Source organism: Pantoea sp. RIT413, from assembly GCF_003057675.2.
In the GTDB taxonomy this organism is placed as follows: Bacteria; Pseudomonadota; Gammaproteobacteria; order Enterobacterales; family Enterobacteriaceae; genus Pantoea; species Pantoea eucrina.
Map to the genome: position 1 here is coordinate 1 of NZ_QBJB02000017.1, position 57671 is coordinate 57671.

At 59.5% G+C, this 57671-nt stretch carries 40 protein-coding genes and 1 other RNA gene (1 of these 41 running past the window's edge); 31 read left to right on the plus strand and 10 right to left on the minus strand.

The window, feature by feature from the left end:
• From DBY66_RS15905 to speB, 5 genes are all read left to right on the plus strand, one after another.
• On the plus strand, positions 1-14062 hold a 14062-nt coding region (locus DBY66_RS15905; protein ID WP_113049444.1), incomplete at its 5' end, for an Ig-like domain-containing protein.
• 71 nt (positions 14063-14133) lie between these two features.
• Positions 14134-15585, plus strand: a complete 1452-nt coding sequence (locus DBY66_RS15910) for a TolC family outer membrane protein (RefSeq protein ID WP_108570056.1) — start codon at positions 14134-14136, stop codon at positions 15583-15585.
• Positions 15582-17759, plus strand: coding sequence for a type I secretion system permease/ATPase (locus DBY66_RS15915; protein ID WP_108570055.1), 2178 nt, complete (start codon positions 15582-15584; stop codon positions 17757-17759). The genes DBY66_RS15910 and DBY66_RS15915 overlap by 4 nt, the downstream gene beginning before the upstream one ends.
• Positions 17756-18979 (plus strand): HlyD family type I secretion periplasmic adaptor subunit, encoded by a 1224-nt coding sequence (locus DBY66_RS15920; RefSeq protein ID WP_108570054.1) that lies wholly within the window; start codon positions 17756-17758, stop codon positions 18977-18979. Before DBY66_RS15915 ends, DBY66_RS15920 begins: the two co-directional genes overlap by 4 nt.
• A gap of 145 nt (positions 18980-19124) precedes the next feature.
• Positions 19125-20045, plus strand: coding sequence for an agmatinase (speB, locus tag DBY66_RS15925; protein ID WP_108570053.1), 921 nt, complete (start codon positions 19125-19127; stop codon positions 20043-20045).
• Between the two features lie 45 nt (positions 20046-20090).
• Here the strand turns inward: speB and DBY66_RS15930 are convergent, their stop codons facing one another.
• Positions 20091-20846, minus strand: coding sequence for a M48 family metallopeptidase (locus DBY66_RS15930; RefSeq protein ID WP_108570052.1), 756 nt, complete (start codon positions 20844-20846; stop codon positions 20091-20093).
• 272 nt (positions 20847-21118) lie between these two features.
• Between DBY66_RS15930 and tkt the strand changes: the two genes are divergently transcribed.
• The 7 genes from tkt (at position 21119) to DBY66_RS15965 (ending at position 29597) form a co-directional block, all read left to right on the plus strand.
• Positions 21119-23110: a transketolase gene (gene tkt / locus DBY66_RS15935; protein WP_108570051.1), complete on the plus strand. Its 1992-nt coding sequence runs from the start codon at positions 21119-21121 to the stop codon at positions 23108-23110.
• 353 nt (positions 23111-23463) lie between these two features.
• Positions 23464-24483 (plus strand): erythrose-4-phosphate dehydrogenase, encoded by a 1020-nt coding sequence (gene epd / locus DBY66_RS15940; RefSeq protein WP_039380059.1) that lies wholly within the window; start codon positions 23464-23466, stop codon positions 24481-24483.
• 51 nt (positions 24484-24534) lie between these two features.
• Positions 24535-25698 carry a phosphoglycerate kinase gene (pgk, locus tag DBY66_RS15945; RefSeq protein ID WP_094111522.1) on the plus strand — a complete coding sequence of 388 codons (1164 nt, stop codon included), beginning with the start codon at positions 24535-24537 and terminating at the stop codon, positions 25696-25698.
• A 102-nt stretch (positions 25699-25800) separates the two neighbouring features.
• Positions 25801-26880: a class II fructose-bisphosphate aldolase gene (gene fbaA / locus DBY66_RS15950; RefSeq protein ID WP_039380055.1), complete on the plus strand. Its 1080-nt coding sequence runs from the start codon at positions 25801-25803 to the stop codon at positions 26878-26880.
• Between the two features lie 308 nt (positions 26881-27188).
• Positions 27189-28070 carry a small-conductance mechanosensitive channel MscS gene (mscS, locus tag DBY66_RS15955; protein ID WP_039380053.1) on the plus strand — a complete coding sequence of 294 codons (882 nt, stop codon included), beginning with the start codon at positions 27189-27191 and terminating at the stop codon, positions 28068-28070.
• Positions 28071-28201: 131 nt separating this feature from the next.
• On the plus strand, positions 28202-28822 hold the full coding sequence (gene argO, locus DBY66_RS15960) for an arginine exporter ArgO (protein WP_108570050.1): 621 nt from the start codon (positions 28202-28204) through the stop codon (positions 28820-28822).
• A 76-nt stretch (positions 28823-28898) separates the two neighbouring features.
• On the plus strand, positions 28899-29597 hold the full coding sequence (locus tag DBY66_RS15965; protein WP_108570049.1) for a transcriptional regulator: 699 nt from the start codon (positions 28899-28901) through the stop codon (positions 29595-29597).
• Here the strand turns inward: DBY66_RS15965 and DBY66_RS15970 are convergent.
• Positions 29581-30894 (minus strand): MFS transporter, encoded by a 1314-nt coding sequence (locus DBY66_RS15970; RefSeq protein WP_108570048.1) that lies wholly within the window; start codon positions 30892-30894, stop codon positions 29581-29583. The two genes, DBY66_RS15965 and DBY66_RS15970, sit on opposite strands and share 17 nt — an antisense overlap.
• A gap of 214 nt (positions 30895-31108) precedes the next feature.
• Between DBY66_RS15970 and DBY66_RS15975 the strand changes: the two genes are divergently transcribed.
• Entirely contained in the window at positions 31109-31843 is a 735-nt protein-coding gene (locus tag DBY66_RS15975) for an oxidative stress defense protein (RefSeq protein ID WP_108570047.1), read from the plus strand.
• A 39-nt stretch (positions 31844-31882) separates the two neighbouring features.
• On the opposite strand, the gene DBY66_RS15980 is transcribed toward DBY66_RS15975, so the two are convergent.
• Complete coding sequence (locus tag DBY66_RS15980) at positions 31883-32788, minus strand: LysR family transcriptional regulator ArgP (RefSeq protein WP_108570046.1); 906 nt, start codon at positions 32786-32788, stop codon at positions 31883-31885.
• A 182-nt stretch (positions 32789-32970) separates the two neighbouring features.
• Here DBY66_RS15980 and rpiA point away from each other — a divergent pair, with 182 nt between their 5' ends.
• Together rpiA and serA are read left to right on the plus strand one after the other, a co-directional pair.
• Positions 32971-33630 carry a ribose-5-phosphate isomerase RpiA gene (gene rpiA / locus DBY66_RS15985; protein WP_039380041.1) on the plus strand — a complete coding sequence of 220 codons (660 nt, stop codon included), beginning with the start codon at positions 32971-32973 and terminating at the stop codon, positions 33628-33630.
• A gap of 278 nt (positions 33631-33908) precedes the next feature.
• Positions 33909-35147, plus strand: a complete 1239-nt coding sequence (gene serA / locus DBY66_RS15990) for a phosphoglycerate dehydrogenase (protein WP_108570045.1) — start codon at positions 33909-33911, stop codon at positions 35145-35147.
• Between the two features lie 21 nt (positions 35148-35168).
• Here serA and DBY66_RS15995 read toward each other — a convergent pair whose 3' ends face one another.
• The 3 genes from DBY66_RS15995 to zapA all read right to left on the minus strand — a co-directional run bounded on the left by DBY66_RS15995 (position 35169) and on the right by zapA (position 36458).
• A complete protein-coding gene (locus DBY66_RS15995) occupies positions 35169-35771 on the minus strand; it encodes a 5-formyltetrahydrofolate cyclo-ligase (protein ID WP_104085466.1) in 603 nt (200 codons plus the stop codon).
• Positions 35772-35905: 134 nt separating this feature from the next.
• Positions 35906-36089, minus strand: a non-coding RNA gene (gene ssrS / locus DBY66_RS16000) — 6S RNA.
• Between the two features lie 39 nt (positions 36090-36128).
• A complete protein-coding gene (gene zapA, locus DBY66_RS16005) occupies positions 36129-36458 on the minus strand; it encodes a cell division protein ZapA (protein WP_034823204.1) in 330 nt (109 codons plus the stop codon).
• Positions 36459-36627: 169 nt separating this feature from the next.
• On the opposite strand from zapA, the gene DBY66_RS16010 reads away from it, so the two are divergent.
• From DBY66_RS16010 to DBY66_RS16045, 8 genes are all read left to right on the plus strand, one after another.
• Complete coding sequence (locus DBY66_RS16010) at positions 36628-37209, plus strand: YecA family protein (RefSeq protein WP_039380033.1); 582 nt, start codon at positions 36628-36630, stop codon at positions 37207-37209.
• Between the two features lie 51 nt (positions 37210-37260).
• Entirely contained in the window at positions 37261-38583 is a 1323-nt protein-coding gene (gene pepP / locus DBY66_RS16015) for a Xaa-Pro aminopeptidase (protein ID WP_108570044.1), read from the plus strand.
• The gene (gene ubiH, locus DBY66_RS16020; protein WP_108570043.1) at positions 38580-39758 is read left to right on the plus strand and encodes a 2-octaprenyl-6-methoxyphenyl hydroxylase; all 1179 of its coding nucleotides are present in this window, start codon (positions 38580-38582) and stop codon (positions 39756-39758) included. The genes pepP and ubiH overlap by 4 nt, the downstream gene beginning before the upstream one ends.
• A 13-nt stretch (positions 39759-39771) precedes the next feature.
• The gene (gene ubiI, locus DBY66_RS16025) at positions 39772-40974 is read left to right on the plus strand and encodes an FAD-dependent 2-octaprenylphenol hydroxylase (RefSeq protein ID WP_039380028.1); all 1203 of its coding nucleotides are present in this window, start codon (positions 39772-39774) and stop codon (positions 40972-40974) included.
• An 876-nt stretch (positions 40975-41850) separates the two neighbouring features.
• Positions 41851-42948 carry a glycine cleavage system aminomethyltransferase GcvT gene (gene gcvT / locus DBY66_RS16030; protein ID WP_039380026.1) on the plus strand — a complete coding sequence of 366 codons (1098 nt, stop codon included), beginning with the start codon at positions 41851-41853 and terminating at the stop codon, positions 42946-42948.
• Positions 42949-42968: 20 nt separating this feature from the next.
• Positions 42969-43355 carry a glycine cleavage system protein GcvH gene (gene gcvH, locus DBY66_RS16035; protein ID WP_039380024.1) on the plus strand — a complete coding sequence of 129 codons (387 nt, stop codon included), beginning with the start codon at positions 42969-42971 and terminating at the stop codon, positions 43353-43355.
• Positions 43356-43451: 96 nt separating this feature from the next.
• Positions 43452-46325, plus strand: a complete 2874-nt coding sequence (gcvP, locus tag DBY66_RS16040) for an aminomethyl-transferring glycine dehydrogenase (RefSeq protein ID WP_108570042.1) — start codon at positions 43452-43454, stop codon at positions 46323-46325.
• A 59-nt stretch (positions 46326-46384) separates the two neighbouring features.
• Positions 46385-47128, plus strand: coding sequence for an SDR family oxidoreductase (locus tag DBY66_RS16045; protein ID WP_108570041.1), 744 nt, complete (start codon positions 46385-46387; stop codon positions 47126-47128).
• Positions 47129-47147: 19 nt separating this feature from the next.
• On the opposite strand, the gene DBY66_RS16050 is transcribed toward DBY66_RS16045, so the two are convergent.
• Positions 47148-48587, minus strand: a complete 1440-nt coding sequence (locus DBY66_RS16050; protein ID WP_108570040.1) for a 6-phospho-beta-glucosidase — start codon at positions 48585-48587, stop codon at positions 47148-47150.
• A 125-nt stretch (positions 48588-48712) separates the two neighbouring features.
• A complete protein-coding gene (locus DBY66_RS16055; protein ID WP_039385630.1) occupies positions 48713-49444 on the minus strand; it encodes a MurR/RpiR family transcriptional regulator in 732 nt (243 codons plus the stop codon).
• Between the two features lie 174 nt (positions 49445-49618).
• Here DBY66_RS16055 and DBY66_RS16060 point away from each other — a divergent pair, with 174 nt between their 5' ends.
• Positions 49619-50272 carry a hemolysin III family protein gene (locus DBY66_RS16060; protein ID WP_108570039.1) on the plus strand — a complete coding sequence of 218 codons (654 nt, stop codon included), beginning with the start codon at positions 49619-49621 and terminating at the stop codon, positions 50270-50272.
• Positions 50273-50327: 55 nt separating this feature from the next.
• Here DBY66_RS16060 and ygfZ read toward each other — a convergent pair whose 3' ends face one another.
• Complete coding sequence (gene ygfZ / locus DBY66_RS16065) at positions 50328-51311, minus strand: tRNA-modifying protein YgfZ (protein WP_039380012.1); 984 nt, start codon at positions 51309-51311, stop codon at positions 50328-50330.
• 226 nt (positions 51312-51537) lie between these two features.
• On the opposite strand from ygfZ, the gene sdhE reads away from it, so the two are divergent.
• Together sdhE and DBY66_RS16075 are read left to right on the plus strand one after the other, a co-directional pair.
• Positions 51538-51804: an FAD assembly factor SdhE gene (gene sdhE / locus DBY66_RS16070; protein WP_039380010.1), complete on the plus strand. Its 267-nt coding sequence runs from the start codon at positions 51538-51540 to the stop codon at positions 51802-51804.
• Positions 51779-52195: a protein YgfX gene (locus DBY66_RS16075; RefSeq protein ID WP_108570038.1), complete on the plus strand. Its 417-nt coding sequence runs from the start codon at positions 51779-51781 to the stop codon at positions 52193-52195. The genes sdhE and DBY66_RS16075 overlap by 26 nt, the downstream gene beginning before the upstream one ends.
• Here the strand turns inward: DBY66_RS16075 and fldB are convergent.
• Positions 52192-52710 (minus strand): flavodoxin FldB, encoded by a 519-nt coding sequence (fldB, locus tag DBY66_RS16080; RefSeq protein ID WP_071668567.1) that lies wholly within the window; start codon positions 52708-52710, stop codon positions 52192-52194. The genes DBY66_RS16075 and fldB overlap by 4 nt on opposite strands.
• 68 nt (positions 52711-52778) lie before the next feature.
• Here fldB and xerD point away from each other — a divergent pair, with 68 nt between their 5' ends.
• From xerD to lysS, 5 genes are all read left to right on the plus strand, one after another.
• Positions 52779-53705 (plus strand): site-specific tyrosine recombinase XerD, encoded by a 927-nt coding sequence (gene xerD, locus DBY66_RS16085; protein ID WP_104085473.1) that lies wholly within the window; start codon positions 52779-52781, stop codon positions 53703-53705.
• Between the two features lie 22 nt (positions 53706-53727).
• Positions 53728-54441, plus strand: a complete 714-nt coding sequence (dsbC, locus tag DBY66_RS16090; protein WP_071668566.1) for a bifunctional protein-disulfide isomerase/oxidoreductase DsbC — start codon at positions 53728-53730, stop codon at positions 54439-54441.
• 9 nt (positions 54442-54450) lie between these two features.
• Positions 54451-56175 (plus strand): single-stranded-DNA-specific exonuclease RecJ, encoded by a 1725-nt coding sequence (gene recJ / locus DBY66_RS16095; protein ID WP_039380002.1) that lies wholly within the window; start codon positions 54451-54453, stop codon positions 56173-56175.
• Between the two features lie 94 nt (positions 56176-56269).
• A protein-coding gene (gene prfB, locus DBY66_RS16100; RefSeq protein ID WP_108570037.1) for a peptide chain release factor 2 occupies positions 56270-57368 on the plus strand; the annotation gives its coding sequence in 2 pieces (ribosomal slippage) (positions 56270-56344 and positions 56346-57368; 1098 coding nt in all).
• A gap of 9 nt (positions 57369-57377) precedes the next feature.
• Positions 57378-57671 carry the start of a lysine--tRNA ligase gene (gene lysS / locus DBY66_RS16105; RefSeq protein WP_039380000.1) on the plus strand. 1227 nt of this gene lie beyond the right edge of the window, so 294 of the gene's 1521 nt are visible here — the first part of the coding sequence; the start codon lies at positions 57378-57380; its stop codon lies beyond the right edge, outside the window.

A 57671-nucleotide genomic window follows, 5' to 3' on the forward strand; every position in this document is an offset into this window, starting at 1 on the left:
CAACAATCCTGGCGGCGGCGATCCCGGCAACGGTGGCGGCAATCCTGGTAACGGCGACACCACCGCACCCGATCCGGCCGGAAATATCGTGGTCAGCGACAATGTCGGCAGCAGCCAGGGGCCGTTACTCAACGGGCAAACCACCGATGACAATACGCCAACGCTGACCGGTACGGCGGAAGCGGGAGCCGTGGTTAAAGTGTATGACGGTTCCGTTCTGCTTGGCAGCGTCACGGCGGGAGCAGACGGGCGCTGGAGCTTTACCACACCGGCACTGAATAACGGCAGCCACACGCTGAGCGTGACGGTCACCGATGCGGCAGGCAATGTCAGTCCCGCCACCAGCGGATTCGTGATCAATGTCGCCGCCGGCATCGCACCTACCAGCAGCACGCTGGAAATCACCGATGACAGCAGCCCTGCGCTGCGTACGCTGCCGGACGGGTCCAGCACGCGTGACACCACCCCAACCCTGAGCGGGCTGGCGGGCGCCAATGAGCTGGTTACGCTCTATAACGGCACTACCGTACTTGGCAGCACGCTTGCCGACGCAAGCGGGCAGTGGAGTTTTACGCCTGCAGCGCTGCCGGATGGCAGCTACGCCTTCCGCGCGGTAGCCACCGATGCCGCCGGAAATAGCACATCATCCGTCACGCTGACCATTACTATTGATACGGTGCCGCCAGCCGTCGCCAGCGATCTGCTGCTCAGCAGCGACAGCAGCGGCCCGCTCGCGCCAATTGCCACGAATGGCGTGACCCGTGATACCACGCCGGTGTTAAGCGGCAGCGCTGAACCAGGCAGCGTCATCACCGTACGTGACGGCACGACGGTACTGGGCAGCGCTATCGCAGACAGCGACGGGCGCTGGAGTTTTACCACCCCGGTGCTGAGTGAAGGCAGCCATACTCTGACTACTACCGTGACGGATGCGGCAGGCAATACCGGCCCCGCTTCCGCTCCGCTGCAGCTGACGGTTGATACCACGGCTCCGGAGGCGATAACCGATCTGCGGGTCTTTGACGACGCGGGCGACAGCCAGGTTGAGCTGCCGCAAAACGCCACTACTGATGACAATACGCCCGTGCTGAGCGGCAGCGGGGAGCCGGGCGCCTCGGTCAGCATCTACGATGGTGACGTACTGCTTGGTGTGGCCCTGGTTGACGTTAACGGCAGCTGGCAGTTTACCACCCCTGCGCTCAGCAACGGCGCGCACAGCTTCACCGTTATCAGCACTGACGCGGCCGGTAACATTGGTCCGGCCAGCACACCTTTCACGCTTAACGTCCAGGCGGATCTGCCGCCAGCGACCACGCCGCTGGAAGCGGTAAGCACCGGTGATAATACGCTGCAGCCGCTGACCGACGGCGCGACCACGCGCAGCGAGGAGTTAACGCTAAGCGGCGTCAGCACGCCGGGCAACCTGATTACACTCTTTGACGGAAACACTGAAATCGGCAGCGTTGTCGCCGATAGCAACGGCCAGTGGTCGTTTGCCCTGCGCGGTCTGTTCCAGGGGCTGCACAGTTTCTACCTGCGTACTACCGATGGCGCAGGCAACGTCACGCAAAGCGCGCCGCTGAATATCACCGTCGACAGCGTGGCACCGGCAGCGGCTGATGCGCTGACGCTAACCGGCAGTGACGGCAGCACCGTAGTCAATATCGCGCCGGAGAGCACCGTTAACGATGCCCGGCCGGTGCTGAGCGGCACGGCGGAACCGGGTGCGCTGGTGACGATTCGTGATGGCGACACCGTGCTGGGCAGCGTGACCACCAACAGCGACGGCAGCTGGCGCTTTACCACGCCGCAGCTGGGTGAGGGCAGCCACAGCCTGACCACCACCGTAACCGATCTGGCTGGCAACAGCAGCCCCGTCTCTGCGCCGCTGAATTTTACCGTAGATACAGTCGCACCAGCGGCGGTCAGCAATCTGCAGGTCACTGATAACGCAGGCGCTAGTACCGGCCCGCTGACTTCAGGCCAGCTCACCGATGACAACACGCCGACGCTGAGCGGCACGGCCGAAGCGGGCAGCGTGGTGCGCATTTATGACGGCGACGTGCTGCTGGGCAGCGCCGTTGTGGATAGCAACGGCAGCTGGAGCCTGACGCTGCCGGCGCTGAGCAACGGTCAGCATAACATTACCACCACCGTGACCGACGCTGCAGGGAACGTCAGCCCGGCGTCACCGGCGTTTACGCTGGCGATTGATGCCGGCAGCGTGCCGGCAACCAGCTCACTGGAGGTAACAGATGACAGCGGCAGCACGCTGGTTACGCTGGCAGATAACGACAGCACCGGCGATAACACCCCGGTGCTGAGCGGCGTCGCCACCGCTGGCGACGTGGTCAGACTCTATAGCGGTACTACGCTACTGGGCAGCGTCGTCGCAGACGGTGACGGCCAGTGGCGCTTTACGCCTGCCGCGTTAGCCGACGGCCCCTATGCGTTCCGGGCGGTTGCCACCAGCGCAGCGGGGGCGGAGACCTCCTCATCGGTTATCAATATCACCATCGATACCAGCGTGCCCGCCGCGCCGTCCGGCGTTCAGCTCAGCAATGAAAATGGCGATCCGGTTACGCCAGGCAGCAGCACCAGTCTCACTACGCCGACGCTGAGCGGCACCGCGGAGCCTGGCTCCACGGTGACCGTCCGCGACGGTGATACGGTGCTTGGCACCGCCACCACGGATGCTCAGGGCAACTGGAGCTATACCACGCCGCCGCTCAGCGATGGCGAACACGCGCTGACCAGCACGGTCACCGATGCGGCCGGTAATACCGGCCCCGCCTCTGACCCGGTGGCGGTCACGGTAGATACGCAGCCACCGGCCGCCGCCAGCGGTCTGCAGCTGAACAACCAGGAGGGTAACGCGCTGCCGGCGGGCGGTGCCACGAATGAAACCACGCCGACCCTCAGCGGCAGCGCCGAGCCGGGCAGCATCGTCACCGTTTCTGATAATGGCGACGTTCTGGGCAGTACCGTGGCGGGCGGCGACGGCAGCTGGAGCTTTACGCCGCCGCAGCCGCTGGATGAAGGCGCGCACGCGCTTACCACCACCGTAACCGATACGGCGGGCAACACCGGGCCGGCCAGTGCCCCGGTCAGCGTGGTGATCGACACTACTGCACCCGCGATCGCCAGCGATCTGCTGCTGAGCAACGGGCAAAACGGTAACGAAATCACCGGCATTACTAACAGCACTAAGCCGGTACTCAGCGGAAGCGCTGAGCCAGGCAGTACCGTCACCGTTTCTGATAACGGTAACGTGCTGGGCAGCACCACCGCCGGTAGCGACGGCAGCTGGAGCTTTACCTCACCGGTACTGCAGCCGGGTGAACATAGCCTGACCACGGTTGTCACCGATCCGGCTGGCAACAGCGGGGCAGCGTCCACGGCAGTGGTGTTTACCATCGATACGACTGCGCCAGCGGCACCCGCTGCTCTGCAGGCGGCTAACGATGAAGGTACTGCGCCGGTTCCGGTTAACAACGGTCTGACGAATGACGCCACGCCGCTGCTGAGCGGCAGCGGCGTGGCCGCAGGCAGCGTGGTGACAATTTCAGATGGGGATGAAGTACTGGGCTCCGTTACCGTGGGAGAGGGGGGAAGCTGGAGTTTTGCCCCAGACGAACCGCTGGCAGACGGTGAGCACAGCCTGACGGCCGTCACCACCTCACCGGCAGGGAACAGCAGTGCGCCTTCTGCACCGCTGGTGCTGACCATTGATACTACACCGCCCGTTGCGGCAGGCGGCCTGCAGCTGAGTAACGATCAAAACGGTAACGCCATCAACGCCGGCGGCGTAACTAACGACACCTCGCCGGCGCTGAGCGGCAGCGCTGAGCCAGGCAGCACGGTCAGCGTCTATGATAACGGCACGCTGCTGGGCAGCGTCAGCGCTGACGGCACCGGAGCGTGGCGCTTTACGCCGGAAACGCCGCTGGCAGCCGGACCGCACAGCCTGACCACTACGGTCACGGATGCGGCGGGTAACCGCGGCGATGAGTCTGAACCGCTTAACTTTACGATTGACACCACGCCGCCGCCTGTGGCGGACGATCTGGTGCTGAGTAATGACAGCAGCGGCACGCTGGTGACGGTCACCAACGGGACTACCAGTGATACTACCCCGGTGCTGAGCGGCACGGCGGCTGCGGGCAGCACGGTAACGGTACTTGACGGCACCACGGTGCTGGGCAGCGTGGTCGTGGATGACGGCGGTACATGGCGCTTTACGCCAGAGTCGCCGCTGAGCGAGGGTCCGCACAGCCTGACGGCTACGGTAACCAGCCCGGCGGGTAACGTCAGCGAGCCTTCTGCTGCGCTGGTGTTTACCGTTGATACTATTCCGCCAGCGGCGGCAGGCGAGCTGCAGCTCAGTAACAACGACGGCGAAACGCCATTGCCGGTTGATAACGGCGTGACCAACACGACGTCGCCGGTGCTGAGCGGCAGCGCCGAACCGGGTGCGCTGATCACCGTTTCCAATGGCGACACGGTGCTGGGCAGCGTAACCGCAGATACAGACGGCAACTGGAGCTTCACGCCAGAGGCACCGCTGCCTGAGGGCGATTACAGCCTGACCACTACCGTTACCGATCCGGCGGGCAACGTCAGCGCGCCATCGGCACCGCTGAATTTCACCATTGATACAACGGCACCCGAAGCTGCAGAGGCTTTGCAGGTCAGCAATGAGGCGGGCGGCGTGGCGCGCCCTGTCGCCGAGGCCGGTGCGACCAATACCACCTTGCCGGTGGTAAGCGGCACGGCGGAAGCGGGCAGCATCGTGACCGTCTATAACAACGGCGAAGTACTGGGCAGCGTCACTGCAGGCAGTGACGGCGGCTGGCGCTTTACGCCGGATGCGCCGCTGGCTGAGGGCGATTACAGCCTGACCACGCGAGTGACTGACGCCGCCGGTAACACCGGCGCGGCCTCCTCTGCATATAACTTCACCATCGATACCACAGCCCCTGGCGCCGTAGTCGACCTGACCGCGAGGGATGACAATAACGCACCGATCACCGGCGTCACCAACGACGCCACACCGGTGCTGAGCGGCAGCGCTGAGGCAGGTAGCCTGGTAACGCTCTATGACGGAACAGCCGCTATCGGCTCTGTCCGGGCAGACGCAGACGGGGCCTGGCGCTTTAGCGACACGGTCCTGACCGATGGCGCACATACCTTACGGGCCACCGCGACCGACGCCGCAGGCAACGTCAGCGCTACAGGCAACTCTGTGACCCTGACGGTGGATACCAGCGTGCCGGCTGCACCTGCTTTCTCCGTCACTTCCGGCGAAGGCGTGCCGGTTGCCAGTAACGGCTACACCAGCGACAGTACGCCGCAGCTCAGCGGTACGGCCGCCGCCGGCAGTCTGATCACTATTTATAATGACGGCACGGCTATCGGCAGCGTGGTAGCCGGTGGGGATGGCGGCTGGCAGTATACGCCCGTAGCCCTGGATGATGGCAGCTATGCGCTGAGCATTACGGAGACGACGCCGGCGGGCAACGTCAGTCCGGCCTCGGCCGTAACCACGATTAACGTGGATACGCAGGCACCGGAAGCAGCGCAGAACGTGCTGGTTAACAACAATGAAGGCAGCACGCTGGTGCCGATCAACAGCGGTGACGTGACCAACGACGCGACGCCGCAGCTGATCGGTTCAGCCGAGCCGGGCAGCGTGGTGCTGATCTATGACGGCGCTACGCAAATCGGTTCGGTTACCGTGAACAGCAGCGGCAGCTGGCAGTTCACGACCGGCGCGCTTACGCAGGGCGAGCATAACCTGAGCACCGTTGTCAGCGACGCAGCCGGGAACACCAGCCCCGCTTCGCCCACAATCACCTTTACCGTGGATACGGTCGCACCGGCTGCGGCCACTGAGATCGCGCTGGTGAACAACAATGGCGCTACGCCGCAGGCGATTACATCCGGCTCCACCACCGGTGACAACACGCCTGAGTTCTCCGGTCGCGCAGAGCCTGGCAGCACCATCGTTGTATCTGATGGCAATCTGATCCTCGGTACCACCACGACCGATGCACAGGGTAACTGGAGCTTCTCGCCGATCCTCAGCGACGGCCCGCACAGCCTGAGCGTGACGGTCACCGACGCCGCCGGTAACAGCAGCGCGCCGGGTGCGCCGATCGCCTTTACCGTGGACACCACGGCGCCTTCCGCCGTTACGCAGCTGACGCTGAGTAATGATAACGGCACTGCGCCGGTAGCCGTTCCCAACGGGGGCCTCACTAATGATGGCACGCCGCTGTTCAGCGGTCGCGGGGATGCGGGCAGCATTATTACCCTTACCGATCAGAGCGGTACGCTGCTGGGTTCCACCACGGTAAACGGACAGGGAAGCTGGAGCTTTACGCCTGCCACCGCGCTGGCGGACGGCAGCTACACCTTTACCGCCACGGCATCTGACACGCTTGGTAACGTCAGCGCACCGGTGACTTTCAGTGCGATCGTTGATACCACGCCGCCGGCGGTGGCAGCGAACATCGCGCTGACGAACAACGACGGCACCACGCCGGTGGCTATCGCCAGCGGCAGCATCACCACGGATAATACGCCGTTCCTCAGCGGCACCGCAGAGCCGGGCAGCGTGGTAACGATTCTGGACGGAACCGCAATACTGGCCAGCGTGACCACCGGCAGTAACGGACAGTGGAGCTATCAGCTGCCGCAGCTGGACGATGGCAGCTACAGCCTCACCACCACGGTGACCGATACGGCCGGTAACACCGGTCCGGCTTCTGCTCCTGTCGCCTTTACCGTGGACGCCACGCTGCCGGATGCCACATCGCTGGTGGTCAGTAACGACAACGGTACGACACCGCAGCCTCTGACAAACGGCGCGCTGACCACGGACAATACGCCACTGCTGAGCGGCACCGCGGAACCCGACAGCCTGATTACGCTGTATGACGGCGGAGTGGTGATTGGCTCGGTGACGGCGGACGGCGACGGCAGCTGGAGCTTCAGCTCACCGGTACTGACCGACGGCCAGCACACGCTGAGCGCCACGGTCACCGATGAAGTGGGCAACGTCAGCGCACCGTCCGGTGCGCTGACCATCAATATTGATGCCACTGCGCCGCAGCCGGCAGGCGATCTGCTGCTGCAGAATGATATACAAGCGACGCCGGTAACCATCAATAGCAACAGCGTAACTCCTGATGCGACGCCGCTCATCAGCGGTACCGCAGAGGCAGGAGCGACCATTATTGTGTATGACGGTGCGCAGGAGGTTGGCAGAACCACCGCCGATCCTCAGGGGGCCTGGAGCCTCAACACCAGCGCGCTGGCTGAGGGGGCGCACACCCTGACGGTGACCGCCACCGATGTAGCGGGCAACGTCAGCGAGGTGGCGTCGACGGTCAGCTTTACGGTCGATACCAGTACGCCAGCCGCGGTGCTGAGCTTTGATATCTACAACAACGCCAGCACCACGCCGGTGCTGGTGGCGAACAACGGCTTCGCCAGTGACAGCACGCCGGTGCTGCGCGGAACCGGCGTCGCCGGCACGGTAGTGAATATCATTCAGGATGGAGCCATCGTTGGCACCACAACCGTGGGTGAGAATGGCGTCTGGCGTTATGAATCCGCAGCGCTGGACGATGCAACCTATGCCTTCAGCGTCTCGGTCAGCAACGCGGCGGGCACCGCCGGCCCGGTTACCGGCCCGATTACCATCACTATCGACACGGTGGCACCGGAGGCAATTGACGATCTGCTTGTTACCGACAGCGTCGGCGGCGCTGAAGGTCCGCTGACGTCAGGCGCGATCACTGATGATAATCTCCCGGCCTTCAGCGGCACGGCGGAGGCGGGCAGCACGATAACGGTCTATGACGACAACGTGCTGCTGGGAACGGCCACCGCTGACGAAAACGGCAGCTGGAGCTTTACGCCAGATGCCGCGCTGTCAAACCGCGAGCATAGCTTTACGTTCACCGTGACCGATGCGGCGGGTAACGTCAGCCCGGCTACCGACGCCTTTACGCTGACGATTGAAGCCGATCTGCCACCGGTCGACAGCACGCTGCAGATCACCGATAACAGCGGCAGCACGCTGGTAACGGTAACAGACGGGGCCGCTATCCGTGACAACACGCCGGTCCTGCAGGGAACGGGTCCGGCAAATGGCACTGTAACCATTTCTGATAACGGTACAGTGCTGGCTACTCTGCCGATAGACGCGAACGGACAGTGGAGCTATACGCCAGATCCGGTACTGGATGAGGGCGCGCACGCGATTTCTGTCGTCAGCACGGATGAAACCGGCAATCCTGGCGATCCGTCAGCGGTGATTAATTTCATTGTCGATACCGTCGTGCCCGACGTCGTCACCGATCTCGCGGCGGCGAATAACAACGGTGCCACGCCGGTGCCGGTAACGGATAACGGCGTGACTAACGACAGTACGCCACAGCTCAGCGGCACGGCGGAAGCGGGCGGGCTGGTGACCATCTACGATGGCAATACGGTAATCGCTTCGGTCACTGCTGACGGCGACGGCGCATGGAGCACTACGCTGCCGCTGCTGAGCCAGGGCGCGCACGCGCTTAGTGTGACAGTGACCGATGCGGCGGGCAACGTCAGCGATCGCTCCGGCGCGCTGAACATCACGGTCGATACGGTAGCCCCTGCGGCCGGCACGGTGAACGTCACCGCGGGTGATTCGGCTACGCCGCTCACCAGCGGAGCAACCATCAATGACAGTACGCCAGCGCTGAGCGGCACCACGGAGGCAAACGCCACGGTCAGCGTGTATGACGGCACCACGCTGCTCGGTACCGCTATCGCCAGCGGCGCGGGCGCCTGGAGCTTTACCCCTGCCGCGCTGGGCGAGGGCAGTCACGCCCTGAGCGTGCGCGTCACCGATGCGGCCGGTAATACCGGTATCGCCTCTGCCGTCACCACGGTGGTGGTGGATACCGTGGCACCGGCGGCTATCTCCGGCCTGACGGCGGTCAATAACAACGGCAGCACGCCGCTGACTATCGCGGCTGGCAGCACCACCAGCGACAACACGCCGCAGCTGAGCGGCACCGCTGAGGCGGGCAGCATCGTTACCGTGCGGGACGGCACCACCGTGCTCGGCTCGGTAACCGCCGGCACCAACGGCGCGTGGAGCTTTACCACCGCCGCGCTGGCGGATGGTCCGCACACGCTGAGCGTGAGTGCCGCCGATGCGGCGGGCAACGTCAGCCCGGTGAGCGATATCAGCTTTACCGTGCTGACCGCAGCGGTCGCCCCGGTCACGGCACTGACGGTAACGGATAACGCCGGCGCGATTCAGGGGCCGCTGACCAGCGGTACGCCGACTGACGATACCACGCCAACGCTCTCCGGCAGCGCCGCGGCAAACAGCGTGGTGGTGATCAGTGAAGGCACTACGGTGCTGGGATCGGTGGTGGCAAACGGCGACGGAGCCTGGAGCTTCACCCCTGCCGCGCTGAGCGAAGGTACGCATCCGCTCAGCGTCACGGTACGCGATGCGGCGGGCAGCAGCAGCGATCCGGTGAACTTTACCGTAGTAGTGGATACCACTGCGCCAGCCACCTCAACGCTGGTGGTGACCAACGATGTGACCAGCGCAACCATCCCGGCGGGTGGCTACAGCAGCGATGCGACGCCGACCTTAAGCGGCGTGGCGGAAGCGAACGCCATTGTCACGGTACGCGACGGTAACGCGGTGCTGGGCTCGGTGACCGCTGATGCGGAAGGACGCTGGAGCTATGTCAGCACTACGCTGAACCAGGGACTGCATACCCTGAGCGTCACCGCCACCGATGTGGCGGGCAACGTCAGCGGCGCGACCAGCACCACGCTGATTGTGGATAGCGTGGCGCCGGTCGCCGTGAGCGGCCTGAACGCGGCTAACAACAACGGCAGCGCGCTGGTGGCAATTGCCGCCGGCGGCACCACCAGCGATGCCACTCCGCTGCTCAGGGGCACGGCAGAGGCGGGCAGCGTGGTGACGATCCGCGACGGCGACACCGTTCTCGGATCGGTAACGGCGGGCAGCGGCGGCGCGTGGATTTTTGTCACGCCGGCGCTGGCAGAGGGGGCACACACCTTTAACGTTACCGCCAGCGATGCGGCCGGTAACGTCAGCCCGAATGCGACGCTGACGCTGACGGTCGATACCACTCCGCCAGCCGCAGTAAGCAATCTGGTGGTCACCGATGACGCCGCGCCGAACACCGGTCCTCTGACTAACGGCGCCGTGACCAACGACACCACGCCGGTGCTGAGCGGTACGGCAGAGGCGGGGGGCGTGGTCACCGTCTATGACGGCACTGCAGTACTGGGTTCCACTGTGGCCGACGGCAGCGGCGCGTGGAGCTTTACGTCGCCCGCGCTGAATAATGGTCCGCATGCGCTGAGCGTCACGGTGCGTGATGCGGCAGGCAACGTCAGCGCGGCGTCGCCCACGGTCGCAATCACCGTGGACACCGTAGCGCCGGCTGCGCCAACGCTGGTCGTGACCAACGACGTGGCGAACACCACGGTGGCGAACGGCGCAGCAAGCGGCGACAGCACGCCAACCCTGAGCGGCAGCGCCGAGGCCAATAGCCTGGTGATTATCCGCGACGGCACCACGCTACTCGGTTCAGTCACCGCCAGCGGTACCGGCAGCTGGAGCTTTACCCCTGCCACGGCGCTCGCTGAGGGATCGCATACCTTCAGCATCACCGCCACCGATGCGGCAGGCAACGTCAGCAGCAGCGTCAGCTCAACGGCGATCATTGATACCGTTGCGCCAGGTGCGGTTACCGGTCTGGCTGCCGCCAACAACAACGGCAGTACGGCGATCGCGATTCCCAATAATAGCGTGACCAGTGACAGCACGCCGCTGCTGACCGGATCCGGTGAGGCGGGCGCACGCGTAACTATCCTTGACGGCAATGTTGCGCTGGGCACGGCGATTGTCAGCAGTAACGGCAGCTGGAGCTTTGTCAGCCCGGTGCTGAGTGAAGGCAGTCACACCCTGAACGTGACCCAGACCGACGCCGCCGGAAACGTCAGTCCGCCAGCCAGCATCACGCTGACGGTGGATACGGTGGCGCCGGCAGCGGTCAGTAACCTGACGATCACGGACGATATGGCGCCGGTGACCGGACCGCTCAGCGTTGGCGCAGTCACCAATGACGCGACGCCAACGCTGAGCGGGACGGCGGAGGCGAGCGCGGTCGTCACGGTGTATGACGGCAGCACGGTGCTGGGATCGGTGGTGGCAGGCAGCGACGGCGCATGGAGCTTTACGCCAGCTGCGCTGAGCAACGGCGTGCATTCGCTGAGCACGACGGTACGTGACGCCGCGGGCAACGTCAGCCCGGCGACGCCGGCGGTGTCGATTACCGTTGATACCGTGGCCCCCGCTGCGCCAACGCTGGTGGTCACCAACGACATTAACAACACCACGGTGGTAAATGGCGGCGCGACGCGCGACAGCACGCCAACCCTGAGCGGCACGGCCGAGGCAAACAGTCTGGTGATTGTGCGCGACGGCACCACTGTCCTGGGGTCGGTGACCGCCAGCAGCAGCGGCAGCTGGAGCTTCACGCCGGGAACAGCCCTCTCCGAGGGATCGCACACCTTCAGCATCACCGCCACTGATGCCGCGGGTAACGTCAGCAGCAGCATCAGTTCGACGGCGATTATCGACACCACGGTGCCGGTTGCCGTAACCGGCCTGACCCTGGCTAATAACAACGGCAGTACGGCGATCGCTATCCCCAACAACGGCGTGACCAATGACAGCACGCCGCTGCTGAGCGGATCGGGCGAGGCGGGTGCACGCGTCAGCGTTTACGACGGCACTACGCTACTGGGAACTGCGACCGTCGGCGGCAGCGGCAGCTGGAGCTTCATCACGCCAGCGCTGGGTAATGGTCCCCATACGCTCAACGTGACGCAGACCGACGCGGCGGGTAACGTCAGCCCGCAGGCTTCGGTCACGCTGCGGGTTGACACCGTAGCGCCGGTGGCCAGCACGCTCACCATTACGGATGATGCGGGCAGCGCGCCGGTAACGCTGACCAGCGGTGCCTTTACGCGCGATACCACGCCGACGCTGAGCGGTACGGCAGAAGCGGGCGCGCTGGTGACCATTTTTGACGGCACGACCGCACTGGGTTCCGTCACGGTGGGTACGGGCGGCAGCTGGAGCTTTACCACCGCGGCGCTGAGCAACGGGGCGCATACCCTGAGCACCACGGTGACTGATCCGGCAGGTAACGTCAGCAGCACCAACGTAGCGACCACCATCACCGTTGACACGGTGCCACCGGCGGCGGTATCCGGATTGCTGATCAACAGCGCCGGCACCAGCGTCACCGGCAGCGGCGAGGTCGGCGCAACGGTGACGGTCCGCGACGCCAGCGGCGTCACGCTCGGCACCACCACGGTGGGCAGCGGCGGCAGCTGGTCAGTGGCGCTGAGCACTGCGCAGACTACCGGTGCCACGCTCTCGGTGACGCAGAGCGACAGAGCGGGCAACGTTTCGCCATCGGCGTCGCTGCTGGGAGCCATCCGCGTTGTGGCGACCAACGATGTTAGCGAGGTTGATTACGGCACCACGCAGGCCACCATCAATAACGGCACCGTGAACTCTTCGCACACGGCGCTGCTTACCCTGGGGGTCGGCTCGCTACTGGGCGCCAGCGTGCTCAATAACGGTAACGCCTATATCTTCAATGTGGGTCAGGACGATTTCCGCACGGTAACGCTCTACGGCTCAGTAAACAGTATCGGCGTGGCGGCTAACTACTCGCTAAACCTCTACACGCAGCTGAGTAACGGCTCCTGGCAGCTGGTGAGTTCGCAGAGCAACTACATCAGCTCTCTGCTCTCAATCGGAACGATTCGCGGCGGTAACGTCACCTACAGCAATCTGAGTACCGGTAACTACGCGGTAGTGGTCGGCGCGAATACCAACCTCAGCGTACTGCCCACCACTACCGTGAGCACGGTGTCAGACTACACCACGCTGGCGGTGACCACGGCGGCCACCGTCACCGGTAATCTGCTGGCGAACGACACCAGTTCGATAGCCGGTACGGTACCGGCCGGTGTGGCGGTTACAACGGCGGGCGGCGCAACGGTTGCTGGCACGGGTAATACGGTGATCAACAGCAGCTACGGTACGCTGACCCTGGATGCGCGAGGCAACTATACCTATGCGCTGAAAGCGGGACTGAATATCGACACGCTGCCGGCGACGGATACCTTTACCTATTCAGTGCGGGACGCCAGCGGCACGGTAACCTCCGCCACGCTGACGGTAACGCTGCATAACGGCCCGGCGGCCACGCTGTTTGCCGCCACCAGTCTGCTGGCGGAAAGCAGCAGCGCTGAGCATGACGCGAGCGGCAGCATCTGGGCTGACAGCGCCGGCACGCACAGCGGAACCTTAACCATCACTAATGCTCTGGGGGCAGAAACCACGGTGGGAGCGGCCGGTATGACGCAGGTAGCCGGTGAGTTCGGCGTGCTGCAGGTCAGCGCCAGCGGAAGCTACACCTACTCACTCAATGCGGATGTTAACGTCCAGAACATTACGCATAAGGAGGTATTCAGTTACACCCTGGCGGGCCGGGACGGCACCCTGACCAGCCACAGCTTCACCATTGAGCTGCACCCGACCATTAACGGAACCGGCGGTAACGATACGCTGACCAGCAGCGCCTACGATGACACCATCACCGCTGGCGCCGGCGCAGATACGCTGGTTTACCATCTGCTGGATCGCGCTGACGCCACCGGCGGCAACGGCCACGACACCTGGACCGACTTTAACGTCGCCCAGGGAGACAAGATTGATATCAGTGAACTGCTGATCGGCTGGAATGATTCCACAAGTAATATTAATGATTTCGTGAAAGTGGACCATACTTCTGATGGCAGCACCGTGCTTTCAATCGATCGTGACGGTAGCGGGACGGGCTACAGCACTACGCAGCTGATCACGCTGGAAGGCGTTAACGTGTCACTGGAGGAGCTGCTGCAGCAACCGCACCAAAACCACACGGCATAGTGGTGTGTGACGCAGGGAAGCATCACGGGCACAGGAGGTGCCCTTTCTCTATTCTGACTGGTGGATAATCGATGGATCTGATGCAATCCGGCGCACCTTTTCGCCGTTCCTCTCTGCCCGCCGCAGTAAGCGCGGGCTTTCTGTTGTTTTACAGTGCGCATCTTAGTGCCGCCAGTGAGACGCTGATACGCGCTGGATCTATTACGCAAAGCGAGCTGGTTCAGCAGCAGGAGCTGCCGTCGCTCGCGGGCGAAGTCGCCGAACCGGCGCTGGGCAGCGTGCCGGAGACCCTGACAATTGAGCAGGCGGTGCAGCGTGCGGTGCAGTGGCATCCTGATATCGCGCAGGCGATTGGCACCATGCTGGAGCAGGCGAATCAGGTCGATGTGGCAAAAGCAAAATATTATCCGCAAATCAGTGCGGGCATGAACAATGGCTATAGCAACAGTTACAGCGGCAGCGGCTTCAGCCCCTCATTTGTGCTGTCGGTGTCGCAGATGCTTTATGACTTTGGCAAAGTCAGCAGCTCGGTGCGCTCTGCCGAGGCGGGCGTGGCGCAGGAGCAGGCAAACGTGCTGGTGAGTATCGATAGCGTGGCGCACGATACCGCAGCGGCACTGGTTCAGGTGCAGGGCTATCAGCAGCTGGTAAAGATTGCCCGCGATCAGCTCAGCGCCCTGAGCCGGATTGGCGTACTGGCGCGGCAGCGTAATGAGGAGGGCGCGGCCTCGCTCTCCGACGCGACCCAGACCGATGCGCGTATTGAAGGCGCGCGCACCACCCTGACGCAGTATCAGGCGAGCCTTAACCGCTGGCGCGCAACCTTAGCCACCTATCTGGGCTGGCCGCTGGTAAAGCAGGTCAGCGACCAGTTTCCCGCAACGCTGACCCGCGGCTGCGCCAGTGGCAAAGCGGATGACAAAACCAATCCGGCGGTGCTGGCCGCGTGGGCGCAGGCTAATCAGGCGCAGGCCAAACTTGATAACGCCAGCGCGCAGAACCTGCCGACTATCTCGCTGGAACCGCAGGTTACCCACTATCTCAACGATCGCTACGCCGGCAGTCAGTCGCTGGACCGCACGCAGTACTCTGCCTTTGTCAAAGTCGAGATGCCGCTTTATCAGGGCGGCGGGATCACCGCCGCGCGCGACGCTGCCGCCAGCGCGCTGCAGGCGGCAAACGCAGCGGTAAATTCCGCACGGCTGAAGGCGCGTCAGCAGCTGAGCGAATCGCAGAATGAGGCGCTCAGCCTGTCGCAGAGTCTGGCGATCATGGGGCGCCAGCAGGCGCTGGGCGAGAAAACCCGCCAGCTCTATCAGGATCAGTATCTGCAGCTTGGTACGCGCCCGCTGCTGGACGTACTCAATGCCGAACAGGAGGTGTGGCAGACCCGCTTTACGCTACAGCAGACCGTAAGCCAGCTGCGATCGCTGCAGCTCGACTGCCTCTACAGCACCGGACAGATCCGTTCAGCCTTTACGCTTAATAACCAGCGCATCCAGACCGTGGAGATTCAGCCATGACCCAATTACCGATTCCGGACGCGCCTGAGGGCCAGTCCGCCAGCGGCGGCGAGCTGCCGCTTAACGGCTGGGCCACGGCCATTATTCAGATCGCCACCCACTACCGGCTGCCCTGTTCGCCGGGCATGATCATGGCAGCAGCGGAGTGGCAGGGCAAACAGACGCGCGATAAAGCGCTGCGCCATCTGGCACGTCAGGCGGGGCTGTCGCTGCAGCTGTTTGCAGAGGAGAGCCGGGAGATCACGCGCTGGCGCCTGCCGCTGGCAGTAGAGCTGGATGATGGCCAGGTCGGCGTGGTGACGGCGTTTGATGGTGATGACCGCGTTCGGGTGCACTTTTCCGGCGATGAACAGCCGACGCCGGTGATGCTCACCGATCTGCTGCCCGCCCTCCGCGTGGTGGCCGCGCTGCGACCGGTGGCGGCGGCGAAAGATAGCCGGGTCGATCGCTATCTCGCCACCGTTCGCCCCGACTGGCTGCGGCGGCTGGTGCTGCACGATCTGCGTCCCTACGGCTATGTGATGCTGGCGTCCTTCTTGATCAATCTGCTGGCGCTGGTAGGGATTGTGTTTTCGATGCAGGTCTATGACCGGGTGATCCCGGCGCAATCTTATCCCACGCTCTATGTCCTCTATGCTGGCGTGATCATTTCGGTGGTATTTACCTATATTCTGCGCGTGGGCCGCGATCACGTCACCGATCTGCTGGGCAAGCGCGCCGATATGCGCGTCTCCGATCGGGTGTTTGGTCATGCGCTGCGGCTGCGCAACAGCGTGGTGCCGCGCTCTACCGGCACTTTTATCTCCCAGCTGCGTGAACTGGAGGCGATCCGGGAAATGGTGACCTCAACCACCGTGACGGCGATTGTCGATATGCCATTTTTCCTGCTGTTTCTGCTGGTTATGGCGATTATCGCGCCACAGCTGGCGTGGATCGCCCCGGTGGCGGTGCTGCTGATGGTGTTGCCGGGCCTGCTCAGCCAGAAAAAACTGGCGAAGCTGGCGCAGCAGGCGCTGAAAGAGTCCACGCTGCGTAACGCAGTGCTGGTGGAGAGCGTACAGGGGCTGGAGGATATCAAGCTGATGCAGGCGGAAGATCGCTTTCTGCAACAGTGGAACAGTTATATCCGTATTACTGCGCAGTCAGGCGTCGCGATGCGTAAGGTGATGCACTCGCTCATTAGCTGGGGCGTAACGGTGCAGGGGCTGGTTTACGCCAGCGTCATTGTGGTGGGCGCGCCGATGGTGATCAACGGCGATATCACCACCGGGGCGATTGTCGCGGCGTCGCTGCTCTCCTCGCGCATGATTGCGCCGATGGCAACGCTGTGCGGCGTACTGGCGCGCTGGCAGCAGGTCAGGGCGGCGAAAACCAGCCTCGACGGCCTGATGAACCTGCCGGTAGAGAACAGCAGCGATGAGACGCGTATTCACTGTCCGGTGCTGTTTGGCCACTATCAGTTCACCGACGCCATGTTTCGCTACTACAGCGACTCGCTGACCATGGCGCTGCGCATTAAATCCCTGACCATACAGCCTGGGGAGCGTATTGCGGTGCTGGGCCGCAACGGCTCCGGTAAATCCACGCTGCTGCAGGCGATGGCGGGCGGCATGGATCTGGTGAGCGGTGAGCTGCGGCTTGATAACCTCAGCCTGCCGCACATTGACGTGGCCGACGTGCGGCGCAACGTCGGGCTGCTGACGCAAAACGCGCGTCTGTTTCACGGTACGCTGCGTGAAAACCTGACGCTCGGCGCGGCGCACGCTACCGACGACGCCATCTTCTCTGCGCTGACGGTGAGCGGCGGAGCAGAATTTATTCGCCGCCTGCCGCTGGGGCTGGATCACCCGGTCATGGAGGGGGGCACCGGCCTCTCCGGCGGGCAGCGGCAGTCGCTGCTGCTGGCGCGCATGCTGCTGCGCGATCCCAATATCGTGCTGCTGGATGAACCCACCGCCGCGCTCGACGATCACACGGAGAAAGAGTTTATTGAGCGCCTCGGCGCATGGCTGAACGGCCGCACGCTGATCGTGGCGACGCATCGCGCCGCGATTCTGTCGCTGGTGGATCGGATACTGGTGCTGAAAGAGGGACAGCTGGTCATGGACAGTCCGAAAGAGAAAGCGCTGCCGCCAGCGCGCAGCGGCGGAAATCTGCCGGAGGTGAACGCATGAAGCAGCTGCCGGCAAAACTGCGGCTGGTCACGGCTGCTGAAACAGATGCGTCAGACGATCTGCTGGGTGAACTGAAATCGGAAACGCACTACAGCGGGGCGGTGCGGCTGATTGTTATCAGCGCCGCGCTGATGCTGGTCGCGCTGATCTGGGCGTGGTTTGGCGTGCTGGATGAAGTCTCAACCGGAACCGGCAAGGTAATCCCCAGCTCGCGCGAGCAGGTGCTGCAGTCGCTGGAGGGCGGCATTCTGACGGAGCTGTACGTGCATGAGGGCGATCAGGTGCAGGCGGGTGAGGTGGTGGCGCGTCTCGATCCGACCCGTTCCCAGTCAAGCGTGGGTGAAAGCGCGGCACGCTATCGCGCCGCGCTGGCGGCGGCGTCACGCCTGCGGGCAGAGGTTAACGACACCCGGCTGACCTTTCCGGATGAGCTTAGCGGCTGGCCCGATCTGATCGCGGCAGAAACCCGTCTCTATAATACTAAGCGGGCACAGCTCAACGACGCGACGAAGCAGTTTAAGGCGTCGCTGGCGCTGGCTAACCGCGAGCTGGCGATTACGCAGCGGCTGGCAAAGAGCGGGGCAGCCAGTAACGTGGAGGTGCTGCGCCTGCAGCGTGAAAAATCCGATCTGGAGCTGAAGCTGACCGATATGCGTTCGCAATATTATGTTCAGGCGCGTGAAGAGCTGGCCAAAGCGAGCGCGGAAGCGGACAGCCTCGCGGAAGTGATTAAAGGGCGCGAAGATACGGTGACGCGACTGACGATCCGCGCCCCGATGCGCGGCATTGTCAAAAATATCAAAGTCTCCACGGTCGGCGGCGTGGTGCCGCCCAACGGCGAGCTGATGAACATTGTCCCGCTCAACGACCGGCTGCTGGTGGAGGCGCGCCTGTCGCCGCGCGATATCGCCTTTATCCATCCGGGGCAGCGCGCGGTGGTGAAGATCTCCGCCTACGATTACGCCATCTATGGCGGTCTCAATGGCGTAGTAGAGAGCATCTCACCTGACACTATCCAGGATGAGGTGAAACCAGAGATCTACTACTATCGGGTATTTATCCGCACCGATAACGACTATGTGCAGAACAAAGCGGGCCGGCGCTTTTCTATCACGCCCGGCATGGTCTCCACGGTGGATATCAAAACCGGAGAGAAAACCGTGATGGATTATCTGGTTAAGCCGTTCAATAAAGCTGAAGAGGCGATGCGCGAGCGCTAAGCGGATGAGGATTGCAGGGGGAGTATATTCCCGGCGATAATCACGCCATCAATCCCTTCCTCGTCGGGCCTAACGACGCGGAAGGGATTTTTTTATATCTGACCCAAAACCAGGCCGGTGCTGCCTGACGTAAAGAGGATGAATTATGTATAACACCCTGGGCAATCAGTATGACAACTCCCTGGTTTCCAACGCCTTTGGCTTCATGCGTTTTCCGCTCAACTTCCAGCCGTATGACAGCGATGCTGAGTGGGTGATCACCGGTATACCGTTTGACGCCGCGACGTCGGGCCGTCCGGGCAGCCGTCTGGGGCCGGGCGCGATTCGTCAGATCTCCACTAACCTGGCGTGGGAAGGGTGCCGCTGGCCGTGGGAGTTTGATCTGCGTCAGCGCCTGAATGTCGTGGACTGCGGTGACCTGGTTTACGCATTTGGCGACTCGCAGGATCTCTCAGACAAACTGCAGGCGCATGCGGAAAAACTGCTGGCCAGCGGCAAGCGCATGCTGACCTTTGGCGGTGACCACTACATTACGCTGCCGCTGCTGCGCGCTCACGCGAAGCATTTCGGCAAAATGGCGCTGGTGCATTTTGATGCGCATACCGACACCTACTCTAACGGCCCGACGTTTGACCACGGCACCATGTTTTTCACTGCGCCAAAAGAGGGGCTGATCGATCCGCAGCACTCGGTGCAGATCGGTATTCGTACTGAATTTGATAAGAGTCTGGGCTTTAACGTGCTGGACGCGGCGCAGGTTAACGATCGCAGCGTGGATGATATTCTGGCCGAGGTGAAGCGCACCGTGGGCGACCTGCCGGTCTACCTGACGTTTGATATCGACTGCCTCGATCCGGCGCACGCGCCAGGCACCGGTACGCCAGTGATTGGCGGCCTGAGCAGCGACAAAGCGACCAAACTGGTGCGCGGTCTGCAGGGAATGAATATTGTCGGCATGGATCTGGTTGAGGTGGCGCCAGGCTACGATCACGCCGATCTCACCGCGCTGGCGGCGGCTACGCTGGCGCTGGATATGCTGCACGTGCAGGCAGCGAACAAAGGCTGATAGTGGCAGCCCTTCTCCCGGCGGGAGGAGGGCTGCAGCAGGTGCTTATTTGCCGTCTGCGGCGATACGATCGCGGATATGCTGCGCGCGCGCTTCTGAATCAGGATGGGAGTCAAACATTGAACTCTGATGCCCCTGATCCATCTTCGCCAGCTTCTCAAAGCTGGTGGCTAAACCGAGCGGGTTGATGCCGCGCTTTTTCAGCAGATCATATGAGTAGTCATCTGCCTGCGACTCCTGAGTCTGCGAGAACTGCGCGTTAACCAGCTTCTCGCCGATATCGCCCAGCTGCGACTGCGACAGCGAACCAATAATACCGCCGACCGAGGCGGCAGCACCGCGTGCGGCTTCGGTGGCAAAGGCAACCTGCATCGCTTTGCGCGTGTGGCCCAGCGCGACGTGACCCATCTCATGGCCCAGTACGCCTTCCACTTCATTATCGGTCATCATATCCATTAGGCCGCTGTAAACGCGGATGCAGCCGTTGGCCATCGCCCAGGCGTTGACATCTTTGGTGACGTACACCTTATAGTTCGCCGGCGTGCCGTTGATATTGTCGCCCAGCGCGGCAGCGATCTTATTCAGACGCTGCTGATAGCTGCTGTTTGCCGCCGCGACCTGATTGTCTTTATCCATTTGTGCACAGGACTGGTCACTCAGCTGTTTTACCTGCGCATCACTGAGCGAATAGGCCTGATAGGCCTGCGCGCCCGACTGCAGCAGCGCGTTGTTATCAAACCCCTGACAGCCGCTCAGTAGCGCTGCCATTCCGATTGCCGTAACCGTAGCCCGGATTTTCATATCATCATCCTTTAAGTAACTCGTCGTAAAAACAGACACCTGAAAGCAGGCCAGATGTATAAACCCGATGTTTATAGCGCGCCCGTTTCGCGGTTGCTAGCAGACGCGGCTTAAAATGCAATCGCAGCCATGATAATTAGCACGCGGATGCATGTACTTTTGTGCCGATTTTCATGTACATTGATGGGCGACTTCTTTCACGCTTCGCCTTATAACTGATTAATTACAATACGTTAAGCGCGGCGGAGCCTTAATCCGATCTGGAGTAGAACATGCCCTCTCGTAAAGAGCTTGCCAACGCCATTCGTGCGTTAAGTATGGACGCAGTACAGAAAGCTAAATCGGGACACCCGGGTGCCCCGATGGGCATGGCGGATATCGCTGAAGTGCTGTGGCGCGACTTCCTGAACCACAACCCGGTTAACCCGCAGTGGGCTGACCGCGACCGCTTCGTGCTCTCGAACGGGCATGGCTCTATGCTGATCTACAGCCTGCTGCACCTTGCCGGCTACGATCTGCCAATGAGCGAGCTGCAGAACTTCCGCCAGCTGCACTCTAAAACCCCAGGTCACCCGGAATATGGCTACACGCCAGGCGTGGAAACCACAACCGGCCCGCTGGGTCAGGGTATCGCCAACGCCGTGGGCTTTGCGATCGCCGAGCGCACGCTGGCCGCACAGTTCAACCGTCCGGGTCATGATATCGTAGACCACCATACCTATGTTTTCATGGGTGACGGCTGCATGATGGAAGGGATTTCGCACGAAGTCTGCTCTATTGCCGGTACGCTGAAGCTGGGCAAGCTGGTCGCGTTCTATGACGACAACGGTATCTCCATTGATGGTCACGTTGATGGCTGGTTCTCCGACGACACCGCAGCACGTTTTGAAGCCTACGGCTGGCATGTTGTGCGCGGCGTGGATGGTCACGACGCAGAAGCGATCAAACAGGCGGTGGAAGAGGCGAAGCGCGTCTCTGACAAGCCGTCACTGCTGATGTGTAAAACCGTTATCGGTTTCGGTTCACCTAACAAAGCGGGCACGCACGATTCACACGGCGCGCCGCTGGGCGACGATGAAATTGCGCTGACGCGCAAGCAGCTGGGCTGGAGCCACGCGCCGTTTGAGATCCCGGCCGATATCTATGCGCAGTGGGATGCCAGAGAGGCGGGCCAGGCGAAAGAGTCAGCGTGGAATGAGAAATTTGCAGCTTATAAGGCGGCTTTCCCGGCGCTGGCTGAAGAGTTTACACGTCGCGTTAACAATGAGCTGCCGGCTAACTGGCAGGCGGAGTCGCAGCAGTTTATTGAGCAGCTGCAGGCGAACCCGGCTAAAATCGCCAGCCGTAAAGCCTCGCAGAATGCGATTGAAGCTTTTGGCAAGCTGCTGCCGGAGTTCCTCGGTGGTTCTGCCGATCTGGCACCCAGCAATCTGACTATGTGGTCCGGTTCTAAACCGATCAATGAAGGCGCAGCGGGTAACTATATCCATTACGGCGTGCGTGAGTTTGGTATGACCGCGATTGCCAACGGCCTTGCGCTGCACGGCGGTTTCCTGCCTTATACCGCGACCTTCCTGATGTTTGTTGAGTATGCCCGCAACGCAGCGCGTATGGCGGCGCTGATGAAGATCCGTCAGATCATGGTTTATACCCACGACTCTATCGGTCTGGGTGAAGATGGCCCGACGCACCAGCCGGTTGAGCAGATGGCCAGCCTGCGTACGACGCCAAACATGAGCCTGTGGCGTCCCTGTGACCAGGTTGAGTCTGCTGTCGCGTGGAAATATGCCATTGAGCGCGTCGATGGCCCGTCAGCGCTGATCTTCTCCCGCCAGAACCTGGCGCAGCAGGATCGTACCGCTGAGCAGCTGGCAAACGTGGTACGCGGTGGCTATGTGCTGAAAGATTGCAACGGCACGCCGGAACTGATCCTGATCGCTACCGGCTCTGAAGTTGAGCTGGCGGTAGCTGCCGCTGACAAACTCAGCAGCGAAGGCCGCAATGTGCGCGTGGTCTCCATGCCATCAACGGATGCGTTTGATAAGCAGGATGCCGCCTACCGTGAAGCGGTGCTGCCGAAAGCGGTTGGCGCACGCGTTGCCATTGAAGCGGGTATTGCCGATTACTGGTTTAAATATACCGGCCTGCACGGTGCGGTCGTGGGTATGACCTCATTTGGTGAATCTGCACCGGCAGAGCTGCTGTTTAAAGAGTTCGGCTTTACCGTTGAGAATGTGGTTAATACCGCAAAATCTATTCTGTAATCCGGAGTCGCCTTAAAGGGCGGGTTACCAGATCAGATATTGTGAACCACAGGGTGCGCATTGATGCGCGCCCTGTTTTATTTTCTTCGCCTTCTCCACCTGAAACGTTTCAATTATTCCTGCAGTAATCGATTAATCGCTGCATTTTTGTGACGCAGATCCAATAATCATCACCATCCTTGATCGCAATCATTCCGGTTATTCCTCGCATGCTTTATTCTGGCTGAACCGTTTCAGTTAGCAGGATATCTCTCAGCAATGCTCCAGGCGCTGCGTAAGAATTACCTGTACAAAATGGCATGAAACGCTCAAGGTATCTGGCACATTTCAGAGGTGCAGTTGCAGGAAAAGCGATGACCATTCGTATTGCTATCAATGGCTTTGGTCGTATCGGGCGCAATGTGTTGCGTGCGCTCTATGAAACGGGACGCCGGGCGGAAATTACAGTTGTGGCGATTAACGAGCTGGCAGACGCCGCCGGTATGGCGCATCTGCTGAAGTACGATACCAGCCACGGTCGCTTCGCCTTCGACGTGCGGCAGGAGCGCGATCTGCTGTGGGTAGGGGAGGACACTATCCGCATCCTGCATCAGGCTGAGATCGGCACGCTGCCGTGGCAGCAGCTGGATGTTGATGTGGTGCTGGATTGCACCGGCGTTTACGGCAGCCGCGCCGACGGTGAGGCGCATCTGCAGGCGGGCGCCAGAAAAGTCCTGTTTTCGCATCCGGGCGGCAACGATCTGGATGCAACCGTGGTGTTCGGCGTAAACGAACAGGCTCTTAAACAAACTGACCGCATTGTGTCTAACGCATCCTGTACCACCAACTGCATTATTCCGGTGATCAAGCTGCTGGATGATGCCTTTGGGATCGAGTCCGGCACTGTGACCACGATCCACTCAGCCATGCACGATCAGCAGGTGATCGACGCCTATCACAGCGATCTGCGCCGCACCCGGGCAGCGAGTCAGTCGATCATTCCGGTCGATACGCGGCTGGCTGCCGGCATCACCCGCATTTTTCCGAAATTCAACGATCGCTTCGAAGCGATAGCGGTGCGCGTACCCACTATCAACGTGACGGCGATTGATCTGAGCGTCTCGGTACGGGCGGCGGTAAAGGCGTGTGAGGTCAATGCGCTGCTGCAAAACGCATCAGCAGGGGCATTTCGTGGTATAGTTGACTATACGGAATTACCGTTAGTCTCAGTAGATTTTAACCACGATCCGCACAGTGCCATCGTTGATGGTACGCAGACGCGGGTCAGCGGTCATCACCTGATCAAGACGCTGGTCTGGTGTGACAACGAATGGGGCTTTGCTAACCGGATGATCGATACTACGTTAGCAATGGCCGCAAGCGGTTTCAGGTAAGACGCGGATGGCGTCTGGCAAAACTTACGAGAATCAACGAGAGGATTCACCATGTCTGTAATTAAGATGACCGATCTGGACCTTGCTGGTAAGCGTGTTCTGATCCGTGCCGATCTGAACGTGCCAGTGAAAGAAGGAAAAGTGACATCTGACGCACGTATCCGTGCTTCCCTGCCAACCATCGAAGCGGCACTGAAACAGGGCGCGAAAGTGATGGTTACCTCTCACCTTGGTCGTCCGACCGAAGGTGAATATAACGAAGAGTTCTCGCTGCTGCCGGTTGTTAACTACCTGAAAGAAAAACTGAACGGTACCCAGGTTACGCTGGCGAAAGAGTATCTTGACGGCGTGGAAGTGGGTGCTGGCGAGCTGGTCGTGCTGGAAAACGTGCGTTTTAACAAAGGCGAAAAGAAAGATGACGAGACGCTGGCGAAGAAGTATGCCGCGCTGTGTGACGTCTTTGTGATGGATGCGTTTGGTACCGCGCACCGCGCGCAGGCTTCGACTCACGGCGTGGGCAAGTTTGCGCCAGTCGCCTGCGCAGGCCCGCTGCTCTCTGCTGAGCTGGAAGCGCTGGGTAAAGTCATGAGCAACCCGGAGCGTCCGCTGGTTGCCGTAGTCGGCGGTTCAAAAGTATCGACTAAATTTGATGTGCTGCAGTCGCTGGTAAAAATTGCGGATACCGTGATTGTGGGCGGCGGCATCGCCAACACCTTTGTGGCTATCGACAACAAGGTCGGTAAATCACTCTATGAGCCGGACTTCGTTGAAGCGGCCAAAGGCCTGCGTGACCAGTACGGTATTCCGGTGCCGACCGATTCCCGCGTAGGCACGGAATTCTCTGAAACTGCACCTTCTACCGTGAAAAAGGTTTCAGAAGTGCAGGATAACGAAGAGATTATGGACTTCGGTGATGAAACCGCACAGAACATGGCGAAGATCCTGAAAGAGGCCAAAACCATTCTGTGGAACGGCCCGGTAGGCGTCTTTGAGTTCCCTAACTTCCGTAAAGGCACCGAAATTGTGGCCAATGCAATTGCCGACAGCGACGCGTTCTCTGTAGCAGGCGGCGGCGACACTCTGGCGGCTATCGATCTGTTCGGTATCGAAGAGAAGATCTCTTACATCTCAACCGGTGGCGGTGCATTCCTGGAGTTCGTGGAAGGCAAAAAGCTGCCTGCGGTGGCGATGCTGGAAGAGCGCGCTAAGCAGTAATTCTGGGGGCAGCGCTCCGGCGCTGCCTTAAAACTGGCCCCGAGCGGGGCAAATAAATCCCATTCCCTTCGGGAATGAACGGTAACGAAACGGGACACAACCATGTCTAAAATTTTTGATTTCGTAAAACCCGGCGTTGTCACTGGTGATGACGTTCAGAAAGTCTTCAAGGTAGCGAAGGAGCACAAATTCGCTCTGCCTGCAGTTAACTGCGTCGGCACGGACTCCATCAACGCGGTACTGGAAGCTGCTGCCAAAGTTAAAGCGCCGGTCATCGTTCAGTTCTCTAACGGCGGTGCTGCATTTATCGCCGGTAAAGGTTTCAAAACCGACAAACCTCAGGGCGCGGCAATTTTCGGCGCTATCGCCGGTGCGCACCATGTGCATCTGATGGCTGAGCAGTATGGTGTGCCGGTTATTCTGCACACTGACCACTGTGCGAAAAAACTGCTGCCGTGGATCGACGGTCTGCTGGATGCCGGTGAAGAGCACTTCAAAAAAACCGGTAAGCCGCTGTTCTCTTCACACATGATCGACCTCTCTGAAGAGTCGCTGGAAGAGAACATCGAAATCTCCAGCAAATATCTGGCGCGTATGGCGAAAATCGACATGACGCTGGAAATCGAACTCGGCTGCACCGGCGGTGAAGAAGATGGCGTGGACAACAGCCATATGGACGCTTCAGCTCTCTACACCCAGCCTGAAGATGTGGATTACGCCTACACCGAGCTGAGCAAAATCAGCCCGCGTTTCACTATCGCCGCCTCTTTCGGCAACGTGCACGGCGTGTACAAGCCAGGCAACGTGAAGCTGACCCCAACCATCCTGCGCGACTCACAGAAATATGTGTGTGAGAAGCATGGTCTGGAACATAACGCGCTGGACTTCGTGTTCCACGGCGGTTCCGGCTCTTCCGCAGCAGAGATTGAAGAGTCAATCAGCTACGGTGTGATCAAAATGAACATCGATACCGATACCCAGTGGGCAACCTGGGACGGTATTCTGCAGTACTACAAATCTAACGAAGCGTACCTGCAGTCGCAGCTGGGCAACCCGAACGGCCCGGATAGCCCGAACAAGAAATACTACGATCCACGCGTCTGGCTGCGTGCAGCACAATCTTCAATGGTTGTGCGCTTAGAGCAGGCGTTCAAAGAGCTGAACGCAGTCGACGTACTGTAAGTCCGCTGCAGTAAAAAGGCCCCATTGGGGCCTTTTTTATGTGCTTTTCACGATGCGGCACCGTACTCTCTTCCCGACAAAACCACACGCCAGCCCGCCATACTTTGCCGCATACGTACCAGCAACCTGCAGGTCTGTGCTGCGCTAATCTGCATCAATTCCGGTACGTTTTTCCCTCAATACAATGTTAAATCAGCTTAATTTTGGCGCTTCATGCTGTTTTTGTTTAACCTTGAAGCCTGGAGTGCCGGAGTCAATCTGGCCGTTTTTGTAATTTCCTGCGGGAAACTCAACAACAGGGCTGACAAATGGAAGATTTAAATGTCGTAAATGGCATTAACAGTGCAGGTGGATGGCTGGTGCGTAACCAGGCGCTGATCCTGAGCTATGCGGTCAATATCGTGGCAGCAATTGCGATTATTATCGTGGGTATGATTATCGCGCGTATTGTTTCAAACGGCGTGAATCGTCTGCTGGTGGCACGCCACATCGATGCGACCGTGGCAGATTTTCTCTCAGCCTTAGTCCGCTATGGCGTTATCGCATTTACTATCATCGCAGCGCTGGGGCGGGTGGGTGTACAGACCGCGTCAGTTATCGCCGTGCTGGGTGCAGCGGGTCTGGCCGTAGGCCTGGCACTGCAGGGCTCGCTCTCTAACCTTGCCGCAGGGGTACTGCTGGTGACTTTCCGTCCATTCCGCACCGGCGAATTTGTTGACCTCGGTGGTGTGATGGGTACCGTTCAGAATGTGCAGATCTTCTCAACCACGCTGAAAAGCGCGGACGGTAAAATGGTGGTGGTGCCGAACGGTAAAATTATCGCCAGCAATATCGTTAACTTCTCCCGTGAGCCGATCCGCCGCAACGAATTTATTATCGGCGTGGCCTACGACGCGGATGTCGATCAGGTAATCGATCTGCTGCGCGAAGTTGTGGAAGCGGATGAGCGCGTGCTGAAAGATATGGGTATTCAGATTGGCCTGAACGAGCTGGCGGCTTCGTCACTGAACTTTGTCGTGCGCTGCTGGAGCAAAAGCGGCGACCTGCAGAACGTTTACTGGGATCTGATGAAAAACTTTAAGCGTACCCTGGATGCGCACGGCATCGGCATCCCTTATCCGCAGATGGATGTGCATCTGCACCAGGTTAAGGGTGAGGCGCAGGAGCAGCCGGTTAACCTGACTAAATAACGTTAGCGTAAGGCACCTGCGGGTGCCTTTCTTATTAACAACGCTAATGACCGATTAAATCTTTCAATTTCCGCTAATACTCTCCGGCCGATATACTGCGTCCATCCTCTTCTCTTTTCAGGTTATTCAACGTGTTATCAATTTATCTGCAGGGGCTGGCGCTGGGCGCTGCACTGATTTTGCCGCTGGGCCCGCAAAACGCCTTTGTTATGAATCAGGGCATCAAGCGCCACTATCATCTGATGACTGCCACGCTCTGTACCCTGAGCGATATTGCGCTGATCTGCGGCGGCATATTTGGCGGCAGCGCGCTGCTGCATCAGTCACCGCTGCTGCTGATGCTGATCACCTGGGCTGGCGTTGCGTTTCTGCTCTGGTATGGCTGGGGAGCGTTACGCAGCGCATGGCGCGGCGGTATTGCGCTGGAGCAGGACAGCGCGCTGAAACAGGGGCGCTGGCGCATCGTCGCCACGATGCTGGCGGTGACCTGGCTCAATCCGCATGTCTATCTGGATACGTTTGTGGTGCTGGGCAGCCTCGGCAGTCAGCTGCCCTCGGCCGATGCCCGCCGCTGGTTCGCGCTGGGCACCGTCAGCGCCTCCGTAATCTGGTTTTATGGTCTGGCGCTGCTGGCGGCCTGGCTGTCGCCCCGGCTGCGCACCGCGCGCGCGCAGCGCATCATCAACCTGCTGGTCGGCAGCGTCATGTGGCTTATCGCTTTCCAGCTGGCGCATCAGGCGCTGACGGATTAAAAAGTAAAACGCGCAGGGGGCATTATTGACGCGACGAGGCTGCTAAGATTGAGTTTTTAGCGCCCGGAGGTGACCGATGTCTTCTCAACCTAACCAGAGCCTGATTGACGGTATCCGCTGCCTGCAGTACCTGGTCTCCAGCGACAGAGCCATTGGCGGGCGTGAGCTGGCGCGTCAGATGGGAATGAACAGCACGCGCGTTAACCGTCTGCTGATGACCATGGCGTCGATCGGCCTCACCGTTCAGGATGAGCAGCGTCGATACCTGCCAGGGCCGGGGGTTCACGCGCTGGCGGCGCAGGCGATTCGGGGTTCCTCGCTGTTTGCGCAGGCGCTGCCGCAGCTGGAGCTCTATGCACCGCCCGATATCGTGGTGGCGCTGGGCGTGCTGTGGGAAGATCAGGTCATCTATATCTGGCACTCAGAGCCCGGTGAACGCACCCGTACCAGTCAGGCGCTGGCCGGATTTCGCATGCTGCCGGCGTGGCAGTCGGTGATTGGCATAGCGCTGCTGGCCGCAGAGCCTGATGTGCAGCTGCAGCCGCGTTTTGCCGCAGCGCAGTGGACGCAGATGGCGCCTCTGCTGGCGCGCAAACGCCAGAGCGATCATCTCATCTGGCAGCGTGATGATGGTGAGATTGGTATGGCACTGCCGATCAATCATAATCGCGCGGCGCTGGCGTTTGCTAAAATCTGGCAGCGGGATGACGAGCATCTGGCGCAGCGGGTGGCGCAGCTGAAAAAGCTGGCGCAGAAGATCACCGGCGAGCAGTAATCTCATCGGGGCGGCCAACGATAAACAGATAGCTGCCGATCCCCACCAGCGCCAGGGCGGCGATGAATATCAGCGCCGGAGCAAAATCACTGCCGTCGATCAGCGCGCCAATTGCAATCGGCACCACAATCGCGGAGAGCGCACCGGTAAAGTTAAACATCCCGCCTGCCAGCCCGACCAGATGACGCGGTGCCAGCGTGGTGACAAAAACCCAGGTAATGGTTGCCAGCCCGTTGCCAAAAAAAGCCAGCGACATAAATAGCACGATCAGCGTGGTGTTATCCGTATAGTTGGCTCCGAGGATAAACAGGGTCATCGTCAGCCCGAGCAGTATCGGCAGCTTGCGCGCTACGCTGGCTGAAACGCCGCGCCGCAGCAGATAATCGGAGATAAATCCCGCCAGCAGTACGCCACAAAACGCCGCCAGATAAGGCAGCGAGGCGACATAGCCGCTTTTAATGAAATCCATATGCCGGTACCGGACCAGATAGGTCGGAAACCACGTCAGAAAGAACCAGAATGTGGCGGAAATAGAAAACTGGCCCAGACAGATGCCCAGCAGTCTGCGGTTGCACAGCATCTGCTGCACGTCACTCAGGCGTAGCGGTGTGCGCCCGGCCGATGCGCTGTCGGGCAGCGCGCCGTTCTCCAGCAGCCAGGCGCGCTCTGCGGCTGATACCCGTTTATGTTCGCCAGGCTCGCGATAGAGCGCAAACCAGACGCCCGCCCACAGAATGCCGGTCAGCCCGGTGATAGCGAACAGCCCGCGCCAGCCAAATGCCGCTTCAATATGAAACAGCAGCGGCGTAACGCAGGCGAGACCCGCGAACTGCGCCGAGGAGTAAATGCCAATGGCGCTGGCACGCTCATGCAGAGGAAACCAGCCTGAAATAATACGGTTATTCGCTGGCATTACCGGCGCTTCAAACGCGCCGACGCCAAGCCGCAGCCCGACCAGCGCCGCCACGCTGCTGGCGCAGACGTGCAGCAGGGTGATTAGCGACCAGCCGATCATCGCCACGCCATACACCATACGCGCACCGAGTCGATCAATCAGCCAGCCCCCCGGGATCTGCAGTGCGGCGTAGATCCAGCCAAACGCAGAAAAAATCAGCCCCATCTGCAGCGGAGTGAGCTGTAACTCAGCGCTCAACGCGGGCGCTGCCACGGCCAGATTAGCGCGATCCATATAGTTGATAATGATGTTCACAAACACCAGCGCCAGCATCAGAAAACGCGTGCGCCCGACGCGCACGCCAGCAGCAGGCGCGCCAGGGCTTGAGGGATCGTGCGCCATGGGCAGGACTCCTGGAAACAGAGAGTATCCATCAAGCGAAACGCACAATGCTGTTTTTAGCAACTCTGTAGTGATAAGTTTGCAGCCGGCAGCAGGTTAAAACGCAGCGCGAACGAACTTTTCTGTCTGCGTAAACTCAGAGCATCACGCATAGTAAAGCGGTAGCGGTTTCGCCATAGTGGCAGCCGGTAACCCGATTTCCAAGGAGGAGTTTGTGAAACTGAAAGCACTGGCGCTGGTCGCCGCAATGAGCACTGGCGCACTGTCGGGCATGGTACAGGCCGGAGAAGTGCCTGAGGGACCGCACGTGGTCACTTCCGGCCAGGCGAGCGTTGATGCGCGTCCCGATATGGCGACGCTCTCAATTATGGTCAGCGTCGCCTCCAAAGAAGCTGCCGATGCTAAAAAACAGGCTGACGCGCGCGTGGCGCAATATTTTGATTTTCTGCAAAAGAGCGGTATCGAAAAGAAAGATATCGATGCGGCTAACCTGAGCACCCAGCCAGAATATGACTACACCAAAGAGGGTAAGTCGGTACTGAAAGGCTACCGCGCGGTACGCCAGGTGGAAGTGACACTGCGTCAGCTGGACAAGCTGAACGATCTGCTGGATGGCGCACTGAAGTCGGGCCTGAACGAAATCCGCACCGTTGAGCTGGGTGTGGCAGACGCAGAAAGCTATAAAGAGCAGGCGCGTAAAGCCGCGATTGCTAACGCGACGCAGCAGGCCAGCGCGCTGGCAGAAGGCTTTAACGCGAAGCTGGGCCCGGTCTACAGCGTTCGCTATCACGTAGCCAACTATCAGCCGATGCCGATGGCGCGCATGTATAAAGCTGCCGCCGCGCCAGCGGATACCACCGCGCAGCAGACGTACGAACAGCAGAGTATTCACTTTGACGATCAGGTCGATGTGGTGTTTGAAATCAAACCGAACGCCACGACGCCCTGATAGCTGACAGCCGCAGCGGCATCTGCCGCTGCGCTATGCTCAGACCGTGACCTCATCCTGACGCAGCACCCGATGCCCGTGAGCAATCAGCGCGTCGGTGACGCTGCGCATCAGGCGACTCTCGGGCGCAAAGCGGTGCCAGTAGAGCATCCGGCGCTGATAGAGTCCCGGCGTCAGATCCACCAGCTCACCCTGCGCCAGTTCGCGCTCAATCTGCAGATGCGGGATCATACAGCAGACCGATCCCTGCCGCGCCAGCTGCACAAACGCCTCTGACGAGTTAACGATATGGCAGGGTACGCTGCCCGGTGACAGATCGAAATTCTGCTGCAAAAACGCCTGATGCATATCATCCAGATGGTCAAAGGCCACCGCCGGCGCCTTCAGCAAAGCTGATCGCGTCACGCCGTTGGGAAAATAGCGGGCGGCAAAATCGGGTGAGGCGCAGAACAGATAGTCGAGCGCTCCCAGCTGATCGACCAGGCAGCTCGGCAGCGGCTGCGGCTGGATACTCACGGCGCCCACCACTTCGCCGCGGCGCAGACGTTCCTGCGTACGCGTTTCATCTTCTACCTGCAGATTCAGCCGCACCGGGGAGTCCGCCAGCACATCTTTCAGCGCCGGCAGCAGCCAGGTAGCCAGACTGTCGGCGTTCACCGCCAGCGAGAGCAGCAGCGGCGTGGTTCCGCTCTGATCGTCACCCAGCCACTCCTCTTCCAGCAGCTCAACCTGATGCAGCAGCGCCAGCAGCTTCTGCCCCTGCTCAGTCGGGCGGGGCGGAACGGTGCGCACCAGCAGCGGCTGACCAAACAGGTTTTCCAGCTGTTTGATACGCTGCGATACGGCTGACTGGGTAATACAAAGCTTCTGTGCGGCGCGTTCAAAGCCGCGCTCGCGAATCACTGCATCCAGCGCCTGAAGCGTACGGTAATCCGGGCGTTTCATTATTGTTCTCTCTCGTTCAGGGTGGAAAGTACTATGCCACAAAATGGCCGCGCTGTGCGGCGGGTGCATTTTTGCGGACTGGCTTCCAAAGGTAAAAATCGGTGGTGCGTGAGTCGCGCACTTTTACAGCGCGTTGTTTTATACTACGCGCACTTTGATGTCGCACAGGTTTTAAACATACCATGACCCAGGATGAACTGAAAAAAGCGGTAGGGTGGGCGGCGCTGCAGTATGTGCAGCCAGGCACCATTGTTGGCGTAGGCACCGGCTCAACGGCCGCGCATTTTATCGACGCGCTGGCCACCATGAAGCACCAGATTGAGGGGGCGGTCTCCAGCTCTGAAGCCTCCACCCTGAAGCTGAAATCGCTGGGCATACCGGTTTTCGATCTTAACGACGTGGACGATATCGCGGTCTATGTTGATGGTGCCGATGAGATCAACCCGCATATGCAGATGATCAAGGGCGGTGGCGCGGCGCTGACGCGCGAGAAAATTGTGGCGGCGGTCGCGCGAAAGTTTATCTGTATCGCGGATGCGTCTAAAGAAGTTGATATCCTTGGCCGTTTCCCGCTTCCGGTTGAGGTGATCCCGATGGCGCGTGCTTATGTCGCGCGCGAGCTGGTTAAGCTTGGTGGCCAGCCGGAGTATCGGCAGCAGGTGGTGACCGATAATGGCAATATCATCCTCGACGTGCACAATCTGCAGATCCTTGATCCTGTCGCGATGGAAAAAAACATCAACGCGCTGGCGGGCGTGGTCACGGTCGGCCTGTTTGCCACGCGCGGCGCTGATGTCGCGCTGATTGGCACACCGGATGGCGTCAAAACCATTCTCAAATGATCTCTCCGGCGCGCCTGACGCGCCGTTTTTCCCCCGGCTAATTCTGCTTTTCTTTATCAGCCTGAATTTGGTGACTTATGTCACAAACAGAGCATGGAGAGCCGATTCCTGCTCTCTGCTCCTAGCTTCCTGCGATTTTGTATGGATTTGTGCTGCCTGAAAGCCGGGGCGTGCTGCCGTGGTCGCAATCGTTTGTATTGCCGCATTGCCAGAATTTGTTATTTTGGCAGAAGGTAATCTTATGGCACTCCACGTTGAATTCTGAATAGGGTCGGGAAATGGCAAAGGTATCACTGGATAAAGACAAAATTAAATTTCTGCTGGTGGAGGGCGTGCATCAGAGCGCGCTGGATAATCTGCGCGCGGCAGGCTATACCAACATTGAGTTTCACAAAGGGGCGCTGGATGCGGAGTCGCTGAAAGCCTCTGTCCGTGATGCGCACTTTATCGGTATCCGCTCCCGCACCCAGCTCACGGAAGAGATCTTCGCCGCCGCAGAAAAACTGGTCGCGGTAGGCTGCTTCTGTATCGGCACTAATCAGGTCGATCTCAACGCCGCTGCCCGGCGCGGTATTCCGGTCTTTAACGCCCCTTTCTCTAACACCCGCTCCGTTGCTGAGCTGGTGATTGGCGAGATGCTGCTGATGCTGCGCGGCATTCCGGAAGCGAACGCCAAAGCGCATCGCGGTATCTGGAACAAAGTAGCAACCGGCTCCTATGAAGCGCGCGGCAAAAAGCTGGGTATCATTGGTTATGGTCACATCGGCATGCAGCTCGGCGTGCTGGCTGAAGGCCTGGGAATGCACGTTTTCTTTTACGATATTGAAAACAAGCTGCCGCTGGGGAATGCCACGCAGGTGCGCCACCTGTCGGATCTGCTCAATATGAGTGATGTGGTCAGCCTGCATGTGCCGGAGACCGCCTCAACCCAGAACATGATTGGCGCGGAAGAGCTGGCGCTGATGAAGCCGGGCGCGCTGCTGATCAACGCCGCACGCGGCACCGTTATCGATATTCCGGCGCTGTGCCATGCGCTCTCCAGCAAACATCTGGCGGGTGCGGCTATTGACGTCTTCCCGACCGAACCGGCAACCAACAGCGATCCGTTTAATTCACCGCTGTGCGAGTTTGATAACGTTATTCTGACGCCGCACATTGGCGGTTCAACGCAGGAAGCGCAGGAGAATATCGGCCTGGAAGTCTCGGGTAAGCTGGCAAAATACTCCGACAACGGCTCGACGCTCTCTGCGGTTAATTTTCCGGAGGTATCACTGCCGATGCACGGTGCCAGCGCCAGCCGTCTGCTGCACATTCACGAAAACCGTCCGGGCATTCTTACCGCCATCAACCAGATTTTCGCTGAGCAGAATATCAATATCGCGGCGCAGTTCCTGCAGACCTCGCCACAGCTTGGTTACGTGGTGATTGATATCGATGCGGAAAAAGATGTGGCGGATAAAGCGCTGCAGCTCATGCGCGCTATTCCGAGCACTATGCGCGCGCGCCTGCTTTACTGATTAGTGACGGGCATATGCCCGTCAGAACGAAGCATCCCACTGCCACAGCTTTGCCGGCGTCAGCACGGCGGGTAGCGGGATGTCCCATGCGGCTGCCGGCAGCGCCTCAACGCGCTGGCAGTCGTGGGCAATGCCAATCGGCAGACAGCCGTGGCGCTGCCAGTTCTGCAGCGTGCGATCGTAAAAGCCGCCGCCCATCCCCAGCCGTTGTCCACTCTCATCAAACGCCACCAGCGGAACCAGCATGACATCCAGTCGATCCAGCGTCGTCATCTGCGTAATATCCAGTGGCGGCTCCGGAATGCGCAGCTTATTCATGACCAGCTGCGTCTCAGGGGTATAACGCAAAAACAGCAGGTTGCCTGGCGCAAACGGATGCAGTACCGGCAGATAAACCGCTTTTTTTTGCTGCCAGAGACGGGCAATCAGCGGGCGGGTATTGATTTCACCGTCGGTAGAGAGAAACAGCGCAATGCTTTGTGCCGCTGAGACAGGTGCCAGGTTAATCGCGTGCTCAGCCAGCTGTTCGGCCGCTTCACTCTGCTGTTCAGGCGTCAGATGCCGGCGCAGATGGCGGATATGCTGACGCAGCAGCTGGCGTTCGGAATAATCGATAGCGGACACAGGATCCCCCTAAAGAGTGGGTTAGCTTGCGCTGACTATAACATGCAAAAGAAGGGGAGGGGGACTGGCTTCAGGTAGCAGCCGCAGTCTCGGCTGACGCTACTACCTGAAATGATGCCGGATAAAACAGAAAAGAGATCTCCGAGATGCCGCCGCAGGCTGTAACCCTTGAACCCTTGGTTCAAGGTGAGTATGCCGTCGCAACCATCAGGCTTCTCGGACGAACCGAGCATGCTCACAGGCTACAGAGCGTCACACTCTGTTGGTATGAAATATCGGCTCAGGGGACTGGCCCGCTTGCAAACATCTCAGAGAAACAGGACTTCATCGTTGCTCTGGCATGAGAACCATGAAGTATTATTCGAATTTAGGGCCCTGGCGGTCGGTAATGCGACCCTGCTCAACTAAAGCCTGTTCAATCGTCTGCTGCAGCATGCGGATACGTTGTTCCATGTTTGCTGCGTAGTCTCGCGTTTTACCTTTCTCTTGCGCCAGCTCGTGGCAGATATTTAACGCGGCGATGAACACCAGTTGCTCTGTATTTGTGACTCTAGTGCGAACTTTTAAATCTTGCAACCGTTGATTGAGGTCCTCTGCGGCAAGATTTAGTGCATCCTGCTGTTCAGGCGGACAATTTACTCTCAAAGAACGACCAAAAATTTGTATATCTACCGGTTGTGCAGACATGCCACCATCCTGACTGATTACTTCGTTCGCTCCATCCGGCTCGCCACTGGCCCGGAAGGTGCGCAACTATATAGACGCGGGTAAGAAGATACAACCCCTTTTCTGGAAACCCTGAGGCACCTGGTGGTAGCATATCACGAACTTATTCTGCCAACGACGACCAAAGCTTATGTCTTTACAGAACGCAACACCCACTTACAACGCGCTGGCCGCAGCCCTCTCTCAGCAGGGTGTGGGCATGACGCCTGCCGAAATGCATGGACTGCTGTGTGGCATCCTGTGTGGCGGTAATCAGGACGCCAGCTGGAAGACGCTGGTGCACGATCTGGCTAATGAAGGCATGGCCTTCTCGCAGAGCCTGGCGCAGCCGCTGCAGGCGCTGCATGACAGCCTGACTACGACCCTGGAAGAGGATGGCTTTCTGTTTCAGCTGATGCTGCCGGATGAAGATGATATTACCGTGTTTGACCGGGCTGATGCGCTGGCGGGCTGGGTTAATCACTTCCTGCTTGGCCTGGGCGTTACGCAGCCTAAACTGGATAAAGTCACCGGTGAAACCGGCGAGGCGATTGACGATCTGCGTACTATTGCTCAGCTTGGCTATGAAGAAGATGAAGATCAGGAAGAGCTGGAGCAGTCGCTGGAAGAGGTGATTGAGTATGTGCGCGTCGCGGCGCTGCTGTGTCACGACACCTTCACACGCCCGCATACGCCAACCGCACCGGAAGTGCAGAAACCTACGCTACACTAAGCGCGTCATTGCGGGCAGCGCTGCTGCCCGTTATCAACAGGGAGTGCAACTATGATCACACTGGAACAGTTCCGGCAGCGTCGTCAGGCGCTGATTACGCAGATGGCCCCCGGCAGCGCGGCGCTGATTTTTGCAGCACCTGAAGTTACGCGCAGCAACGACACCGAATATAGCTACCGCCAAAACAGCGACTTCTGGTATTTCACCGGGTTTAACGAGCCGCAGGCGCTGCTGGTGCTGATCAAAAGCGATGAACATCACAATCACAGCGTGCTGTTTAACCGCATACGCGATCTGACTGCCGAGGTGTGGTCTGGCCGTCGCCTCGGGCAGGAGGCTGCGCCGGCGAAGCTGGGTGTTGATCGCGCACTGCCGTGGGATGATATTGGCGAACAGCTGCACTTGCTGCTGAACGGGCTTGACGTGGTGTATCACGCGCAGGGCGAATATGGTTACGCTGACCAGCTGCTGTTTAGCGCACTGGAAAAATTACGTCGCGGTTTCCGGCAGAATCTTAGCGCACCAGCCAGCGTGACCGACTGGCGTCCCTGGGTGCATGAGATGCGGCTGTTTAAAAGCGCAGAAGAGATTGAGATACTGCGTCAGGCGGGAAAAATCAGCGCGCTGGCGCATACCCGCGCCATGCAGCAGTGCCGCCCCGACATGTATGAGTATCAGCTTGAAGGGGAGATCCACCATGAATTCTCCCGCCACGGCGCGCGCTTTCCTTCCTACAACACCATTGTCGGAAGTGGCGAAAACGGCTGCATTTTGCACTACACCGAAAATGAAAGCGCAATGCGCGACGGCGATCTGGTGCTAATCGACGCCGGCTGTGAGTTTCACGGTTATGCGGGTGATATTACCCGTACCTTTCCGGTAAACGGCAGGTTTACACCGCCGCAGCGGGAAATCTACGACATTGTGCTGGCTTCGCTGCATAAAGCGCTGTCGATGTTCCGGCCCGGCGTCAGCATTCATGAAGTGAATGATGAAGTTGTGCACATCATGATCACCGGCCTCGTTGATCTCGGTATTCTTGACGGCAATATCGACGAACTATTTGAAGCGCAGGCGCATCGCCCTTTCTTCATGCACGGCCTCGGCCACTGGCTGGGCCTGGATGTGCATGACGTCGGCGATTACGGTACGCCGAGCCGCGACCGCGTGCTGGAGCCGGGCATGGTGCTTACGGTAGAGCCGGGCCTCTATATTGCACCTGATGCCAGCGTGCCGCCGCAGTACCGCGGCATAGGCGTGCGCATTGAGGATGATATTGTGATTACGGCGACAGGCCATGAGAATCTTACTGATAGCGTGGTGAAAGATCCGGATGCGATTGAAGCCCTGATGGCAGCGGCGCGCGGCGTATGACCATTCTGATTGCAGGCGGGGGCATGACCGGCGCCACGCTGGCGCTGGCGATATCGCATCTGACGCAGGGCAGGTTACCGGTCACGCTCATTGAGCGCAGCGAGCCGACCAGCCGTGCGCACCCCGGTTTTGATGGCCGGGCGATTGCGCTGGCCGCTGGCACCTGCCAGCAGCTGGCAGCAATCGACCTCTGGCGTTCGCTGGCGGACTGCGCCACGCCGATCACCCGCATTCACGTCTCCGATCGCGGTCACAGCGGCTTTGTGCAGCTCAGCGCAGAGGCGTATCAGCTGGCTGCGCTGGGGCAGGTGGTGGAGCTATTCGATGTCGGACAGCGCCTGTTTGAGCGTCTCCGGCAGGCGCCCGGCGTAACATTGTGCTGCCCCGATTACGTCACGCAGGTCACGCGTGATAAAGCGCATGCGCAGGTGACGCTTAACAGCGGCGAAACGCTGGAGGGTACGCTGCTGGTGGCTGCAGATGGGTCGCGCTCATCGCTGGCGGCATCATGCGGTATTCAGTGGCAGCGCGAGGATTATCAGCAGCTGGCGGTGATTGCCAACGTGTCCACTCAGCTGCCGCATCAGGGGCAGGCGTTTGAGCGTTTTACGCCGCACGGGCCGCTGGCGCTGCTGCCGATGTCCGGCAATCGTATGTCGCTGGTGTGGTGCCATCCGTCAGCCGCAGAATCCCGGGTGCGGGCGTGGGATGAAGAGACATTCCGGCGCGAACTGCAGCGCGCATTTGGCTGGCGGCTGGGTCGCTTTACCCATGCCGGTCAGCGTGAAATTTATCCGCTGGCGCTGCAAACCGCCGATCGTCAGGTGACGCACCGGCTGGCGCTGGTCGGCAATGCTGCCCAGACGCTGCATCCGATCGCCGGACAGGGCTTTAACCTTGGCCTGCGCGATGTCATGTCGCTGGCGGAAACGCTGGCCGGCGCCTGGCGCCAGCAGCAGGATCCTGGCAGTTATGCGGTGCTGCAGCATTTTGCCGCCCGGCGTCAGGCTGACCGCGCGGCGACAATCGGCGTGACTGACGGCCTGGTGCGCCTGTTCGCTAACCGTTATGCACCGCTGGTTGCAGGACGAAATCTCGGGCTGGTGGCTATGGATCACCTCCCCTGGCTGCAACATCCGCTGGCCGCGCGTACGCTCGGCTGGGTAAAGCGTTAATAAAGAGGCAGCAATGCAAACATTTGATGTGGTGATTGCCGGTGGCGGCATGGTCGGTCTGGCAGTGGCCTGCGGTTTGCAGGGAAGTGGTCTGCGCGTTGCAGTACTGGAGAAAGCGGCGGAACCGCAGTTCGATCCGGCAGCCGCCGCGTCGATTCGGGTATCCGCAATTAATGCAGCCAGTGAACGTCTGCTACAGAAACTCGACGTCTGGTCATCTATTCTCGCCCTGCGCGCCAGCGCGTATCACGGTATGGAAGTGTGGGATCAGGACAGCTTTGGATCTGTCAGCTTTGATGATGAGCAGCAGGGGCTGTCGCATCTTGGTTATATTGTTGAAAATGAAGTGATTCACAGTGCGCTGTGGCAGCGTGCCAGCCAGTGTAAAGATGTTACGCTGTTTGCACCGGCCCGCCTGCAGCAGGTCGCGTTTGGTGATAATGAAGCCTTTATCACGCTGGAAGATGGCACTATGATGAGCGCCCGGCTGATGATAGCCGCCGACGGCGCCGGCTCCTGGCTGCGCGAAAAAGCGGATATCCCGCTGACGTTCTGGGATTATGAGCATCATGCGCTGGTCGCGAACGTGCGTACTGATATGCCGCATGATGCTATCGCGCGTCAGGTATTTCACGGCGAAGGTATTCTCGCCTTTCTGCCGATGCAGGATCCGCACCTGTGCTCAATCGTCTGGTCGCTGGCTCCACAGGAAGCAGCGCGCATGCAGTCGATGCCGGCAGCGCTGTTTAATCAGCAACTCTCTGTAGCCTTTGATATGCGGCTGGGATTATGCAGCGTTGAGAGCGAACGTAAAACGTTCCCGCTAACGGCACGCTATGCGCGCAATTTTGCAGCTCATCGTCTGGCGCTGGTCGGCGATGCGGCGCACACCATTCATCCGCTGGCCGGGCAGGGCGTGAATTTAGGCTTTATGGATGCGGCTGAGCTGATTGGTGAGATCCGCCGCCTGCATCAGGCGGGTCGCGATATCGGTGAGCATCTCTCACTGCGTCGCTACGAACGCAGCCGCAAGCACAGCGCAGCCCTGATGCTGGCCGGCATGCAGGGATTCCGCGAGCTGTTCGCCGGCACGCATCCGGCGAAAAAGCTGCTGCGTGACGTCGGGCTAAAGCTGGCCGATACGCTGCCAGGCGTGAAGCCGCGTCTGCTGAAGCAGGCGATGGGGCTGAACGACCTGCCAGAGTGGATCCGCTAGCTAACCAGGACGTTGTCGTTTCGTATCCGCATCAACCCGGGCGCCATAAATGGCGCCCCTACGGTAGCTCAATACCGGACGTCATCGTTTCGCATCGCCCTGGCGTAGGGGGCGCATTAATGCGCCCCGGTTTAAACCCACCCCCGGGCGTCATCATTTCGCACCCGCATCAACCCGGGCGCCATAAATGGCGCCCCTACGGTGGCTCAATACCGGACGTCATCGTTTCGCATCGACCTGGCGTAGGGGGCGCATTAATGCGCCCCGGTTTAAACCCATCCCCGGGCGTCATCATTTCGCACCCGCATCAACCCGGGCGCCATAAATGGCGCCCCTACGGTGGCTCAATACCGGACGTCATCGTTTCGCATCGCCCTGGCGTAGGGGGCGCATTAATGCGCCCCGGCAACCCCATCCCCCGGACGTTACATTTCGCACCCGCCCTATGGTAGGGGGGCGCATTTATGCGCCCCGGCAAAAACCTCCTCCTGACTCCCTGTTCGCACTAAAACAGAGCGCTCTGCGCCATAATGATGCCTCGTTTGATTTATTCTAATTTTACCGCCAGATTCGCATTAGTTATTTTCATGCAGGATTAATCGCACAGCCGTGCCATTTAGCCCCTCACCCGCGGTGGCGTGTTTTATTTACTGAGATATCGCCCAGGAGTTGCATAATCTGCGCGTTTAATCACACAAAGGCAGCGGATTATGCTGCATGCTATGGGATGCACTGCAAAGATGAGGCCCGGCTTCGACCTCGTTTTGCTTATGGTTAAATCTGTTTTTCAGTGGTAACGTCAGCTGAAAGAGAACGTTTGCGTCGGCGTTTATTACCGCGCAGGCGAGCCCCGCTTATTGGTTTCACAGGATGGTTATGACTCAGCAAACGCCTCTGTTTAAGCAGCACCAGCAGGACGGTGCACGCATGGTGGACTTCCACGGCTGGATGATGCCGCTGCACTACGGCTCGCAAATCGATGAGCACCACGCAGTGCGCAGCGACGCCGGCATGTTTGATGTATCGCACATGACTATCGTTGATCTGCACGGCGCACGGACCCGCGAGTTTCTGCGTTATCTGCTGGCAAATGATGTCGCAAAACTGACTCAACCCGGCAAAGCGCTCTACAGCGGCATGCTTAACGCATCGGGCGGCGTGATAGACGATCTGATCGTCTACTTCATGCAGGAGGATTTTTTCCGCCTGGTGGTCAACTCCGCCACGCGAGAGAAAGATCTCGCGTGGATAACGCAGCACGCCGCACCGTTTGGCGTGACGCTGACCGAGCGTCATGACCTGGCGCTGATTGCCGTGCAGGGTCCGAATGCGCAGCAGAAAGCACAGACGCTGTTTGATGAGAGCCAGCGTGCCGCCGTTGCCGGCATGAAGCCTTTTTATGGCGTGCAGTCAGGCGACCTGTTCATTGCCACCACCGGCTACACCGGCGAGGCAGGCTATGAAATTGCGCTGCCCGCTGACCAGGCGGAAATGTTCTGGCAGCAGCTACTGGCCGCGGGCGTAAAACCCGCCGGCTTAGGCGCGCGCGACACGCTGCGTCTGGAAGCCGGTATGAATCTCTATGGCCAGGAGATGGATGAAGGCGTTTCGCCGCTGGCCGCGAATATGGGCTGGACCATCAGCCGGGAACCGGCCGATCGTGATTTTATCGGACGTGAAGCGCTGGAAGCGCAGCGCGAGCAGGGCACTGAAAAACTGGTGGGGCTGGTCATGACGGAAAAAGGCGTACTGCGCGGTGGTCAGACGGTGCGCTTTACCGATGAGCAGGGCGTACCGCAGCAGGGTATGATTACCAGTGGTTCCTTCTCGCCGACGCTGGGCTGCAGCATCGCCCTGGCGCGCGTGCCTGCCGGTATTGGCGGGCAGGCCATTGTGGAGATCCGCAATCGCGAAATGCCGGTAAAAGTGACTAAACCCGTTTTTGTACGCGCCGGTAAGCCGGTCGCTCAGTAAATTTTTCAGGAGAAATGGCGATGAGCAATGTGCCAAATACGTTGAAATACCGTGACAGCCACGAGTGGGTGCGTAAAGAAGAAGATGGCTCTTACACCGTGGGGATCACCGAGCATGCGCAGGAGCTGCTCGGTGATATGGTGTTTGTCGATCTGCCAGACGTTGGCGCTACGTTTAGCGCGGGCGACGACTGCGCCGTCGCGGAGTCGGTTAAAGCTGCTTCCGACATCTATGCACCGCTGAGCGGTGAAATTGTAGCGGTGAATGAGGCGCTGACCGACTCACCCGAGCTGGTGAACAGCGCGCCTTATGGCGATGGCTGGTTGTTCCGCCTGCAAGCCAGCGATGAAGCTGAACTCGACAGCATGCTTGATGCTGACGCCTATAAAGCCAGTATCGATGAGTAACCGGTAGCCTCTGAAGGTGTCGCAGTGCGGCACCTCTTCTTTATCTGCCTGTTGTAAGTCCTTTGTGTAACCCAGCCCGATGCAGGATCGACTGTAATGACCCAGACTCTCAGCCAGCTTGAACATAACGGTGCATTTATCGAGCGCCATATTGGTCCCACCGACGCCCAGCAGGCCAGCATGCTGGAAGCGATTGGTGCCGGTTCGCTAAACGAACTCATCAGCACCATCGTACCGGCGGATATTCAGCTGCCCGGGCCGCCGGCCACGGGTGACGCCGCGACCGAGCAGCAGGCGCTGGCAGAGCTGAAAGCGATGGCCAGTCAGAATCAGCGCTACAAATCCTGGATCGGCATGGGCTACAGTGCAGTAATCACTCCGCCGGTGATCCTGCGTAATATGCTGGAAAACCCTGGCTGGTATACCGCCTATACGCCGTATCAGCCTGAGGTGTCACAGGGGCGTCTGGAGGCGCTACTGAATTTCCAGACGCTGACGCTGGATCTGACCGGTATGGATATCGCCTCTGCGTCGCTGCTGGATGAAGCCACCGCGGCGGCTGAAGCGATGGCGATGGCGAAACGCGTCAGCAAGCTGAAGAGCGCCACCCGCTTCTTTATCGCCGATGATATTCATCCGCAGACGCTGGATGTCGTACGCACCCGCGCCGAAACATTTGGCTTTGATCTGATTATCGATCGGGCAGAGAAAGCACGCGATCATGAGGATCTGTTTGGTGTTCTTCTGCAGCAGGTGGGCACCAGTGGGGAAGTACATGACTATCACGATCTGGTAGCAGAGCTGAAGAGCCGCAAAGTTGTTGTGAGCGTGGCCGCTGATTTCATGGCGCTGCTGCTGCTGGAGGCGCCCGGCAAACAGGGTGCTGACATTGTGTTTGGTTCCGCTCAGCGCTTTGGCGTGCCAATGGGCTATGGCGGACCGCACGCGGCCTTTTTTGCCAGCCGCGATGAGCACAAACGCTCAATGCCGGGCCGGATTATCGGCGTCTCACGCGATGCGGCGGGCAACACCGCGCTGCGCATGGCGATGCAGACGCGCGAGCAGCATATCCGTCGTGAAAAGGCGAACTCCAATATCTGTACCTCACAGGTTCTGCTGGCCAATATCGCCGGCCTCTATGCGGTCTGGCACGGTCCGCAGGGTTTGCAACGTATCGCCTCGCGCATTCATCGCCTGACCAGCATTCTGGCAACCGGCCTGCAGAAAGGCGGATTGACGCTGCGCCACGGCAGCTGGTTTGACACGCTGACCGTTGAGGTTGCTGACAAGGCCGGCGTGCTGAATCGCGCGCTGAGTTTTGGCGTAAACCTGCGCAGCGATATGCCTGACGCCGTAGGTATCACGCTGGATGAAACCACCAGCCGTGAAGATGTACAGGCGCTGTTTGCCATTTTTCTGGGCGACACGCACGGGCTGGATATCGATAAGCTTGATGCCACCGTATCGGCGGAGAGTGCGGCTATTCCGGCAGGCCAGCAGCGCCGCAGTGAATATCTGACGCATCCGGTATTTAACCGCTACCACAGCGAAACAGAAATGATGCGCTACATGCACAGCCTGGAGAAAAAAGATCTGGCGCTGAATCAGGCAATGATCCCGCTTGGCTCCTGCACCATGAAGCTGAATGCCGCCGCAGAGATGATCCCGATCACCTGGCCGGAGTTCTCTGAACTGCATCCATTCTGCCCCGCTGAACAGGCTACCGGCTATCTGCAGATGATTGGGCAGCTGTCGCAGTGGCTGGTACAGCTCACCGGCTATGACGCGCTCTGCATGCAGCCTAACTCCGGGGCGCAGGGAGAGTATGCCGGCCTGCTGGCGATCCGCCGCTATCACGAAAGCCGCAATGAAGGCCGGCGCAACATCTGCCTGATCCCCGGGTCGGCACACGGCACCAACCCAGCCTCGGCGCAGATGGCGGGCATGTCGGTGGTTGTGGTTGCCTGCGATAAACAGGGCAATATCGATCTCGGCGATTTGCGTGAGAAAGCGGCTCAGGCGGGCGATGCGCTCTCCTGCATCATGGTGACCTATCCTTCTACCCACGGCGTTTATGAAGAAACCATCCGCGAAGTGTGCCAGATTGTGCATCAGTATGGCGGTCAGGTATATCTGGATGGCGCCAACATGAACGCCCAGGTGGGCATTACTACGCCTGGCTATATCGGTGCTGACGTCTCGCATCTTAACCTGCATAAAACCTTCTGCATTCCGCACGGCGGCGGCGGACCGGGCATGGGACCGATTGGCGTAAAAGCGCATCTGGCTCCGTTTGTGCCGGGGCACAGCGTGGTGCAGATTGATGGCGTACTGACGCAGCAGGGCGCCGTGTCGGCTGCACCGTTTGGCAGCGCCTCGATTTTGCCTATCAGCTGGATGTATATCCGTATGATGGGTGCAGAAGGGCTGAAACAGGCGAGCTCAGTGGCGATCCTTAATGCCAACTACATTGCGCGTCGTCTGCAATCGGCCTATCCGATCCTCTATACCGGACGCGATGGTCGCGTGGCGCACGAATGTATTCTCGATATTCGTCCGCTGAAAGAGCAGAGCGGTATCAGCGAGCTGGATATTGCCAAACGCCTGATCGATTACGGTTTTCACGCTCCGACCATGTCCTTCCCGGTAGCGGGCACGCTGATGGTGGAGCCGACTGAATCAGAGGGCAAAGCAGAGCTGGATCGCTTTATCGACGCGATGCTGGCGATCCGCATGGAGATTGACCGCGTCACCGCCGGTGAGTGGCCTGCTGATGACAATCCGCTGGTCAACGCACCGCATACGCAAATGGAAATTGTGGGCGAGTGGCAGCATCCCTATACGCGAGAGCTGGCAGTATTCCCGGCAGGCAGTGCGAATAAGTACTGGCCAACGGTAAAACGTCTTGATGACGTCTTCGGCGATCGCAACGTCTTCTGCGCCTGCGTGCCGATGAGCGAATATCAGTAAGCGCGGTGAACTGACCCCTTAAGGACCGGCTGCCGGTCCTTTTTCTTTTGGAGGCACATATGGATCTGGCACTGGTTACCGGCGGCAGCCGGGGCATCGGACGCGCTACCTCGCTGCTGCTGGCGCAGGCGGGTTACCGCGTGGTAATCAACTACCGTCAGCGGGCTGCGGACGCAGAACAGCTGGTCGGGGAGATTATTCGCGGGGGCGGCAGCGCCTGCGCGCTGCAGGCGGATATTGCTGATGAGGCGCAGGTCGTGAGGCTGTTTGCGCAGCTGGATGAGCAGCCGGGTGCCCTGCGGATAGTGGTGAACAACGCCGGAATTCTGTTTACGCAGTGCCGGGTGGAGGCGCTAAGCGCTGAGCGTATTCAGCGGGTGCTGGCGACGAACGTCACCGGGACTTTTATCTGCTGCCGGGAAGCGGTGAAACGCATGAGCAGGGCGCACGGCGGGGAGGGCGGTGTGATTGTGAATGTTTCATCAGGTGCCGTACACAGCGGCGCGCCGGACGAATATGTAGATTATGCAGCATCAAAAGCGGCGGTGGACACGCTGACCCGCGGGCTGGCGCGCGAAGTGGCCGCCCAGGGGATCCGGGTAACCGGTGTGCGTCCCGGCTCCACGTATACCGACATGCATGCGGATGGCGGCGAGCCGGAGCGGGTTGATCGGGTGGCGCAGCGTATTCCGCTGGGACGCGGCGCGCAGCCGGAAGAGATCGCCCGCGCGATCCTCTGGCTGAGCAGCGATGCCGCCGCGTATGTCACCGGCAGCATGCTGGACGTGACGGGCGGACTCTGACATCCGCCCGCATCGCCGGTCAGAGCGTGGCGCCGTTGCTGGCGATCACCTGCTGATACCAGCTGAAGCTCTTTTTCTTTGAACGCGCAAAGGTGCCGCTGCCGTCGTCGTTTTTGTCGACGTGGATAAAGCCATAGCGCTTGCTGTACTGACCGGTGGTGAACGAGACGCAGTCGATGCAGCCCCACGGCGTGTAGCCCAGCAGCTCGACACCATCAAGCGCCACCGCTTTTTTCATTTCTTCGATATGCGCCCGCAGGTAGTCAATGCGGTAGTCGTCGGCGATAAAGCCCTCCGCATCAGGTTTATCGATCGCGCCGAAGCCATTTTCCACAATAAACAGCGGCTTCTGATAGCGCTCATAGAGTGAATTCAGCACATAGCGCAGGCCCACCGGATCGATCTGCCAGCCCCAGTCTGACGCTTTAACGTGCGGATTGGGTACCACGCCGTCAAAGCCGGTGATCGGATCATCCACGCCGCTGGCGCGGGTATCGACCGCGTTGCTCATGTAATAGCTGAAACCGATGTAGTCGCAGCAGCCCTGCTGCAGGGTTTCGGCATCATCTGCTGCCATCTCGATGTGGTAGCCTTTGCGCGCCCACTCTTTCAGCGTGTAAGCGGGGTAAGCGCCGCGCATCTGCACGTCGCTGAAAACGTAACGCTGATGCATCGCCTCCTGCGCCCGCATGACATCATCCGGATGACAGGAGAAGGGATAGACCGGCACCATGGCGATCATGCAGCCGATCTGAAAACCGGGATTGATCTCATGACCGCGTTTCACCACCTTTGCACTGGCGACAAACTGGTGATGCATAACCTGATACATCGTCTGCTCTGGCTTCTCATGCTCAGTAAACACCACGCCGGAACAGCAGTAGCCAAACAGCGGATATTGCCAGTTGCGCTGGTTGTTGATCTCGTTAAAGGTCATCCAGTACTTCACTTTGTGCTGATAGCGCGTCATCACCACATCGCTGAAGCGCACAAAGAAATCGACTACCCGGCGGTCAGCCCAGCCGCCATACTCTTTTACCAGATGATAAGGCATCTCAAAGTGAGAGAGAGTGATCACCGGTTCGATACCATATTTCAGCAGCTCATCGAACAGGTCATCATAAAACTGCAGGCCCGCCTCGTTGGGCTGCGCTTCATCGCCGTTGGGGAAGATGCGCGTCCAGGCAATCGAGGTGCGGAAGCACTTAAAGCCCATCTCAGCAAACAGCGCCACGTCCTGTTTGTAGTGTGAGTAAAACTCTACCGCCTGGTGATTAGGATAGTGTTTGCCCGGCTGTACGCCGTCGGTGATCACGCGGTCAACGCCGTGTGCCCCACCGGTCAGCACGTCAGCGATACTGACGCCTTTGCCGCCCTGATCCCAGCCGCCTTCAACCTGATGCGCGGCTACTGCACCGCCCCAGAGAAACCCATGTGGTAACTGCAAATCATCACGCATTGTTCAGCCTCATCATACGTCGGGTGAAAACAGAATTTCCCGCAGTGTAACAAGCAGCCGGTGAATGTCACGCTATAACACCGCGTGCAGAATGTAACCTGTCACAGCTAAAAAACAGGGTGTTTTCAGGGGGATAGCATATGCGCCAGCGTGCGTCCCAGCGTTTCGATAATGTACATTACCGGCACCTGCGTGGTGATGTCGTGCTGCCCGGCCAGCGTGATCTGCGGCACGTGATAGGAGAGGGTAAAATCCGCCATTTTTGCCAGCGAGCTGGTGTCGTGATTGGTGATGGCGATGATTTTGCAGCGGTTAAGGCTGAACTGACTGGCGAAGCGCAGGATCTCTTCGGTCTCGCCGGAAACGGAGAGAATAATCGCCAGCGCGCCTTCACTGACTCCGGGCATAACCGGATAGTAAGGGTCGTCAATATGGTGGCTGAATTTGCCGACGTTGGAAAAGAAGCGTGCGCCATATTTACCGAGGCTGCCCGACGTGCCGGCACCAATAAAGAAAATATGCCCGGCCTGCAGGATCATCTGCGCGGCCTGCGCAATCTGCTGCTCAAACTCGGCATTGTGAATACTTTTGAAAAAACTCAGCATTTCGCCAGCGCCCGATGAGGGGATTGCAGGCGGGGTCTGCTCCTGAGCCAGGCGAAAGCGGATACGAAACTCTGACCAGCCGTCACAGTGCAGCTTGCGGCAAAAGCGCAGTACGGTGGTGGTAGAGACGCCCGCCTGCGCCGCCAGATCGCGAATGGTCATATAGCTGACGCTTTGCGGATGTTTGATGATGAAATGGTAAACCTGCATCTCAAGATCGTTCAGGCTGGAGAGATCGCGGTGTGCAAACATGCGGAACATCGCTCAGGCAGCAAAAGGAGCCTGCAGTGTACCAGATTGCACCGCAGGCCGGGTGACACACCCCGACACAGAAATAATTGAGCGTACATGTGTACACTGAAAATATTTCTGGTTAGGCTGAAGGGGTTAAAAAACACGCTCCTTTATCTTCAGGGATCCCGCACCATGGTAAAACCCGTACTCATTACGCCCGGTTATTCGCTGGCCGAAGAGATAGCCAACAGCGTCAGCCATGGCGTTGGCTGCCTGTTTGGTATTATCGGTCTGGTGCTGCTGCTGACGCAGGCAGTGGATACGCAGGCGAGCATCACTGCTATCACCAGCTACAGCCTCTATGGCGGCAGCATGATTCTGCTCTATCTCGCCTCTACGCTCTATCACGCCATTCCGCATCAGCGCGCCCGGCCGTGGCTGAAGAAATTTGATCACTGCGCTATCTATCTGCTGATCGCCGGCACCTATACGCCGTTTTTGCTGGTCGGGCTGAAATCGCCGCTGGCACACGGACTGATGGTGGTGATCTGGAGTCTGGCGCTGGCGGGCATCATTTTTAAACTGACGATAGCGCACCGTTTTAAGGTGCTGTCGCTGGTGACCTATCTCAGCATGGGGTGGCTGTCGCTGGTGGTGATCTATCAGCTGGCGATGCGGCTTTCCGCCGGAGGCGTCTGGCTGCTGGCGGCGGGAGGCGTGGTCTACTCCCTGGGCGTGATTTTTTACGTGTCGCGCCGGATACCCTTTAACCATGCGATCTGGCACGGCTTTGTACTCGGCGGCAGCGTGCTGCACTTCTGCGCCATCTACTTTTATGTGAAATAAACGGGCTTTATGCGCATTGCAGCGGGACGCCGGACGGCCTCCCGCTCTGTGCCTCTTACGCGTCCAGCGCGTAAGGCAGTGGCTGAATGGTGAGTTCACCACCTTCATCGCCTTCAGCACGCAGGATCGCATCTGGTTCCGGATCGTTATTCATCACCATCTGCACCCAGACGCTGCCATCCTCAAGCTGTACCGCACACAGTACCGTGCCGGTACGCCGCCAGCGATCGCCCATCTGCAGCTCCATTGAACTCCCCGCTTCCGGTACTTTACCGGCGCTACCCGCCAGCCAGAACAGGGCACGCTTGTTGGCACCGCGGAATTTTGCCCGCGCGACCATCTCCTGACCGGTATAGCAACCTTTCTTAAAGCTGATCGCATCCAGCGCCTGCAGGTTGGTGGCCTGCGGGATCAGCTGGGCGCTGGTAGCGCTATCGATAACCGGAATACCCGCTTCGATATCCAGCGCCAGCCACTGCCTGCTGTCGTTGAACTGCGCCTCACCCTCCAGTGCCGCTTTAATCGCTTCCGCTTTGGCGGGGGTAGTAATCACGACAAAACGTTCCGCAGGCTGATCCAGCCACAGCAGCGTGCTCTCATCCTGCTGCACTACCGCATGCGCGGCATCCGGCAGCGTGGCAAACAGATTCGTCAGTGCCGCACGCGCCTGAAAGCCGGCAACGCCCAGTACGACAGCTTCATCGTCAGCTTCGATGGTCACTTTGGCAAACACCGCATATTTTTTCAGTTCAGCAATCTGCTGGTCACGCAGGCTGCGGCGCACCAGATAAGCGTATCCCTCGCCGCGATGAAACAGACGCAGGTTGCTCCACATTTTGCCTTTGGCGTCGCAGTGGGCAGCCTGACGATGCTGCTCACTGGTCAGCGTTGCGACATCCAGCGTCAGCTGTCCCTGCAGATAGCTGGTGCTGTCTTTGCCCTGTACCGCCACCAGCGCCCACTCATCAAGCGACATCAGCGTCAGGGGCAGGCGTGCCGCAGCGACAGGCTGGCGGGGAGGGAGGGTAAAAATCGGCATGTGTCCATCCTGATTAATCAAGTTTGTCCGGAGTTGTTTGTTCAATGTTAAAAGAGCAGCGGGGCAATGCAAACTGTTTACGGAACCGGGCGCACAAATCGCGTGATGATGCGGCAACACAGCCTGCCGCTTTGCGTAATCCTGCGCAGGAAACAGCACTCAGCCTGCAGCAGGTAAAAAAAGCAGGTACACTGACCCCACTGTTTACAGCCGTGGAACACGACACATGGATATTCATGATAAATCTCGCGTTAAGTGGGCCTGCCGTCGGGGCATGCTTGAGCTTGATGTCTCCATTATGCCTTTTTTTCACTATGAGTATGATTCGCTGAGTGATGAAGATAAGCGGGTGTTTGTTGCTTTACTGAAGAGTGACGATCCGGATCTGTTTAACTGGATGATGGACCACGGCGAGCCCGCGGATCCCGAGTTTAAGCGCATGGTAAAACTGATCCAGCAGCGCAACCGTGAACGCGGTCCGGTGGCAATGTAGCCTGCGTCCTTCACGCAGCGCCCGGCTGGCAAATCTGGCGGCGGGTTTCAGCTGCGTGACTCTGCTGCTGTTCGTCTGGCCTGCGGAGTGGCATGCGCTGCAGGCGCTGCTTTCCGTGGCGGTGCTGGCGGAAAGCTGGCGCACTGAGCGGCGCTTACGGCAACGCTGCGGCGAGCTGACGCGGGATGTTCAGGGAAGCTGGGGCTGGCAGGGAACCCGCTGGTATACCGCCCGGACGGCGCAATGGCAGCCGTGGGGCGTGCTGCTGACCCTGCAGAATGCGCAGGGCCAGCGCTGGCGTTTCTGGCTGATGCAGGACGCCATGACGATGCGCAGCTGGCGGCAGCTGCGCGCGCAGGACGCGCTCAGTGGCGCTGCAGACCGGCGTTAAAGCCGGTCAGCTGTTTCCGTGAGAATCTGTTCGCACCACTGCTCAATACGCTCGTCGCTCTGCTCAAACTGGTTAACATCATCCAGCGCCAGACCTACAAACTGTGTGCCGTCAGCGGTCAGCGGCTTGCGGCTGGTAAAGGTATACCCCTCCAGCGGCCAGTAGCCGACAAACTGCACGCCCATCGGCAGCAGCAGTTCGTGCAGCATGCCCAGCGCATCAAGAAACCACTCGCTGTACTCAATCTGGTCGCCCATACCGTACAGCGCCACAATTTTCCCCTGCAGGTTAAGTCCCGGCAGCTGCGGCCATACCGCTTCCCAGTCCTCCTGCAGCTCGCCAAAATCCCAGGTTGGAATACCGAGGATCAGCAGGTCATACTGCTCCATCAGCGAGGGGTCATCATCTTTGAGGTTGTGCAGCGTCACCAGCTCTTCACCAATAAAATCGCGGATTTTTTCCGCTGCCATCTCGGTGTAACAGGTACTTGAACCGTAAAAAAGTCCGATATTCATGCGGTTAATGCTCTGTATGAAACTCACTCTGGCGCAATTGTACCAGAACCCCTCTGCTTTAAGGCATAATGAGCACGATTTCACACTGGCGAGAGGATAACGTGCAGGATAGCGATCTGATTGAACAGTTTCTTGATGCGCTCTGGCTGGAGCGTAATCTGGCGCAAAATACGCTGGCCTCTTATCGTCAGGATCTGCAAACCCTCACCGCATGGCTGCAGCATCACAATCTGACGCTGCTGACGCTGCAGGCGCTGGATCTGCAGCAGTTTCTTGCCGAGCGTATTGAAGGTGGCTATAAGGCCACCAGTTCAGCCCGTACGCTGAGCGCCATGCGCCGGCTGTTTCAGTATCTCTACCGTGAAAAGCTGCGCAGTGACGATCCCAGCGCGCTGCTCTCCGCCCCTAAGCTGCCACAGCGGCTGCCGAAAGATCTCAGCGAGAGTCAGGTAGACCGGCTGCTGCAGGCGCCGGCCACAGATATTCCGCTGGAGCTGCGCGATAAAGCGATGCTGGAGGTGCTGTATGCCACCGGTTTGCGCGTCTCAGAGCTGGTCGGGCTGACCATCAGCGATGTCAGCCTGCGGCAGGGAGTGGTGCGCGTTATCGGTAAAGGTAATAAAGAGCGGCTGGTGCCATTAGGTGAAGAAGCGATCCACTGGTTAGAGCACTATATGGAATATGGCCGGCCGTGGCTGCTAAACGGACAGACGCTGGACGTTCTGTTTCCCAGCCAGCGCGCGCAGCAGATGACGCGTCAGACCTTCTGGCACCGCATCAAGCACTACGCGACGCTGGCGGGTATCGACAGCGATAAACTGTCACCGCACGTGCTGCGGCATGCATTTGCCACACATTTACTGAACCACGGCGCTGATTTGCGCGTCGTACAGATGCTACTGGGCCACAGTGACCTGTCGACCACCCAGATTTATACGCATGTTGCCACCGAGCGGCTGCGTCAGTTACATCAACAGCACCATCCGCGCGCCTGAGCAGCGGCAACAAGGACTTATGATGAAAAAACAGTTTACCGTTCTGGCGCTGCTGGTCAGCGCCTTTTCCGCTCTGGCACAGGCTGATGACAGCGCTATTCAGCAGACGCTGAAAAAAGTGGGTCTGCAGCAGGCTGAGATCCAGCCTTCGCCGCTGCCGGGCATGAAAACCGTGCTGACGGAAAGCGGCGTGATTTACATTACTGAAGATGGCAAACATATGATTCAGGGCCCGCTGTATGACGTCAGCGGCGCACAGCCGGTTAATGTCACCAACCAGCTGCTGGACAAAAAAGTCGCCGCGCTGGCGCCGGAAATGATTGTCTATAAAGCGCCGAAAGAGCAGCACGTCATTACGGTGTTTACCGATATCACCTGCGGCTACTGCCGTAAGCTGCATGAGCAGATGGCGGACTACAACGCGCTGGGTATCACGGTGCGCTATCTCGCCTTCCCGCGCGAAGGGCTGAACGGTCAGGTTGAGAAAGCGATGAAGGCGATTTGGTGCAGTGCCGATCGCAACAAAGCGTTCGATCAGGCGATGAAAGGCGATACGCCGCAGATGGATGCGCCAGCGACCTGCAGCCTCAATCTCGATAAGCACTACAAACTCGGCATTTTGTTCGGCATTCAGGGTACGCCCGCCATTCTTACCGACAGCGGTATGATGATCCCGGGCTATCAGGGTCCGCAGGAGCTGAAACAGGTGCTTGATGGTCAGAAGCGGGGCGGTTAATTCACAGTGATGCACACTACAGAACTGCGTCGGCGCACGCTGCCGGCTGATGCCAGCCTGCCTGACGACCTGCCGCCTCTGCTGCGCCGTCTCTATCTGCATCGCGGCGTTAAAACCGCAGCAGAGCTGGAGCGCGGGGCAAAATATCTGCTGCCGTGGCAGAGCCTCGGCGGTATAGAGGCTGCGGTTGCGCTGCTGCACCGGATGCTTACGGGCGGCCAGCGCATTATGGTCGTCGGCGATTTTGACGCCGACGGCGCGACCAGCACCGCACTGACCGTGCTGGCGCTGCGCAGCATGGGCGGCAACGTGGACTACCTGGTGCCTAACCGCTTTGACGATGGCTATGGCCTGAGTCCGGAAGTGGTGGAGCAGGCGCGTGCGCGCGGCGCGGAGATGATCCTCACCGTGGATAACGGCATCTCCTCGCACGCGGGCGTCGAAACGGCGTCAGCGCACGGCATCCCGGTCCTGATCACCGATCACCATCTGCCGGGCGAAACGCTGCCGGCCGCCGACGCTATTGTTAATCCTAACCTCAGCGACAGCGCTTTTCCGTCGCGCGCGCTGGCAGGCGTCGGCGTGGCGTTCTACCTGATGCTGGCGCTGCGCGCGCATCTGCGCGAGCAGGGCTGGTTTACCCCCCAGCGCAGCGAACCCAATCTGGCCGCGTGGCTCGATCTGGTCGCGCTCGGCACCGTAGCGGACGTGGTGCCGCTGGATGCGAACAATCGCATTCTGGTGTGGCAGGGGCTGAGCCGCATTCGCGCCGGTAAATGCCGCGCCGGTATTCGGGCGCTGCTGGAGATCGCAAACCGCGATGCGCGTCAGCTGGCAGCCAGCGATCTCGGCTTTGCCGTTGGCCCGCGTCTTAACGCGGCGGGGCGGCTTGACGATATGTCGGTTGGCGTGGCGCTCTTGCTGACCGAGGATATTGCGCAGGCGCGCATGCTGGCCAGCGAGCTGGATGCGCTGAACCAGACGCGCAAAGAAATTGAACAGGGCATGAAAAGCGAAGCGCTGGCGCTGTGCGATGCGCTGGAGCGTCAGCATAGCGACCTGCCGCTGGGCCTGGCATTTTATCACCCCGAATGGCACCAGGGGGTGGTCGGGATCCTCGCATCGCGCCTGAAAGAGCGTTTTCACCGGCCGGTCATTGCGTTTGCGCCCGCGGGCGATGGCACGCTAAAAGGATCGGGTCGCTCAATCGCCGGACTGCACCTGCGTGACGCGCTGGAGCGGCTGGATACGCTCTATCCGGGGCTGATTATCAAGTTCGGCGGCCATGCGATGGCGGCGGGACTCTCGCTGGAAACGGATAAGTATGACGCGTTTCGCGAGCGCTTTGCCGCGCTGATTGATGAGTGGCTGGATGGAGAAGCGCTGCAGGGCGTGGTCTGGTCTGACGGTGAGCTGCACGCGCAGGAGTTCAGCCTGCATACTGCTGAAATGCTGCGTGAGGCGGGGCCGTGGGGACAGGCGTTCCCGGAACCGGTGTTTGACGGCAAATTTAAACTGCTGCAGCAGCGGCTGGTGGGCGAGCGTCACCTGAAGGTGATGGTGGAACCAGTCGGCGGCGGACCGCTGCTGGACGGTATCGCGTTTAATGTTGATACCCGCCTCTGGCCGGACACCAGCGTGCGGCAGGTTGAGCTGGCCTATAAGCTGGATATCAACGAGTATCGCGGTAACCGTTCCGTGCAGCTGATAATCGATCATATCTGGCCGCTCTGACCGCGCGCGCCGCTACAAACCGCGCGCGCTTTCGGGTAAACTCATGCGTTACTTTATCTTTTCTCACCGTATCGCCAAAAAAGACTGAAAAGCCATGTTTGAAATTAATCCGGTCAAAAATCGTATCCAGGACCTTAGCGAGCGCAGCGGCGTTCTTAGGGGGTATCTTTGACTACGATGCCAAGAAAGAACGTCTTGAAGAAGTAAACGCCGAGCTGGAGCAGCCGGACGTCTGGAATGAACCTGAACGCGCGCAGGCGCTCGGCAAAGAGCGCGCGTCGCTCGAAGCCGTCGTTGAAACCCTCGATCAGATGCACCAGGGCCTGGAAGATGTGCAGGGCCTGCTGGAGCTGGCGGTTGAAGCGGACGATGAAGAAACCTTCAACGAAGCCGTGGCTGAGCTCGACGCGCTGGAAGTAAAGCTGGGTGAGCTGGAATTCCGCCGCATGTTCTCAGGCGAGTATGACAGCGCCGACTGCTACATGGATATTCAGGCAGGCTCCGGCGGTACGGAAGCGCAGGACTGGGCCAGCATGCTGCTGCGCATGTATCTGCGCTGGGCAGAAGCCAAAGGGTTTAAAACCGAGATCATTGAAGAGTCGGAAGGCGAAGTTGCGGGCACCAAATCCGCCACCATCAAGGTGATTGGTGACTACGCCTACGGCTGGCTGCGTACGGAAACCGGCGTCCATCGCCTGGTGCGCAAGAGTCCGTTTGACTCCGGCGGCCGTCGTCACACCTCGTTCAGTTCGGTGTTTATCTATCCGGAAGTGGATGACAATATCGATATCGATATCAACCCGGCCGATCTGCGCATTGACGTCTACCGCGCATCAGGTGCGGGCGGTCAGCACGTTAACAAAACGGAGTCTGCGGTGCGTATTACCCACCTGCCGACCAACATTGTGGTGCAGTGCCAGAACGACCGTTCACAGCACAAGAACAAAGACCAGGCCTTCAAACAGCTGCGCGCCAAGCTCTATGAATATGAGATGCAGAAGAAAAATGCTGACAAGCAGGCCGCAGAAGAGAACAAATCGGATATCGGCTGGGGCAGCCAGATTCGTTCTTACGTGCTGGATGACTCCCGCATCAAAGATCTGCGCACCAGCGTAGAGACCCGCAATACTCAGGCGGTGCTGGATGGCGATCTGGATCGTTTTATTGAAGCAAGTTTAAAAGCAGGGCTATAAGGAACCGACATGTCTGAACAACAACCGCAGAACGCTGACGCCGCACTTGAGTTAAATAATGAACTGAAAGCGCGTCGCGAAAAACTCAGCGCGCTGCGTGAAAAGGGCGTGGCGTTTCCCAACGATTTCCGTCGTGACACCACCTCCGATCGGCTGCACGCCAGCTATGACGACAAGAGCAACGAAGAGCTGGAAGCGCTGGGCGTGGAAGTGAGCGTTGCCGGTCGTATGATGACGCGCCGCATCATGGGTAAAGCGTCGTTTGCCACGCTGCAGGATGTTGGCGGTCAGATCCAGATCTAC

Coding starts and splice junctions, on each gene's coding strand:
- pepP (WP_108570044.1), top strand. CDS start 37,261: ATGATCACACTGGAACAGTTCCGGCAGCGTCGTCAGGCGCTGATTACG.
- tkt (WP_108570051.1), top strand. CDS start 21,119: ATGCCCTCTCGTAAAGAGCTTGCCAACGCCATTCGTGCGTTAAGTATG.
- ubiI (WP_039380028.1), top strand. CDS start 39,772: ATGCAAACATTTGATGTGGTGATTGCCGGTGGCGGCATGGTCGGTCTG.
- DBY66_RS16060 (WP_108570039.1), top strand. CDS start 49,619: ATGGTAAAACCCGTACTCATTACGCCCGGTTATTCGCTGGCCGAAGAG.
- DBY66_RS16055 (WP_039385630.1), bottom strand. CDS start 49,444: ATGTTTGCACACCGCGATCTCTCCAGCCTGAACGATCTTGAGATGCAG.
- DBY66_RS15980 (WP_108570046.1), bottom strand. CDS start 32,788: ATGAAACGCCCGGATTACCGTACGCTTCAGGCGCTGGATGCAGTGATT.
- dsbC (WP_071668566.1), top strand. CDS start 53,728: ATGAAAAAACAGTTTACCGTTCTGGCGCTGCTGGTCAGCGCCTTTTCC.
- xerD (WP_104085473.1), top strand. CDS start 52,779: ATGAGCACGATTTCACACTGGCGAGAGGATAACGTGCAGGATAGCGAT.
- serA (WP_108570045.1), top strand. CDS start 33,909: ATGGCAAAGGTATCACTGGATAAAGACAAAATTAAATTTCTGCTGGTG.
- mscS (WP_039380053.1), top strand. CDS start 27,189: ATGGAAGATTTAAATGTCGTAAATGGCATTAACAGTGCAGGTGGATGG.
- DBY66_RS15915 (WP_108570055.1), top strand. CDS start 15,582: ATGACCCAATTACCGATTCCGGACGCGCCTGAGGGCCAGTCCGCCAGC.
- epd (WP_039380059.1), top strand. CDS start 23,464: ATGACCATTCGTATTGCTATCAATGGCTTTGGTCGTATCGGGCGCAAT.
- DBY66_RS15930 (WP_108570052.1), bottom strand. CDS start 20,846: ATGAAAATCCGGGCTACGGTTACGGCAATCGGAATGGCAGCGCTACTG.
- sdhE (WP_039380010.1), top strand. CDS start 51,538: ATGGATATTCATGATAAATCTCGCGTTAAGTGGGCCTGCCGTCGGGGC.
- pgk (WP_094111522.1), top strand. CDS start 24,535: ATGTCTGTAATTAAGATGACCGATCTGGACCTTGCTGGTAAGCGTGTT.
- recJ (WP_039380002.1), top strand. CDS start 54,451: ATGCACACTACAGAACTGCGTCGGCGCACGCTGCCGGCTGATGCCAGC.
- gcvH (WP_039380024.1), top strand. CDS start 42,969: ATGAGCAATGTGCCAAATACGTTGAAATACCGTGACAGCCACGAGTGG.
- gcvP (WP_108570042.1), top strand. CDS start 43,452: ATGACCCAGACTCTCAGCCAGCTTGAACATAACGGTGCATTTATCGAG.
- speB (WP_108570053.1), top strand. CDS start 19,125: ATGTATAACACCCTGGGCAATCAGTATGACAACTCCCTGGTTTCCAAC.
- rpiA (WP_039380041.1), top strand. CDS start 32,971: ATGACCCAGGATGAACTGAAAAAAGCGGTAGGGTGGGCGGCGCTGCAG.
- DBY66_RS15965 (WP_108570049.1), top strand. CDS start 28,899: ATGTCTTCTCAACCTAACCAGAGCCTGATTGACGGTATCCGCTGCCTG.
- DBY66_RS15920 (WP_108570054.1), top strand. CDS start 17,756: ATGAAGCAGCTGCCGGCAAAACTGCGGCTGGTCACGGCTGCTGAAACA.
- DBY66_RS16010 (WP_039380033.1), top strand. CDS start 36,628: ATGTCTTTACAGAACGCAACACCCACTTACAACGCGCTGGCCGCAGCC.
- DBY66_RS16045 (WP_108570041.1), top strand. CDS start 46,385: ATGGATCTGGCACTGGTTACCGGCGGCAGCCGGGGCATCGGACGCGCT.
- fldB (WP_071668567.1), bottom strand. CDS start 52,710: ATGAATATCGGACTTTTTTACGGTTCAAGTACCTGTTACACCGAGATG.
- ubiH (WP_108570043.1), top strand. CDS start 38,580: ATGACCATTCTGATTGCAGGCGGGGGCATGACCGGCGCCACGCTGGCG.
- DBY66_RS15970 (WP_108570048.1), bottom strand. CDS start 30,894: ATGGCGCACGATCCCTCAAGCCCTGGCGCGCCTGCTGCTGGCGTGCGC.
- DBY66_RS16050 (WP_108570040.1), bottom strand. CDS start 48,587: ATGCGTGATGATTTGCAGTTACCACATGGGTTTCTCTGGGGCGGTGCA.
- DBY66_RS15910 (WP_108570056.1), top strand. CDS start 14,134: ATGGATCTGATGCAATCCGGCGCACCTTTTCGCCGTTCCTCTCTGCCC.
- zapA (WP_034823204.1), bottom strand. CDS start 36,458: ATGTCTGCACAACCGGTAGATATACAAATTTTTGGTCGTTCTTTGAGA.
- gcvT (WP_039380026.1), top strand. CDS start 41,851: ATGACTCAGCAAACGCCTCTGTTTAAGCAGCACCAGCAGGACGGTGCA.
- fbaA (WP_039380055.1), top strand. CDS start 25,801: ATGTCTAAAATTTTTGATTTCGTAAAACCCGGCGTTGTCACTGGTGAT.
- ygfZ (WP_039380012.1), bottom strand. CDS start 51,311: ATGCCGATTTTTACCCTCCCTCCCCGCCAGCCTGTCGCTGCGGCACGC.